General features: G+C 35.2%; 66 protein-coding genes. 42 read left to right on the top strand and 24 right to left on the bottom strand.

Features of this window, described 5'->3' with window-relative positions; translation table 11 throughout:
• Positions 1-99: 99 nt before the first annotated feature.
• The 3 genes from ACYIAM_RS10670 to ACYIAM_RS10660 form a co-directional block, all read right to left on the bottom strand.
• Positions 100-1,788 (bottom strand): ShlB/FhaC/HecB family hemolysin secretion/activation protein, encoded by a 1,689-nt coding sequence (locus ACYIAM_RS10670; RefSeq protein WP_174796994.1) that lies wholly within the window; start codon positions 1,786-1,788, stop codon positions 100-102.
• Between the two features lie 428 nt (positions 1,789-2,216).
• Positions 2,217-2,684, bottom strand: a complete 468-nt coding sequence (hxlB, locus tag ACYIAM_RS10665) for a 6-phospho-3-hexuloisomerase (protein ID WP_483748239.1) — start codon at positions 2,682-2,684, stop codon at positions 2,217-2,219.
• Positions 2,685-2,710: 26 nt separating this feature from the next.
• Entirely contained in the window at positions 2,711-3,502 is a 792-nt protein-coding gene (locus tag ACYIAM_RS10660; RefSeq protein ID WP_483748238.1) for a hypothetical protein, read from the bottom strand.
• 793 nt (positions 3,503-4,295) lie between these two features.
• On the opposite strand from ACYIAM_RS10660, the gene ACYIAM_RS10655 reads away from it, so the two are divergent.
• Complete coding sequence (locus ACYIAM_RS10655) at positions 4,296-5,888, top strand: ABC-F family ATPase (RefSeq protein WP_483748237.1); 1,593 nt, start codon at positions 4,296-4,298, stop codon at positions 5,886-5,888.
• An 83-nt stretch (positions 5,889-5,971) separates the two neighbouring features.
• Here ACYIAM_RS10655 and ACYIAM_RS10650 read toward each other — a convergent pair whose 3' ends face one another.
• The 3 genes from ACYIAM_RS10650 to rhlE form a co-directional block, all read right to left on the bottom strand.
• Positions 5,972-6,280 carry a hypothetical protein gene (locus ACYIAM_RS10650; protein WP_483748236.1) on the bottom strand — a complete coding sequence of 103 codons (309 nt, stop codon included), beginning with the start codon at positions 6,278-6,280 and terminating at the stop codon, positions 5,972-5,974.
• A 225-nt stretch (positions 6,281-6,505) separates the two neighbouring features.
• On the bottom strand, positions 6,506-6,841 hold the full coding sequence (locus ACYIAM_RS10645; protein WP_483564168.1) for a YggL family protein: 336 nt from the start codon (positions 6,839-6,841) through the stop codon (positions 6,506-6,508).
• 27 nt (positions 6,842-6,868) lie between these two features.
• Positions 6,869-8,182, bottom strand: coding sequence for an ATP-dependent RNA helicase RhlE (rhlE, locus tag ACYIAM_RS10640; RefSeq protein ID WP_483748235.1), 1,314 nt, complete (start codon positions 8,180-8,182; stop codon positions 6,869-6,871).
• A 301-nt stretch (positions 8,183-8,483) separates the two neighbouring features.
• Here rhlE and nikA point away from each other — a divergent pair, with 301 nt between their 5' ends.
• From nikA to ACYIAM_RS10610, 6 genes are read left to right on the top strand one after another with little or no spacing between them, the layout of a single operon-like run.
• Positions 8,484-10,049 (top strand): nickel ABC transporter substrate-binding protein, encoded by a 1,566-nt coding sequence (nikA, locus tag ACYIAM_RS10635; RefSeq protein WP_483748234.1) that lies wholly within the window; start codon positions 8,484-8,486, stop codon positions 10,047-10,049.
• A 26-nt stretch (positions 10,050-10,075) separates the two neighbouring features.
• Entirely contained in the window at positions 10,076-11,020 is a 945-nt protein-coding gene (opp1B, locus tag ACYIAM_RS10630; RefSeq protein ID WP_483748233.1) for a nickel/cobalt ABC transporter permease, read from the top strand.
• Positions 11,017-11,847, top strand: a complete 831-nt coding sequence (gene opp1C / locus ACYIAM_RS10625) for a nickel/cobalt ABC transporter permease (RefSeq protein WP_065637666.1) — start codon at positions 11,017-11,019, stop codon at positions 11,845-11,847. Before opp1B ends, opp1C begins: the two co-directional genes overlap by 4 nt.
• Positions 11,844-12,710: an ABC transporter ATP-binding protein gene (locus ACYIAM_RS10620; protein WP_483748232.1), complete on the top strand. Its 867-nt coding sequence runs from the start codon at positions 11,844-11,846 to the stop codon at positions 12,708-12,710. Before opp1C ends, ACYIAM_RS10620 begins: the two co-directional genes overlap by 4 nt.
• The gene (locus ACYIAM_RS10615) at positions 12,711-13,490 is read left to right on the top strand and encodes an ABC transporter ATP-binding protein (protein WP_174796986.1); all 780 of its coding nucleotides are present in this window, start codon (positions 12,711-12,713) and stop codon (positions 13,488-13,490) included.
• A gap of 3 nt (positions 13,491-13,493) precedes the next feature.
• Complete coding sequence (locus tag ACYIAM_RS10610) at positions 13,494-14,819, top strand: MATE family efflux transporter (protein ID WP_483748231.1); 1,326 nt, start codon at positions 13,494-13,496, stop codon at positions 14,817-14,819.
• 739 nt (positions 14,820-15,558) lie between these two features.
• On the opposite strand, the gene ACYIAM_RS10605 is transcribed toward ACYIAM_RS10610, so the two are convergent.
• The 10 genes from ACYIAM_RS10605 to ACYIAM_RS10560 form a co-directional block, all read right to left on the bottom strand.
• Positions 15,559-15,987 (bottom strand): hypothetical protein, encoded by a 429-nt coding sequence (locus tag ACYIAM_RS10605; RefSeq protein ID WP_174796984.1) that lies wholly within the window; start codon positions 15,985-15,987, stop codon positions 15,559-15,561.
• Between the two features lie 240 nt (positions 15,988-16,227).
• Positions 16,228-16,434 carry a hypothetical protein gene (locus tag ACYIAM_RS10600; RefSeq protein ID WP_174796983.1) on the bottom strand — a complete coding sequence of 69 codons (207 nt, stop codon included), beginning with the start codon at positions 16,432-16,434 and terminating at the stop codon, positions 16,228-16,230.
• Positions 16,435-16,647: 213 nt separating this feature from the next.
• Positions 16,648-16,980 (bottom strand): hypothetical protein, encoded by a 333-nt coding sequence (locus tag ACYIAM_RS10595; RefSeq protein ID WP_483748230.1) that lies wholly within the window; start codon positions 16,978-16,980, stop codon positions 16,648-16,650.
• A gap of 1,085 nt (positions 16,981-18,065) precedes the next feature.
• Positions 18,066-19,055, bottom strand: a complete 990-nt coding sequence (locus ACYIAM_RS10590; RefSeq protein WP_483748229.1) for a protein NO VEIN domain-containing protein — start codon at positions 19,053-19,055, stop codon at positions 18,066-18,068.
• 8 nt (positions 19,056-19,063) lie between these two features.
• Entirely contained in the window at positions 19,064-20,068 is a 1,005-nt protein-coding gene (locus ACYIAM_RS10585) for a phage integrase (RefSeq protein WP_483748228.1), read from the bottom strand.
• Position 20,069: 1 nt separating this feature from the next.
• Positions 20,070-21,302 carry an FRG domain-containing protein gene (locus tag ACYIAM_RS10580; RefSeq protein ID WP_483748227.1) on the bottom strand — a complete coding sequence of 411 codons (1,233 nt, stop codon included), beginning with the start codon at positions 21,300-21,302 and terminating at the stop codon, positions 20,070-20,072.
• A 29-nt stretch (positions 21,303-21,331) separates the two neighbouring features.
• Positions 21,332-21,751 (bottom strand): hypothetical protein, encoded by a 420-nt coding sequence (locus tag ACYIAM_RS10575; RefSeq protein WP_483748226.1) that lies wholly within the window; start codon positions 21,749-21,751, stop codon positions 21,332-21,334.
• 27 nt (positions 21,752-21,778) lie between these two features.
• Positions 21,779-21,928, bottom strand: coding sequence for a hypothetical protein (locus ACYIAM_RS10570; protein ID WP_174796978.1), 150 nt, complete (start codon positions 21,926-21,928; stop codon positions 21,779-21,781).
• Positions 21,929-21,949: 21 nt separating this feature from the next.
• Positions 21,950-22,603, bottom strand: coding sequence for a hypothetical protein (locus ACYIAM_RS10565; RefSeq protein ID WP_483748225.1), 654 nt, complete (start codon positions 22,601-22,603; stop codon positions 21,950-21,952).
• A 13-nt stretch (positions 22,604-22,616) separates the two neighbouring features.
• Positions 22,617-22,976 (bottom strand): helix-turn-helix domain-containing protein, encoded by a 360-nt coding sequence (locus ACYIAM_RS10560; protein ID WP_483748224.1) that lies wholly within the window; start codon positions 22,974-22,976, stop codon positions 22,617-22,619.
• A gap of 125 nt (positions 22,977-23,101) precedes the next feature.
• Between ACYIAM_RS10560 and ACYIAM_RS10555 the strand changes: the two genes are divergently transcribed.
• Positions 23,102-23,287 carry a MerR family transcriptional regulator gene (locus tag ACYIAM_RS10555; protein ID WP_483748223.1) on the top strand — a complete coding sequence of 62 codons (186 nt, stop codon included), beginning with the start codon at positions 23,102-23,104 and terminating at the stop codon, positions 23,285-23,287.
• Between the two features lie 826 nt (positions 23,288-24,113).
• Here ACYIAM_RS10555 and ACYIAM_RS10550 read toward each other — a convergent pair.
• From ACYIAM_RS10550 to ACYIAM_RS10525, 6 genes are all read right to left on the bottom strand, one after another.
• Complete coding sequence (locus tag ACYIAM_RS10550) at positions 24,114-24,791, bottom strand: hypothetical protein (protein WP_483748222.1); 678 nt, start codon at positions 24,789-24,791, stop codon at positions 24,114-24,116.
• Between the two features lie 11 nt (positions 24,792-24,802).
• Positions 24,803-25,798 (bottom strand): phage integrase, encoded by a 996-nt coding sequence (locus tag ACYIAM_RS10545; RefSeq protein ID WP_483748221.1) that lies wholly within the window; start codon positions 25,796-25,798, stop codon positions 24,803-24,805.
• A gap of 8 nt (positions 25,799-25,806) precedes the next feature.
• Positions 25,807-27,564 (bottom strand): P-loop NTPase fold protein, encoded by a 1,758-nt coding sequence (locus ACYIAM_RS10540; RefSeq protein WP_483748220.1) that lies wholly within the window; start codon positions 27,562-27,564, stop codon positions 25,807-25,809.
• A 63-nt stretch (positions 27,565-27,627) separates the two neighbouring features.
• On the bottom strand, positions 27,628-28,044 hold the full coding sequence (locus ACYIAM_RS10535) for a hypothetical protein (RefSeq protein WP_065590180.1): 417 nt from the start codon (positions 28,042-28,044) through the stop codon (positions 27,628-27,630).
• A 140-nt stretch (positions 28,045-28,184) separates the two neighbouring features.
• Entirely contained in the window at positions 28,185-29,429 is a 1,245-nt protein-coding gene (locus ACYIAM_RS10530; RefSeq protein WP_483748219.1) for a BRCT domain-containing protein, read from the bottom strand.
• 14 nt (positions 29,430-29,443) lie between these two features.
• Entirely contained in the window at positions 29,444-29,803 is a 360-nt protein-coding gene (locus ACYIAM_RS10525; protein ID WP_483748218.1) for a helix-turn-helix domain-containing protein, read from the bottom strand.
• A 142-nt stretch (positions 29,804-29,945) separates the two neighbouring features.
• Between ACYIAM_RS10525 and ACYIAM_RS10520 the strand changes: the two genes are divergently transcribed.
• The 8 genes from ACYIAM_RS10520 (at position 29,946) to ACYIAM_RS10485 (ending at position 34,723) form a co-directional block, all read left to right on the top strand.
• Positions 29,946-30,185, top strand: a complete 240-nt coding sequence (locus ACYIAM_RS10520; protein ID WP_065585298.1) for a MerR family transcriptional regulator — start codon at positions 29,946-29,948, stop codon at positions 30,183-30,185.
• A 151-nt stretch (positions 30,186-30,336) separates the two neighbouring features.
• Positions 30,337-30,681, top strand: a complete 345-nt coding sequence (locus ACYIAM_RS10515) for a hypothetical protein (RefSeq protein WP_483748217.1) — start codon at positions 30,337-30,339, stop codon at positions 30,679-30,681.
• Entirely contained in the window at positions 30,682-30,897 is a 216-nt protein-coding gene (locus ACYIAM_RS10510) for a DUF2732 family protein (protein WP_065590177.1), read from the top strand. It abuts the gene before it with no gap.
• Positions 30,897-31,109, top strand: coding sequence for a TraR/DksA family transcriptional regulator (locus ACYIAM_RS10505; protein ID WP_483748216.1), 213 nt, complete (start codon positions 30,897-30,899; stop codon positions 31,107-31,109). The genes ACYIAM_RS10510 and ACYIAM_RS10505 overlap by 1 nt, the downstream gene beginning before the upstream one ends.
• A 65-nt stretch (positions 31,110-31,174) precedes the next feature.
• Entirely contained in the window at positions 31,175-31,996 is an 822-nt protein-coding gene (locus tag ACYIAM_RS10500) for a DNA adenine methylase (RefSeq protein ID WP_483748215.1), read from the top strand.
• A 16-nt stretch (positions 31,997-32,012) separates the two neighbouring features.
• On the top strand, positions 32,013-32,258 hold the full coding sequence (locus ACYIAM_RS10495; RefSeq protein WP_483748214.1) for a DUF3850 domain-containing protein: 246 nt from the start codon (positions 32,013-32,015) through the stop codon (positions 32,256-32,258).
• An 18-nt stretch (positions 32,259-32,276) separates the two neighbouring features.
• A complete protein-coding gene (locus ACYIAM_RS10490) occupies positions 32,277-34,424 on the top strand; it encodes a replication endonuclease (RefSeq protein WP_483748213.1) in 2,148 nt (715 codons plus the stop codon).
• A 122-nt stretch (positions 34,425-34,546) separates the two neighbouring features.
• Positions 34,547-34,723 (top strand): hypothetical protein, encoded by a 177-nt coding sequence (locus ACYIAM_RS10485; RefSeq protein WP_483748212.1) that lies wholly within the window; start codon positions 34,547-34,549, stop codon positions 34,721-34,723.
• Positions 34,724-35,071: 348 nt separating this feature from the next.
• On the opposite strand, the gene ACYIAM_RS10480 is transcribed toward ACYIAM_RS10485, so the two are convergent.
• Both ACYIAM_RS10480 and ACYIAM_RS10475 read right to left on the bottom strand, forming a co-directional pair.
• Complete coding sequence (locus ACYIAM_RS10480; RefSeq protein ID WP_483748211.1) at positions 35,072-36,058, bottom strand: phage portal protein; 987 nt, start codon at positions 36,056-36,058, stop codon at positions 35,072-35,074.
• A 2-nt stretch (positions 36,059-36,060) separates the two neighbouring features.
• The gene (locus tag ACYIAM_RS10475; RefSeq protein WP_483748210.1) at positions 36,061-37,842 is read right to left on the bottom strand and encodes a terminase large subunit domain-containing protein; all 1,782 of its coding nucleotides are present in this window, start codon (positions 37,840-37,842) and stop codon (positions 36,061-36,063) included.
• Between the two features lie 151 nt (positions 37,843-37,993).
• On the opposite strand from ACYIAM_RS10475, the gene ACYIAM_RS10470 reads away from it, so the two are divergent.
• From ACYIAM_RS10470 to ACYIAM_RS10345, 26 genes are all read left to right on the top strand, one after another.
• Complete coding sequence (locus ACYIAM_RS10470; RefSeq protein WP_483748209.1) at positions 37,994-38,833, top strand: GPO family capsid scaffolding protein; 840 nt, start codon at positions 37,994-37,996, stop codon at positions 38,831-38,833.
• A 62-nt stretch (positions 38,834-38,895) separates the two neighbouring features.
• Entirely contained in the window at positions 38,896-39,906 is a 1,011-nt protein-coding gene (locus ACYIAM_RS10465) for a phage major capsid protein, P2 family (RefSeq protein ID WP_174786687.1), read from the top strand.
• 11 nt (positions 39,907-39,917) lie between these two features.
• A complete protein-coding gene (gene gpM, locus ACYIAM_RS10460; protein ID WP_483748208.1) occupies positions 39,918-40,565 on the top strand; it encodes a phage terminase small subunit in 648 nt (215 codons plus the stop codon).
• A gap of 93 nt (positions 40,566-40,658) precedes the next feature.
• A complete protein-coding gene (locus ACYIAM_RS10455) occupies positions 40,659-41,129 on the top strand; it encodes a head completion/stabilization protein (protein ID WP_483748207.1) in 471 nt (156 codons plus the stop codon).
• A complete protein-coding gene (locus ACYIAM_RS10450) occupies positions 41,129-41,332 on the top strand; it encodes a tail protein X (protein ID WP_065608901.1) in 204 nt (67 codons plus the stop codon). Before ACYIAM_RS10455 ends, ACYIAM_RS10450 begins: the two co-directional genes overlap by 1 nt.
• Positions 41,333-41,336: 4 nt before the next feature.
• Positions 41,337-41,714, top strand: coding sequence for a putative holin (locus ACYIAM_RS10445; RefSeq protein ID WP_483748206.1), 378 nt, complete (start codon positions 41,337-41,339; stop codon positions 41,712-41,714).
• Positions 41,711-42,004: a phage holin family protein gene (locus tag ACYIAM_RS10440; protein WP_174786682.1), complete on the top strand. Its 294-nt coding sequence runs from the start codon at positions 41,711-41,713 to the stop codon at positions 42,002-42,004. Before ACYIAM_RS10445 ends, ACYIAM_RS10440 begins: the two co-directional genes overlap by 4 nt.
• Positions 42,001-42,588, top strand: a complete 588-nt coding sequence (locus ACYIAM_RS10435; RefSeq protein ID WP_483748205.1) for an N-acetylmuramidase family protein — start codon at positions 42,001-42,003, stop codon at positions 42,586-42,588. Before ACYIAM_RS10440 ends, ACYIAM_RS10435 begins: the two co-directional genes overlap by 4 nt.
• A complete protein-coding gene (locus ACYIAM_RS10430) occupies positions 42,566-43,012 on the top strand; it encodes a hypothetical protein (RefSeq protein ID WP_483748204.1) in 447 nt (148 codons plus the stop codon). The genes ACYIAM_RS10435 and ACYIAM_RS10430 overlap by 23 nt, the downstream gene beginning before the upstream one ends.
• Complete coding sequence (lysC, locus tag ACYIAM_RS10425; protein ID WP_218837497.1) at positions 42,912-43,133, top strand: Rz1-like lysis system protein LysC; 222 nt, start codon at positions 42,912-42,914, stop codon at positions 43,131-43,133. Before ACYIAM_RS10430 ends, lysC begins: the two co-directional genes overlap by 101 nt.
• Positions 43,120-43,566: a phage tail protein gene (locus ACYIAM_RS10420; RefSeq protein ID WP_085165415.1), complete on the top strand. Its 447-nt coding sequence runs from the start codon at positions 43,120-43,122 to the stop codon at positions 43,564-43,566. Before lysC ends, ACYIAM_RS10420 begins: the two co-directional genes overlap by 14 nt.
• Positions 43,551-44,012 carry a phage virion morphogenesis protein gene (locus ACYIAM_RS10415; protein ID WP_483748203.1) on the top strand — a complete coding sequence of 154 codons (462 nt, stop codon included), beginning with the start codon at positions 43,551-43,553 and terminating at the stop codon, positions 44,010-44,012. The genes ACYIAM_RS10420 and ACYIAM_RS10415 overlap by 16 nt, the downstream gene beginning before the upstream one ends.
• Positions 44,013-44,072: 60 nt before the next feature.
• Positions 44,073-44,714 carry a phage baseplate assembly protein V gene (locus tag ACYIAM_RS10410; RefSeq protein ID WP_483748202.1) on the top strand — a complete coding sequence of 214 codons (642 nt, stop codon included), beginning with the start codon at positions 44,073-44,075 and terminating at the stop codon, positions 44,712-44,714.
• Positions 44,711-45,064 (top strand): GPW/gp25 family protein, encoded by a 354-nt coding sequence (locus tag ACYIAM_RS10405; RefSeq protein WP_483748201.1) that lies wholly within the window; start codon positions 44,711-44,713, stop codon positions 45,062-45,064. Before ACYIAM_RS10410 ends, ACYIAM_RS10405 begins: the two co-directional genes overlap by 4 nt.
• Positions 45,052-45,963, top strand: a complete 912-nt coding sequence (locus tag ACYIAM_RS10400; protein ID WP_483748200.1) for a baseplate J/gp47 family protein — start codon at positions 45,052-45,054, stop codon at positions 45,961-45,963. The genes ACYIAM_RS10405 and ACYIAM_RS10400 overlap by 13 nt, the downstream gene beginning before the upstream one ends.
• Positions 45,953-46,642, top strand: a complete 690-nt coding sequence (locus ACYIAM_RS10395; protein ID WP_483748199.1) for a phage tail protein I — start codon at positions 45,953-45,955, stop codon at positions 46,640-46,642. The genes ACYIAM_RS10400 and ACYIAM_RS10395 overlap by 11 nt, the downstream gene beginning before the upstream one ends.
• Positions 46,639-47,592, top strand: a complete 954-nt coding sequence (locus tag ACYIAM_RS10390; protein WP_483748198.1) for a phage tail protein — start codon at positions 46,639-46,641, stop codon at positions 47,590-47,592. The genes ACYIAM_RS10395 and ACYIAM_RS10390 overlap by 4 nt, the downstream gene beginning before the upstream one ends.
• Positions 47,593-47,594: 2 nt before the next feature.
• Positions 47,595-48,044: a tail fiber assembly protein gene (locus ACYIAM_RS10385; RefSeq protein ID WP_483748197.1), complete on the top strand. Its 450-nt coding sequence runs from the start codon at positions 47,595-47,597 to the stop codon at positions 48,042-48,044.
• Between the two features lie 135 nt (positions 48,045-48,179).
• Positions 48,180-49,355, top strand: coding sequence for a phage tail sheath protein (locus ACYIAM_RS10380; protein WP_483748196.1), 1,176 nt, complete (start codon positions 48,180-48,182; stop codon positions 49,353-49,355).
• Between the two features lie 15 nt (positions 49,356-49,370).
• Positions 49,371-49,883 (top strand): phage major tail tube protein, encoded by a 513-nt coding sequence (locus ACYIAM_RS10375; RefSeq protein WP_483748195.1) that lies wholly within the window; start codon positions 49,371-49,373, stop codon positions 49,881-49,883.
• A gap of 74 nt (positions 49,884-49,957) precedes the next feature.
• Positions 49,958-50,257 carry a phage tail assembly protein gene (locus ACYIAM_RS10370; RefSeq protein WP_483748194.1) on the top strand — a complete coding sequence of 100 codons (300 nt, stop codon included), beginning with the start codon at positions 49,958-49,960 and terminating at the stop codon, positions 50,255-50,257.
• A complete protein-coding gene (locus tag ACYIAM_RS10365) occupies positions 50,221-50,385 on the top strand; it encodes a GpE family phage tail protein (protein ID WP_483748240.1) in 165 nt (54 codons plus the stop codon). Before ACYIAM_RS10370 ends, ACYIAM_RS10365 begins: the two co-directional genes overlap by 37 nt.
• The gene (locus ACYIAM_RS10360) at positions 50,378-53,650 is read left to right on the top strand and encodes a phage tail tape measure protein (protein WP_483748193.1); all 3,273 of its coding nucleotides are present in this window, start codon (positions 50,378-50,380) and stop codon (positions 53,648-53,650) included. Before ACYIAM_RS10365 ends, ACYIAM_RS10360 begins: the two co-directional genes overlap by 8 nt.
• Position 53,651: 1 nt before the next feature.
• Positions 53,652-54,068, top strand: a complete 417-nt coding sequence (locus ACYIAM_RS10355) for a phage tail protein (RefSeq protein ID WP_065608886.1) — start codon at positions 53,652-53,654, stop codon at positions 54,066-54,068.
• Positions 54,065-55,138, top strand: a complete 1,074-nt coding sequence (locus ACYIAM_RS10350; protein WP_483748192.1) for a phage late control D family protein — start codon at positions 54,065-54,067, stop codon at positions 55,136-55,138. The genes ACYIAM_RS10355 and ACYIAM_RS10350 overlap by 4 nt, the downstream gene beginning before the upstream one ends.
• 63 nt (positions 55,139-55,201) lie before the next feature.
• On the top strand, positions 55,202-55,423 hold the full coding sequence (locus ACYIAM_RS10345) for an Ogr/Delta-like zinc finger protein (RefSeq protein ID WP_081298210.1): 222 nt from the start codon (positions 55,202-55,204) through the stop codon (positions 55,421-55,423).
• Positions 55,424-55,701 lie beyond the last annotated feature (278 nt).

Genomic DNA, 55,701 nt, shown 5'->3' with positions numbered 1-55,701 from the left:
GATATAAATGCCTGTTCATCGTTTTGTCCTTATTTTCATTACCTTAATTATTCTAGTGTCTCGATAGCTTTAACTACTCTATATTCTTGATGCTAGATGTTAATAATTCCAGTTTACGTTAAACCCTAATGCTAAAGGATTGGTTTTAAATCCTTTCGGTTTGCGTATCGGGGTACCTGCAAATAGGTCGTAGTAAAAACCGTAATGGCTACCCCTAATACCCACAACACCTCCGGTTAGGTGCCGCCCTAACAAATATTCGCTTTTAGCCCCCGAGACCTCACCAGTGTCAATACCTAAATATGGCTCATGGTTAAAAGGTGCCTGCCAGGCAAGTTCATTACGTACATACCAACCTCGGTCAGCTTTTAAGGTTAATTCACCATCAAAACCTCGTACACTCCATCGTCCGCCTATCGAAAACTGGTCTGGTGAAGTTAAGCGTTCACCCCGCGTATATTGACCTTGATAGTCTAAACGATAACGAAATTGTTGCTGTCCCAAGTTAAAGGGGACATTCGCCGAAAAGTTGACTAAAAAAATATTAGATAGTGCACTACCGTTGTCTTCTGGATTACGCTCTTCTGGCGCTTTTCGTGCATTGAACCAACGCACACCTTTTTGATACGTGACGCCCGCGTCTAATGTTATATCGTTAATATAGTGCCGATGTTGTAGCCCTAATTGCCAATTCGTCGTTTTTCGTTGCTGGATTTCAATTTCCGTATCATTGATATAGTTATGTGATTGACGTAGGCTAATGCCATAACTTAATGTCGTTTTTTGAGATTCATTGCGATGAATCAATCGACTCAGTTGGATATTGCCGTTGCGACTACGTCCACTGTATTTATAATCTTCATTTTGTCCTGCTACCGTTTGATGATATTTGTTACCAGATAGCGAGGCATTGAATAACCAATAACCCCAAGGCACCGAATACGAGAATAAATAGTTACGCGAACCGTATTTGCCTTTACCATTTAAATCATGCCCACCAGAGATATAAAATGCATCACTTAATGACAATAAGTTATCCATGTAAAGTGTAACTCCGCCTTGGTCTCGTCCCGTTGTTTTGGTACCAGAATCATCAACCGATAATCCTAATCGCCACATTTTTGTTTGTTTGCGACTAATAACAATATCGCTTTCACCCGGTTTATCCCCTGGTACTAACTGCATCTGTGCACTCACTGTGGGTAAACGTTGTAAGTTCTCAAGCCCTTGCTCTATATCTCGTAGATTGAGTATTTGGGTTTCTCTTGCTGGCATGGCACTATACAGTTGTGCATATTTATCACTATCTTCACTGTAGACTATGCGCCTAACTTTACCTTCAACTAACAGTAATTTTAATGTCCCCTCCCCTAAATCTTGCTCGGGGGCAACAACTCGGGTAGTGATAAAACCATAACTCACTAGGCGGTCTTGTAACTGACTCATTAACAAATTTATTCCTTGCCCACCCAAGCAGCGATGCTCGGCTTGTTGTACAAGTTTTTTTAAGGGAATAAACCAAGGTAATTTGTCACGCCCAATTAATTCAACCTGATTAATATTGAAACATAACGACTCAACCGGAAAGTCTATCTGTCCAGTTGTTGTGCTCGGTGGTAATAAATGGATATCAGGTGAGATGGGATTTAACGAATCTTGCAGAGCTTTTTGACGTTCTTGCTGGTGGATCAGCTGCTGGTCACTAAGTGTTTGTGTTGACAGGGGCTCGGCTAATACAATAGAGACGGGACAGATAACTAAGGCTAAACTTAATAGAAATTTTTTCATCACAACACTTCAAAGTCCAATTTTCACTCAATTATTACATAAAATTTACGCAAAAATACTAAACTAAAACGGATCAATTGTCTATATAAAAACCGATAACTTTCATTATATAATAATTTTTTATATTATTTTTAAAGATATTTTTATTACTTATTCAGTTTGTATTGTATGATTTTTATTTAATTTAATCACTTTTACATTCTCAACATAGGGAAAATTGCAATATTAAAAATATTGTTGAATTAGTATTATAAATTTAAAAGATGCTAGATAAATAATACAATTAATAGTTAGGGAATTTTACGTTATCCCTAACTTAAACAAGTTATAAACCATTAAAAATTGCAATATTTTATAGTTCTCAAACCATGTAAAAAATAAAAAAATTAGATAGCACATTGATTTTCATGTCTTTTTATTTCATAAAATCACTCAATATTCGCATGTCGACACTTCATTACCTCTGGAGTCTGTTGTAAGCTTTCCATCAAACTATAAATAAGACTGTCGTAAGTCAGTAATGAGAGTTGTTCAAATGTGCTACCCATTGGTTGGTTTAACTTATCAAGTTTTATAGGAATAATAACCATATTATCGGCTAATTTTGCCAAGGTCGAGGTACCGGTTGTTGTGAATAATATGATTTTGACACCTAAGTCTTTTGCCTGCTGTGCATAGGCAATTAAGCTTTTGGTTTCGCCTGAATTAGAGCCTAAAATCAGCAAATCACCTTTATCGGCTTTGGGTTTACTAATTTCGGTAATTAAGCTGACCTTTAAACCTAAATGCATTAACCGATTGGCAAACGCACTTATCATTAATCCCGAACGCCCTGTTCCCGCTAAAAATAGATGGTTTGCACTAATAATCGCATTTTTAAATTCGTGTAATTGCACTTCGTTGATTGTGTCTATTTGTGCCGCTATTTCACAGTGTTATCATGAGCCAAATTTGGCTGTGCATATAATACTGAACAAGGGGTCATATTATTTCTATGCGGTTTAATATAATAAGTGTGCTCTATTGCATTAAAAGTACTTTTATTAGGTGAACCATACCGTGTTAATAATTCGCCGGAGGTTGCTTTTATCGTTAATTGATAATTTGCAGCACATGACGTACTTAATAATTTGGTTGGATTTGCTTTTACGTTTGCTGTTATATCGTTACCCATATTATCTTGCCACTTTACAGTTATACTTCCTGTAGCACTTATATCACCATCGCCATCATCATCGCCCCAATAATTGTATGAAGTACCAATTAAACTATTTAAATCAATACTTGGGTAATAGCTATTTCCTGATGTTGGTAGTGGCACCACTGTTTTTATATCACTAAACTTTTTTATACTTTGCGGTAGCTCTATCGGTTTTATAAGACTTGATAAATCTTCATTTGCTTTTATCTCCATTTCATCTGCTAAGGTTATTGCAAGTAATGCTTCGGTGTTTTCTGCCCTAGTAACTCCACCATCAAAGGTTAGATATGGTGCACTACCATTGATTACATTACTGGTTGTCGCACTTAAGGCATTTGCTATGTTGATATTGGCAGCTAAAAATAGGCTTATAACAATAAATAATAGTGTGATAGGAAAATAAGATAATAAAAACCTTGCAGGTTTTATAAGTAAATTTAAATTCGAATTTAATACTAAATGAAAAGATATTAGCGAATTAATAATGCTCACCACCAATAAATTACGTCTCATTTTCAATCCGAAAAATAAACCCAAATGATGGCTAGCTATTAAACAACATTTTAACATGTTTCCGATTCCTTTTTCATGATATATATTTGTTTTAATTTTATATATTCAATATAAAGTATAAATAGATTAAACGGGTTTTGAAAATTTGAAAGTAGGGTATTTGTTAAGGTGTGTAAAAAGATAATTATTGATTCACTAGGGCGCTTTTTGTCTGTGATGAAAATCCTAAGAATTTTGTCAAAAAGTTTCAGGTAACTATGTGTTTAAGTATAAAAAGTGATTGAGTATAAAATTTAAATTTTGTCAAGATTGCATTGTCGATACTTTTCAACAACAAATCAATAGTCTTCAGATGTTGTAAAAGATTAGTGCATGTTACAATAAAAATTATTCATGTAGCGCATTGATTTTATTTAAAAATTTTAATAACAATCAATGGGCTATACGGTATATCAAGTGATTATATTTTTCCCCAATAAACCTGCAATCAAAGGTAAAATATATTTTAGGAATGTTTCACGTTTTTGACAGTAATTTGAGAAACGACTAACGTCTTGTAAATTTTAGGAAATTATTTTAATCATGAAATGTAAGCATCACGAAATTCTTTTATACTTTACACTATATTAAGAATTAAATTAAATATACCCTCCCTAAATGCCGTTATCTAAAACAAAGATCCTCAAAAATGATTAATTATGGCATAATGTGCGCCAATTTATATTTTCGCGACGTCATGCAAAGGCTAATTATTGCTTTTGAGCAAAACGCATTTTAAAGAGAGTCAATTTTCGTGTTAAGTACAAATAACATCACAATGCAATTTGGCAGTAAGCCATTATTTGAAAACATTTCGGTTAAATTTGGCAACGGTAATCGTTATGGTCTAATCGGCGCTAATGGCAGTGGTAAATCCACCTTTATGAAAATTATTGGTGGCGATCTCGTGCCTACATCAGGTAATGTGGCTTTAGATCCACATGAAAGACTCGGTAAATTACGCCAAGATCAGTTTGCTTTTGAAGAATTTACCGTCCTTGATACCGTAATTATGGGACATACCGAATTATGGGAGATCAAGCAAGAACGGGATCGCATCTATTCACTCCCTGAAATGAGTGAAGAAGATGGCTTTAAAGTTGCTGATTTAGAAACCCAATATGCTGAAATGGATGGTTACAGTGCCGAATCTCGGGCTGGCGAATTATTATTAGGTGTTGGTATTCCAATTGAGCAACATTACGGATTAATGAGCGAAATCGCACCAGGTTGGAAGTTGCGGGTATTATTAGCCCAAGCTCTATTTTCAAATCCAGATATCTTATTACTCGATGAACCAACCAATAACTTAGATATTGATACGATCCGCTGGCTTGAAGATACCTTAAATCAACGCGAAAGTACTATGATCATTATTTCGCATGACCGCCATTTTTTAAATATGGTCTGTACCCATATGGCAGATTTAGATTATGGTGAATTGCGCATCTATCCAGGTAACTACGACGATTACATGACCGCATCAACGCAAGCGAGAGAGCGTTTGTTAGCCGACAATGCCAAAAAGAAAGCACAAATTAGTGAACTGCAATCCTTTGTTAGTCGCTTTAGTGCCAATGCATCAAAATCAAAACAAGCAACATCACGCGCAAGGCAAATTGAAAAAATCAAACTTGAAGAAGTCAAAGCTTCTAGTCGACAAAATCCATTTATTCGTTTTGAGCAAGATAAAAAGCTATTTCGTAATGCGCTTGTTGTTGAAGACCTTACCAAAGGATTTGACAATGGCCCTCTTTTTAAAAATCTTAAGCTCATGGTTGAAGTGGGCGAAAAAGTTGCTATTTTAGGGACTAATGGTATTGGTAAAACCACATTATTAAAAACGCTAATGGGCGAACTGACTCCTGAGCAAGGCGATATAAAATGGTCTGAAAACGCAAATATTGGTTATTATGCGCAGGATCATGAGTACGAATTTGAAGGCGATTTAACGGTATTTGACTGGATGAGCCAATGGAAACAACCAAACGACGATGAACAAGCCGTGCGTAGCATTCTAGGTCGATTATTATTTTCACAAGACGATATTAAAAAACAAGTTAAGGTCTTATCTGGTGGTGAAAAAGGACGCATGTTATTTGGTAAATTGATGATGCAACGTCCTAATATTATTGTTATGGACGAACCAACTAACCATTTAGATATGGAATCTATCGAATCACTCAATATGGCATTAGAGCTTTATCAGGGCACACTATTTTTTGTTTCGCACGACCGTGAATTTGTTAGTTCATTGGCAACACGCATTGTTGAAATCACCCCAGAAAAAGTAATTGATTATACGGGTAATTATGAAGATTACTTACGTAGTCAAGGAATTGAATAATCATTCATTAATAAAAATGGCCACAAATACCAATGTGGCTATTATTCTGGTTGCCAATAAATTTTACAACGCCTTAATTCCTGTTAACGACTTGTATAAATGGAAATAACTTCGCCAGAATCAATGTCTATATCAACATTTATATCATCTATAACTATTCCACCAGCCCCAATGTTCATCCAATTATCTTGCGTTATCTCTTTCGAATAAAAGCTTATTGTATAACAGCTAAATCCATTATTTATGCTTATATAATTATTAAAAGATATATAAAAATGATTGATATCGTATTTATATTTGGTCACAAATTCGCTTTTCTTTGCTGCTTCTATCGCTTTGAATAAAAAAGGCGTATATTTTTTATCAAGTTTAAAAATAGTGTCTTCGCCCATTATGCAAGCCCCCTTACCGAAATAGTAGACAGTCATTGTTTAGATAATAGAATTAGGCTAACTGATTTATACCAACTTATATCAGCGTTGTTTGATCATTTTAAGAAAACATAAGTACAATGAGTTATAAATAATAAAAAGCAAATTACCCATTATTACAATAGTAATTTAGTCATAAAAATAGCCACACCTGTGACTATTTTCTATTTAAAGATGACCAATGAATTAGAACTCTAATTCATCCCACCAAATATCAATAAGTTGGCTGGTTTTTACATTTTTCAAACCGTGAGTTTCCAGCCATTTTGTGACAATGTCACGATGTTCTTCAGTACAATTCCCTAATTTTTGGGTGCAAATAATCCCTTTCCAATTTAAATAACCGCTTCCCTCATAAGCTAAACCATTGGGTTGAATAGCTTCAAGAATAAACTGATCAACGATATTATCTAAAGTCTCTTCGCTTGTACCTTCGTCAAAAGACCAACTAACCGTAAAGCCTAACTCTTTAAACTCTTCAATGTGTAATTTTTTTCGTAAACGTCTGCTGCGATTTACCATAATAGTTTCCTTCTACATTATTAAATATTAATTAATTTGTTTATTTTTAGTGTGATTATGTCGGCTTGATGATTTCACACCATTTTGATTGAACTGCGACGATCGGTTTGCGCTTGCACTTCCTCTTTTTGGTGGTGCTCGCCTTTGTGATGATTTTTTTATCGGTTCAGCTTTAATCTTAGGATCAACTTCAAAACCTTGAGTTGTTAATTCTGGAATCGTTTTTTTAATTAACTTTTCAATCGCTTTTAATTGAGGAAGTTCATCAATGCATACCAGCGAAATAGCCTGCCCTTCATTTTGAGCACGTCCTGTTCGTCCAATGCGATGCACATAATCTTCTGCCACTTGTGGAAGTTCATAATTAACCACATAAGGCAGTAACTCAATATCAAGACCGCGAGCAGCAATATCGGTTGCGACTAATGCTCTAATTTGTCCACTTTTAAAATCTGCCAAAGCTTTAGTGCGTGCGCCTTGGCTCTTATTGCCATGAATGGCAGACGCTTTTATACCATCTTTAGTCAACTGTTCAGCTAAGTGATTAGCACCATATTTCGTGCGAGTAAAAACCAACACCTGTTGCCATTGATTTTTACCAATTAAATAAGACAACAATTCACGTTTACGACGTTTATCAACTCGATGCACATATTGGGTGATCTGCTCTGAAGCGCTATTTGTTTTCGCAACAGCAACCAATTCTGGGGCATGCAAAATCGATTGCGCTAATACTTTTATTTCATCAGAAAAAGTTGCCGAAAACATCAAATTTTGGCGTTTTTTAGGTAATTTAGCAATCACACGGCGAATATCATGAATAAAGCCCATATCTAACATGCGATCAGCTTCATCCAACACTAGCATTTTAATCGTTGAAAGATCCACGGCATTTTGTTGCACTAAATCCAATAATCGCCCTGGTGTTGCAATTAACACATCCACACCGCCACGTAGTTTCATCATTTGCGGATTAATACTTACTCCGCCAAATACCACCAAAGACCGAATGGGTAAATAACGGCTATACTCACGAATATTTTCGCCAATTTGTGCAGCAAGCTCACGAGTCGGCGCTAAAATCAATGCATATAAAGGACGTTTGCCTTTTTTCGCCTCAGGTTTATTGATTGCTTGCGCTTGCTGTTCGACCCATTTTTGCAAAATGGGTAAACCAAAACCTGCGGTTTTACCTGTACCGGTTTGCGCACTTGCCATAAGATTTTTACCGGATAAAATGACTGGAATAGCTTGCTGTTGGATGGGAGTTGGGTCTGTGTAGTTTTGTTCTTGAATTGCTTTTAAAATCTTAGCATCTAAGCCAAGAGAGTCAAATGACATGAAATGATTCCTAAATAAATGAAAAGTGGATTGTCCGCTTATATTATAAAGCAATTCCATAATATTTTCTGTTTATTTTGTTACTTCCTATTTTCCACAATAAAATCTACTGTTTGTTTATTATTATAAAATAAAATTAGGGTTATATATAACACAACTTGACAATAACTCACCAATTTATATTTTTAATCATAATGATTTTTAATATGTTTTTTTATTAAAATAGATAAATGATATTTATTATCATTTGCGATTATGCTAATATTCTGCTCCCTAACAACAATAGTTTACTGGATTGCATATGCATTTAAACTTTAACCAAATTAAAAATGTGTTAATGGTCGCACTTTTATCACTTTTTAGCCTTAACTGTTTTGCTAAAGATGATATCACCTTTGCAAACTTCCGCGATATTCGTGATTTGAACCCTCATCTTTATGGTGGCGAAATGTGGGCTCAAAATATGTTGTATGAATCACTTGTTCATTATAATGAAGATGGCACGTTTTCCCCTTGGCTTGCAGAAAGCTGGACTATCACTAACCAAGGAAAAACCTATACTTTTAAACTCAGAAAAGATGTGACCTTTAGTGATGGCGCTAAATTCGATGCCCACAGTGCCAAATTAAACTGGGATGCAGTCCTTGCCAATAAAGTCCGCCATACATGGCTTGAAATGGTACGTTTAATTACTGAAGTTAAGGCGGTAGATGATTATACTTTACAAGTCAATCTATCTGAACCTTATTACCCTTTTTTAATTGAAATTGCCGTCACCAGACCAATGCGTTTTATTTCGCCTAACGCGATGATTGATGGCGAAACCAAAAATGGTGTTAAATCTTTTATTGGTACCGGCCCTTATGTTTTAGGCGATCATAAAAAAGATCAGTATGCTATTTTTAATGCAAACCCTAACTACTGGGGAAAAAAGCCGCAAATAAAAACAGTAAAAATGAAGGTCATTGCTGATAATCAAAGCCGTTTAATGGCGCTTGAAAAAGGTGAAATTGATCTTATTTATGGCAAAAACATGGTTGATGCTGATTCGTATGAACGATTTGCTAAAATGGATAAATTTCAAACATTAATGTCAAAGCCTGTTTCTAGCCGAATGGTCTTAATGAATACCACAAGACCCCAGCTTAACGATGTCAATGTACGACGAGCAATTGAACATATCATCAGTAAAAAAGATATTTCTGAAGGGATCTTTAATAGCAGTGAAGCGCCAGCAGATACGTTAATGGCAACCAATATTCCTTATGCTAATATCGGTTTAAAACCCTACCAATATGATACAAAATTAGCAGAACAACTGCTGGATAAAGCGGGTTGGGTTAAGGTTAATGGTCAACATTACCGCCAAAAAGATGGAAAACCTTTCGAAATTACGCTTTATTATGATAGCAACACAGCCTCGCAAAAAACTATTGCGCAATACATGCAAGATGAATTTGAGCAAGTAGGATTAAAACTCAATATCCATGGTGAAGAAGAACAAGGCTATCGTGATCGTCAAAAAGCTGGCGACTTTGATATGGTTTTTGATATTTCATGGGGTATGCCATATGATCCTCAATCTTTCTTAGCCGGTATGAAACTGCCTGTATATGGCGACTATATCGCTCAGCAAGGTTTACAAGAAAAGTCTCAAATTGATGCCAATATTAGTAAAGCCCTGATCTCAACTGATGAAAAAGAACGACAAGAACTTTATCGCTATGTACTTGAAACACTGCATAACGAGGCGGTCTATATTCCTTTAACTTATGAACGTAACCGTGCTATTGCCATCAAATCATTAAAAGGCATCGAATTTGCACCTTCGCAATTTGATATTCCATTTGACAAAATGCACTATTAATTGACTTATTTTATTACTTAATAAAAATGTTAAATTATATAATAAGACGTTTAATAATGATGATACCGATTGTTATCGGTATCTCATTTATCGCATTTTTGCTAATTAACTTAGCCCCCTCAGATCCAGCAGAAGTGGCATTACGCTTAAACGAAATAATGCCAACCCCTGAAGCAATTGAAAGTATGAGTCAAGAACTTGGTCTAAACCAACCGTTTTGGCAACGCTATTTTAATTGGCTATATAATGTCTTTCATCTTGATTTTGGACGTTCATTTATCGAGCGCGACAGATTAGTCTGGGACGAGATGATCCGCTGTTTAAAACCCACGCTTATTTTAGCCACTTTATCTTTTATTTTTACCTTGATTATTAGTCTAGTACTGGGTGTATTATGCGCCATTTTTTCCAACTCAATATTTGATCATATTTTGCGTATAATCATATTTTTAGGTACTGCCATGCCAAGTTATTGGCTTGGTCTATTATTGATTTGGCTATTTGCTAACTATCTTGACCTATTACCAACTGGTGGTTATGGTTCTTGGCAAAATTTAATTTTACCCACCTTGACGTTATCATTTGTGTATATTTCTACTTATGTTCGTTTTATTCGAAATAATATGATCGAAAATATGCATAACTATTTTATTTTTTATGCCCGCAGTCGCGGACTAAAAGAACGAGTCATCATTTTAAAACATGTATTAGTTAATTCATTGCATACCACAATCACTGCGCTGGGTATGACTATTCCACAACTCATCGCTGGCTCATTTGTGGTTGAATATATTTTTTCATGGCCAGGGCTTGGACGCTTATGTATTTCAGCAATTATGAACCGAGATTACCCAGTTATTCAGGCTTATATCTTAATGATGGCTATTTTATTTGTGGTTTGTAATTTTATTGTCGATGTTTTACACCAATTATTCGATCCACGATTAAGAGATAGTGGTAACATTTCATGAATTTACTTAAACAACTTGTTAAAAATAAAATTGGGCTATGTTGTTTAATCATCATTGCCACTATTATAATTTTAGGTATTTTTGCCCCCTATATTGCACCATTTGACCCCAATAAAGTTCGAATAGTGCGCAAATATGCCAGCATTTCTACCGAACATTGGCTTGGATGTGATCATTTAGGTCGAGATATCTTTTCGCGATTACTTTATGGTATTCGTACAACGCTCTTTTTATCGTTATTAACCATGACAATTACCATTATCATTGGTTCAATAATTGGCTTAATTTCGGGCTATAAAAGAGGTAAGCTTGATGAAATGATTATGAGAGCGTGTGATATTATGCTCTCCTTCCCGAGCCAAGTGATGATACTTGCCATTGTTGGGGTACTTGGCGTTGGAATCGAAAATGTCATTATCGCCAATATTGTTGTAAAGTGGGCTTGGTATAGCCGAATGATCCGCAGCTGTGTAATTAAATATAGTCGTAAAAACTATATTCTTTTTTCGCGAGCAATTGGCGCGCCCCATTGTTTTATTATTCGCCGTCATTTATTACCAAATATCATCTCTGAACTCATTGTGCTTGCAACCCTCGACACCGGTTGGGTTATTTTAAACATCTCAGCACTCTCTTTTATTGGATTAGGTGTACAAGCGCCAACGGCTGAATGGGGGCTGATGTTAAGTGAAGCGAAAAACGTAATGGTTCAGCACCCTATGCAAATGGTCTTTCCTGGCATTGCTATTCTAATTGTTGTTGCTGCCTTTAATATGCTCGGGGACTGCTTGCGAGATATTCTTGATCCAAAGGAAAAAACTGCATGAGTGACAAATTGCTTGAGGTTAAGAATCTAACCGTAACACTTGATAGTAATCAAAAATTGCTCAATGACATTTCATTTTACCTTAAACATCGACAATGCCTCGGCATTGTTGGCGAAAGCGGTAGTGGTAAAAGTTTAACATGCAAAGCCATTATTGGCTTATTAGAGCCCTATTTTTCTGTTCAAGGTAAAATTCTTTTTTCACCGCAAAACGCCAACATTCAGTTACCAGAAAATAGTGATTTATTAAAGCAGACTAGAGAAACACTACGATTCATTCGTGGCAATGTGATTTCGGTCATTTTACAACACCCTATGAGTGCTTTTGATCCCCTTTATCGTATTGGTAAACAAGTGGTCGAAACATTACTTGCTCACCAATCAATCAGCAAAAGTGAAGCCATAACAAAAGCCCTTAACATGATGGCAGATATTGGGCTTAATGATCCTAAACAAGTTTATAATAAATATCCTCATCAACTCAGTGGTGGAATGTTGCAACGAATCATGATTGGTATTGCTTTAATGCTTGAACCTGAACTAATTATTGCTGATGAGCCCACAACAGCTTTAGATTCAATTAGCCAGTTTCATATTTTAAAAATGTTTGAAAAAATTAAACAACAATCTAAAACAGCCATGATCTTTATCTCGCATGATTTGGGTGTTATTCATCATATAGCAGATCATATTATTGTGATGAACCAAGGCAAAATTGTCGAACAAGGTAGCTGTGAGCATATCTTTTATCATTCTGAAAATGACTATACACAATATTTAATAAATGCACGAAAGCAGCTATTAACCAAATTTAATGCCGTTATTCAGCCAAATACCCTTACATCAACATCGGAGACAATTTAAATGCCACCGTTATTGCAAGTTGAAAATGTAAAGAAAGCCTTTTTACAACCCAATCAAGGCTTGTTCAGCCGAAAAAAAACGCCAATTATTAAAGATGTCTCTTTCTCATTATATCAAGGGGAATGCTTAGGCATTATTGGTGAAAGTGGCAGTGGTAAAAGCACGTTAGGCAAACTGATTTTAGGACTTGAAAAACCTGACAGTGGTAAAATCTACTTTAATGGATATGATACCGCACAACGTGCTTGGCGCAAATCGGCGATGCGGCGAGACATTAGTGCGGTATTTCAAGATTATAATGCTTCGGTTAATCCCTATTTTACTGCATCTGAAATTATTGCCGAACCCATTGATATTTACGAAAAAATATCATCAAACGCACGTAAAAAACGCATTGATGAACTTTTAGAACAAGTTGGCTTAGATCACACCTTTTATAACCGCTTTCCTCATGAAATGAGCGGTGGGCAATTACAAAGGATCTGCATTGCACGAGCTATTGCTTGCTCACCTAAATTTATTTTATTTGACGAGGCAGTCAGTTCTTTAGACATATCAGTACAAACGCAAATATTATCTTTGCTCGCTGATTTACAAAAACAGTTCAACTTAACCACGATTTTTATTACTCATGATTTAACCACAATCACTTATTTATGCGATCGTATTATCTTTTTTTATCAAGGCAACATTGTTGAACAGGTGGATAACATTGACCAATTAAATCAAGTCAACCATGCTTATTCCAAACAACTTCTTGACTCTATTTTAGGTTTTTAAATTATGACAGCACCATCAACATTAAATAAGCAGTATAATTTTAAAGATTATCTTGCTCTGGTCATTCCCTTTATTATTTCAACCATTACAACGCCCTTACTCGGTGTTGTAGATACTGCCCTAGTGGGTCATTTACCCAATCCAGCATTTATTGCAGGGATTGCTGTTGGTACGGTTATTTTTAATACCCTATATTGGTTATTTGGCTTTTTACGTGTGAGTACAACCGGTTTTGCAGCACAAGCATTAGATGATCCCATTTTATTAAGAGCCTCACTCATCCGTCCTCTTTTTATTGCAATTTTATTAGGTATCATTTTTATCATTTGTCAAAGCGTAATCTTCAATACCGCAATGCAGATTATTAAACCAAATCAAGACGTAAAACATCACGCACACACCTATTTTACTATCCTGATTTGGGGTGCGCCGTTTGTGTTAATCAATTACGTTTTAGTGGGATGGCTAATGGGCATGGCGAAAATAAAAGCCGTATTATTTTTGCAGGTATTAATCAATCTACTAAATATTGTTATGGCAATGATTTTGGTATGGGGATTTCAATTTGATGTATCAGGTGTCGCCTTTGCAACCTTAAGCGCGCAAATAATCTGCACATTATTAGGCATTTGGTTTATTTATCGTTATTTACCTAAAGCCAAGCAAAAAACCGACCTCGCCACAATATTATCTTGGCAATCATTAAAAGGCGTGATTTTAGTGAATAGCAATTTAATGATTCGAACTATTTGTTTGTTAATTGTCACCAATCACTTTATCTCGATTGGCTCTAGTTTTAGTACCGAAATATTAGCCGCTAACGCTGTCTTATTCCAAATTCATTACTTAATGGCTTATCTATTTGACGGCTTTGCCAACGCATCAAGCGTATTTAGTGGCAAAGCAAAAGGCACTAAAGACATTACTTTATACAGTCAAACGTTACGCTGGTCAAAACTTGCCTGTATTATTTGTCCAATCCTATTAGTTGCAATTTGGTTGACCCTTGATACTACTATTATCAAATTACTCACCAATCAAATTGACATTATTGACATTTGCTTGCAATATCAACCTTGGTTAATCATCTTCCCTATCGTGGTAGCAGGTGGTTTGATCTATTACGGCGTCTTTTCGGGCATTAGCTATACTTCGTCTATCCGTGATTCAATGATACTTTCTTTAATATTATGGTTAGTATCGCAATATATTTGCGTACCAATCTGGGGTAATAACGGGTTATGGCTTTCTTATATTTTATTTAGTTTAGGTAGAACCTTATTTTTAGTCATCTGGATAAAAAAATCCAAAAATTATCTATTATACTAATCAACTAAACTATCTGCTCGATATCTGGGCTTTATGCTACCTAAAACATTGATCAGATAGTTTATATAAAAAATACCAAAAATAATCGCGTATAATACTTTTGTTTTCGGTTTAATATTATCTTCACCTAAACAATAGTAAATTAATACACATCTTGCGCAATTTGCCCAGTGAATAAACATAAAAAGGCTAATGACAAAAATTAGGTGCATTATTATTTCAATAAATTTATTTTGATATAACAGAGATATACCATCAGCAAAAAGTAAAATAACGCTAAAAATAATTAGCATAATGATGTAAGCATCACTTGTTACTTTCACACCAAGAGTTTTATTGATTAACTTATTACATTTATAAATTCATACTAAATCATAAATACCAAAAGTAACTATTGAAAATAGAATGAATTTAAATGTACTTAAGTTATTTTCTTGTTTTAACAGATTGAACTTTCTCGTTTTTATTCTTTAAATTAATTACAACATTATTTAATCGTTAATTTTTTAATCTATTCCAATAACAATGGAAAATTATAATGAATTGCGTAACCCATTAATCTTTTAAAAATAAAATAAGTTTGACACTAAAAAACAATACTTAACTTTACCGTGGAGAACAAATAAAAATACTAATTTAAAGTTTTTTATTATACTCAGGTTGCAAAATTACCGATAATTTTACAACCGACTTTAAGAGAGCAAACATCGCATTAATGCGGCTGCAATCAATAATCTGCTTATTGTTTTTGACAAATTTCATCAATTGATAGTGTTGCAGGCACATTACGATTATCGTTGAATTGCAAGCGGAATAAGAAGCGAATATCATAAGCACGTAACACATCAATCACGTCTTGCTTGTCACAAAATTGCGCATTCAGACCAAGCCTAATGCCTTCAGTGATATCTTCCATTGATGCACTTTGGCTATCGGTTGGCATATTGTATTCAAAAACGACGCTATTAAGGTTATAAAAAATATTAGTGACTTCGTAACCCGCTTCGACTTTAACCGGAAATGTTCCACCTTCGCCTAATATCGATCTTTTAGCACTATCCGCAAAGGCTTTAGTTATATTTGCTGACGGAGGCAATTCGGCACTATACGCGCTCGAAATCATAAAAAAAGCAGAAACTAGCACAGCCAATTTTATTCGTTTTTTCACTTCAGTATTCCTTATATTGAATCTTAATCCAGTTATATTATTTTAACGGCATTATTGGTTTCGATAAGCCTAATTAGGTTGTTATTTTACACAAAAAATCAGAGAAAAATAATAAAATATTAATTTTATTATAAAAATAAAGCAGAATAAAATATTTATCAAAACGGTAATTATCTAAAATCGACACAATCAAAAAAAGGCAACCCAATGGCTGCCTTTAATCGTATTAACTGACTAAAATCACTTTTTATTTGGATGAGGATCTTTAACTGAATCACCCTGCCCAGACATAATATACCACCCATTTTTGCTATGCGGTTTTTTATTATGATCAGGGCAAGGAGGTAACGATTTTTTGCTTTGGTTTGAATACATATAGCCACAATCGGCACACTTATAAGTACCAGCCGAAACATCACTACCATATGGAGCAAATTTTTGTACCATGATAAGTTTCCTCCTAATAAAATTGTCGATAAGTCCAATTACTTATCAATGTATATATAAGCGCTGATTTAAGAAAAAAGCAAGTACAATTTTTCAACAAAAAAATCAATAAAATATTTATTTTTATTACACAAAAAAACTTTTTGAAAGTGCATTTATTTTATTGAAGTTTTTATTTTGTTTTTTTTAAATAAACTAATCCTTTTGATATTGCTATCGTTTTGAAAAATTGGGATCATGGGGCTTGCTTAAAATAGCGTTACTATTTTGTTTTAACACAAAGCAAATCAACCATCTTAATGCCTTAATAATAAACAATATGCCATATGCCAAGCCACTTAAAACTGGAAATAAAAATGCACATAAAAAAACAAAAAATTCATTTAAACCAATACGGTAAACCACAGCACTAAAGAAAACAGCTCCACCCCAAAAAATACAAAACAGTTCGCCTAAAAACAGCCCTAAAAACGAGGTAAATTGGCAGGTATTTGGCTCAGTAAACAGTTTTATCAACATCAAAACAAATAAAACAACTTCGATCAATAGGGTTAAACCTAAAAACAGAAAAATAATAGGCAAGTAAATATTTGAAGAAGAATCAAACTTAATAGTCGCCAATATAGGAATAATCATAAATAAATAAATAACAAATAGCAAAGGCAATAAGCAATGTACCAATGTTGAGCACTTTTTGGAGCCTCTGTTTGGTTACTAATCTCAATTAGCACTCCTTTTTCGTATTAACATAGTGTATTTATCTAAAGAATAATGCACAACAATGATTACAAATTCAACAATTAATTAACAGGTTATGCAAAAATAACGCCTTGAATATGCCAAATTTACTCAAATAAAGGCAACATAATGGCAGACTTTTAATTGTATTCATAATCCAGCACTAGCTAGGTTGTCAAATAGAAAAACGTAGAAAAACATTGATTTTATTGAATTTTTATATTGGACATCTAACCAATAAAACACCTAAAAAAACTGCTCCTTTAAGCTCTCAATAAAGCCCAAATCCACATTAATCGGGTATACACTACGTTGCCAAGTGAGTAGGTAGCTGGCTTGTTGTGGGGTGAGGGGTAGTTAATTAAGTTAAACCAATTTTCCAAATTTTCAGCTAGGCTTATTTGTTAATAAATCTAAACGCCGTTATGCCATACCACTTAAGTTTGAGGCATTGATGGGATCTTAACCATATAACTAATTAATTTTAATAAAAATGGTCAAACAGAAAACTTCAATAAAATCGATGCCTTTCCTAAATAATTTTTATCACTATTAGTTTAATAAATCATCCACCTGTAACTATCCCCCCTAAAATAGTACAGAAAAAGAGGATTTAATCATGAAAAAAAGACAGTAAAATTAACTTGAATAAATATAAACAATAAACGATTTTTAACTAATTTCATGATTTTATTTACTAAAATGAAAAATTGTGAAAAGTGATAAATCATTTGATGGTGACCTTACTGGACTTGAACCAGTGACCAATCGATTATGAATTCTTTAATGTAACGTTTAAAAACAATAAGTTACAATTTAATCAATAGGTTGAGAATGCATATATAGGCAAATTAGACTATATAAAATCACTCTCAACCACCAATTCACTACCATTATTCTAATGTAACAATAGCAGATATTTTTTCTTCAATTTTAGGTTTTAAATCTATCGTGTTATTTTTATGATGGATAACAACCCATTTTTTATTTTTAGTACAAAAATAGCAAATATACAGATTGTAATATTTATCTGACATAACATTATTAACAATACATAATTTGTAGTTACTATCTTTTTCCATAAAATGTTTATATTCATTGGGTGTTAGTATAATTCGTTTTCCATCACCAAATAATCCTTTAACTTCAATACAAATTGTAGTGTTATTTTTCTTGGCTTCCAGATCCCAGCCTTTATTTTCTTTAGCTACATTATCAACTGTATATCCATTTGTTTTATAATATTGTATTACTCGTTTTTCAGCTTTTTTTTCTGTCTTCTTTTTTAACTCTGGATTAGCGTTAAAAATTCCTTTTTTTGATTTTGTTGACGCAATAAATTCTGTATAGTTGCTAATGAATTTTTTAATTGATTTTATAAAGTCAATACTCTCGTCACTATCGGCATACCAATATTGGGTTCTACCCATAAAGCCTTTTTTAAATCTTGGGCAGATAATATCTCTTTCTTCAAATGGAAGTAAAACGCAATTATCTTCATCAGATTCAAACCAATAACCACTATCACTTTCTAAAAAAGAAGATTTTTGTTTATAACGGTATACCTTAGCATTGTTATACCATCCAATAATAACATTCCCTTTTTTTTCTATAGGATCTCTGGCAACCCATACAACACAGACATCATCTATAAAATCTTTATCTACTCTGTTTACTTTTTCAATTCTTTCTAAGTTTAGATTATTAGTTTTTTTGTCTACTCGAACATATCCATAACAATGCCCATTCATTGAATAGAAATTTGTTACTTCCCCACCATACCCATGCTCATTAACGAAAGAACCGCCTCCAATTAAAAGATCGTCATCTGTTTGTCCTTGATAATTCTTCATCCAACCAATATTACAGAACAATATTTTCATAAAATTACCTATTCAATTATATTCAACGGATTCAACCTTACCGCATCTTCAAAGTGATCAGGTGCAAAGTGTGCGTAATGCATGGTCATTTTGATATCGGTGTGGTCGAGTATTTTTTGTAAAACTAAAATATTGCCACCATTCATCATAAAATGGCTGGCAAAAGTATAGCGTAATACGTGGGTTAGCTGTCGATCTGGTAATTCTATTCCTGCACGATCGATTGCCGAGCGGAACGCTGAATAACAGGGGATAAATAAACTACCATGCTTTTTGGGAATTTCGTTAAAGAGTTTGTCACTAATTGGAATGGTTCGATTACGTTTGCCTTTGGTGTTAATGTAGGTGATTTTACCATCTTTTACTTGAGCGCCCTTTAGGCTTTCGGCTTCGCTCCATCTTGCTCCTGTTGCTAGGCAAATTTTAATAATAATGGTTAAATCAGTGGAAGTACTTTGCTCACAAGATAATAGGAGTTCGTGAATTTGCTCTTTAGTAAGATAAGCCATTTCTTGCTCATCGGTTTTAAATGGGCGTATTCTTTCAAGCGGATTGCTATGTTGCCACTCCCCTAGCCGAATTAACTCATTAAACATGGCTTTAAAATAAGTTAATTCAAGATTCATTGTACGTGGAGCAACGTTTTTTATTCTGTCAGTACGAAATATTTCACCATCAATACGTTTTTGACGATAATTAGTAAACTGCTTAGCTGTAAAATGAGTAGCTAATGGATCATTAATGCATTCACAAGCAAATAACATCGCCTTGAGGCGTGTTTGCCCGTCTTTAAGCGTTTGCCCATGTAATGAATACCAACTGTTAATTAAATCCGATAAATGGCGTTTATCAATCTTTTCACCCAACCAAGGCTTTTGGTTGGTTTGCTCTTCTAAATAATTTTCGTAAGCCACCACCTCGCCTTTGGTGGCGAAAGTTTTACGAACCCTACGACCACCATCAAGGTATTTTTCAAATAACCACTTACCTAATTTTTGTTTGCGAACTGTCATTTTATTTATTTAAGTATTTATTTTTAATATATCCAGAAATATTATCAATTTCAGGAAACATTGTGGCATCATTAATTGCTAACGTTTCTAAATCCTTTAACATAGTTGCTTTGTCACCACTGATTACTATTTTTACTTCATTATCATTCTTATCTTTGGGCCTGAAAGAAAAATGCTCTTTAGGTGGGGACATTTTTTTTAATGTTTCATGATCGAAACCAAATATAATAAAAGCCCCTTTTTGATTAATAATACGAGGATTATTTTGCTTAGGCTTTACACAAAACGGGGTAAATAAATCTGAACAAATAATTTTGTCACAGTCAAAGTAATACTTGTCTGCTCTTATGAATTGAAAATACTTATTAACCAACCCCTCATCAATAAAAAATAATAATCCCTCAATTAAAGAATCAATTTGTTGATATAGCATATTAAATAATAACAGTAATTCATCTACAATTGTTTCACAAACTCTTTCCTCTGAAAGGCTTTCACATGAAATTATTTCATCTAATTTCGTATAGATACTTACTACTAGTTTTTCAAGAGACACATTTTGGGATAAATCATCACATTTCGACTTGACATAGTCGCAAAGATTTAAATAATCCTTTTGGTAATTTATCAAAGAGTTATATATATGTTCTTTAATAAAATTGAAATTAGCTAGATCATTATTATCTTGTTGCATCAATTTTATATTATAGATAGTCGGATATAAATTTTTACTAATAACATTTTTTAATCTTATGGTCGTGCAATAAATAAACAAATGCATACCACTGAAATTATTATTTGTCTTAGTAAGATTGCTTAAAAGTGTAATAGTATCACTATTATAATTTTTTATACCCTTATTCGGAAAATCATACAAAATAACACTACCAGCCTTATCTTTATTTCCTGTGCAGGCAAAATATAACGCTACAAGTGGATTTTCGGTTACATCTAAAAGACGTGTTGGAAATTCGTAATGTTGCATCAACACTAGATGTTCAAATGTATTTTGACAATTGGCAAAATTATCAGGGCATTTACTAACCAATTCGTAGAACATTTCATGTTCATTTTTTATTAGTTTTTCATCTCTAAATATAGAAGGATAATCTTTATCAACATAATCAAGCTTGCTAACACCTCGATAAAACCGTTGATAACCTTCTTTCAAGGGAATAGACTTTATTACATCAATATATTGTGCAACAGAATCTATATTGATTTGTTCTCCCATATTTTATTTATCCTTATTTTGATTTAACACTATTCTTTAATCACAAACCTCATCAATTCGAAAAGATACGAACATGGTTTTTTTATCATTAATGTATAGCGATAAACAAACTGAAGATCGTTATTTTGGGATAATGATACAAAATCATTACTTTCACACGTTCTTTTGTCGAATATCATTTGCACATATAAGGCAAGAATCTCTGGTGTGTACTTTTTACTATTATCGTTATAAAGATAATCATAAATAATATATTGCCCATCAGCAGTGATATTTGCTAAAGATGTTTTATCATTAATTTTTATTGGGAATTTCCCATATTGCTTTTGAATTTGTTGTTTAGCAATCCGAGCCAACTCTCTCGCTACACTGTTTGGACTGGCATAACTCATTGAAGAAAATAACAAGCAGATTACAAATGATAGAACTATTTTAAATACTTTCTTCATATGTTTCTCTCCTATTTTTTAATTTTCTTACATCAACTTAGCCTTTAATTCGTTAAACTCTTGATCAGTTATTGCATCCTTTTCTTTTAGGCAGTTCAGCCGTTCCAGCTTATCCAACGTATCATCAGAAAGAATTGTTTCATTTGGTAACAATTCACCTTTACCGTTAGCAACCATTCTAATGAAGCTCTTTTTTAATTAAACCCCCAACCCCTTAACATACTCCAAATCTAATTCGAGGACTTCGGTTAGAAAGCGACGTGGGCTGTATTCTTTTCCTGCACATTCAATATAAGATTCAAAGCGTTCTGTTTTAAATGTGCGTTCATCGTTACTGTCAAAGCAGTAACCAGTGAAATAAACTTCGTCATACGAGTTTATTTGGACTTTATCTAATAACAATTCTCTTTTGCCGCTGGAATATCCAAATGAAATTGAAAATACGCCAGAATTCCAAATTGTGGTTAGGCTATTTCTAAAATTTTCAAAATCTCGCTCTCGTTGTTTGTATTCGTTATCATCTGAATCATCAGAATAATGTGAATAGTTATATGAAGCAGTTTGATCCGATGCCTTTTTAGTATCAAAGCAAGCCCTAGATTTTTCAATTTCCGAATTTAAATTATTGTTCGCCTCAACCTGTGCATTTTTGTTGCTTTGTCCACAGATTGCTCGACCTAACAAAATCAAACCACAAACAAAAAATGAACAAAGAGAAATAGCGCCTAAAGTAACCATCGTTGGATTAGACGGCAAATCGTCTTTAGGAAAAGTAATGATATAGATAGCAAAAATTATTAAACTAAAAATTAAAACCTTTTTCACCGTGATCTTATGTTTTTTTGTAGACATTATTCATTTCCTATTAAATCAATTTAGCCTTTAATTCGTTAAGCTCTTGATCGGTTATTGGACCCTTTTCTTTCAGGGTGGCCAGCCGTTCCAACTTACCTAACGTATCATTAGAAAGGAGAGTTTCTTTTGGTTGTTGTTCGGTTGGTAAAAATTTACTTTCACCATTAGCTAACCATTTTAGTGTGGCGCCTATTTCAGCCATACAACGAATAACCCAATCAGAAGGGGAAAAATATCTTTTATATCTTAAAGAAAGATTTACTGATTTTGTACCAAAGTGATTACAAAGTTGTAATTTTGCACAAAATCCATAGGCTTTAATTATTCGATCTATTACAGCGGCTCCGCCACTATCAAAATTAACTTGCATAATTTTAATCTCAAGTAATAAAAATTCATTAACAACATCTTAAGATTAAATTAATTTAATTTAATCTTAAGATTGAATAAATCATATAAAAACACATATAAACACTTAATTGGGAATAATGCACTATGACGCCAAGAATATCAATAGCTATTTCAGTGCTTTATGTCACTGTTGATGAATTTGCCCGTGTATCAGGCATGAATCCTCGCACAGTAAAAAAATACATTAGTGAAGGCAAGCTTCCTATCCGTAAAAAGCAAATCACTGGCAAATACGACCGCTCAATCACCTTTATCAATATGGTGACTTAAATATTAAAGAGGAATAAACAATAAGCCACACAATCTATTTAAGTCCAAAAGTCGCTAATAAGTCAGCTTTAATTTCTTATCCAGATTAATGACCACAACCCTAAAGGTTATATCGAAAAGTCAAACGGTAAAGTAATTAAGTTGTATAAGAAGTTAATTGCGGATTAATCAAGTTAATCAATAAAAGTAAGTAATCATGTTTTGTCAGATATCGGATTCAGAACAGCAGGCTACTTTTTTGCTTGGAAATAAAAAACGCAAGACTAAGTGCACTTAACCCTAGTTTATTCAATTCTGGGGTTACATGAACACAACACGAAATACTCAAGCAACTAATCAATACAGCTTTTTGCGTGAGTTTCATCGCCCATATAGACCAAACCAACGAATCTGATGCTTCATTTTTAACACGTTTATACAATGATTTTAATGCCGCTGTAACATTAAAAAAACGGCATACTGATTTTTTTCAAAAAAGGACTGGCAAAAACGATAAATGGTCAAGACATCCACCCATAAACTTGGCGATCAGTACCGCTTTGCTATTGCTGATAGAAATATTTACACGGGTGTAAAATCTTATTGGATTGACTACCGCCACTTAATAAAATTGACTGATTTTCATAATGTGATTTTTAAATGTAAACTTTTGATTATATTGATTGATGGTGGCCCCTACTGGACTTGAACCAGTGACCAATCGATTATGAGTTCTTTAAAGCTGTATTTAAAATCAACAACTTATAATTAAATCAAGCGGTTAAAAATACATATATAGACATATTTAGCTATATAAGGATATAGTCAACCGCCATTTTATCGCCAATTAATTAGTTTCTTTTTCTTTACGTTCAATAGCTAATTTTATTAAAGCTAGCATTCTTTCATACTTATCAAGATCGTTATAAAAAAACAAACCTAAAATCATTAACCCACCATACGAATAAGGAATTACTTCAATCCATTGCCAAGAAAGTGCCTTAACCTGAGGTAATAGACCAAGTAATGATATAATACCAGGAAATATCCCCAACTTATCTAGTGGTCCAAGCACTAAGCTAATTCTTCTTTTTAGACATTCATATGCATGATTTAATTCTAAATAACCAAATTTCAATTGTTCTATATCCAATGATATAAGAGCTTTTAAGTACTTTTTATCTATGACGTAGTTACTCTTCACATTGAAATTAATTGAATGATTCATTGGTAAAGTAAAACTTTTAATATCTTTTTTTAAACTTCTATATATAAATTGAGAGTAATTAAAATGAATCAATAGAAGAGATATTAATAATAACCAAAATGGGTAAAGAGAATCTTTATCTATTAATGATATTATTATTGCAAACACATATAAAATAATGGCTATTACGAGTGATAGATGTTGAATGATGAATGATAATGTTCTTTGTTTTAAATTAAGTTTTAGTTTTGGCTTACGCTTATTTTTCTTATAATAATTTTCTAATTCAATTTTTTTTAATATATTTAATAATTTCATTCAATTTCCTCTTAGTCATTTAATGGATTCAACCTTACCGCATCTTCAAAGTGATCAGGTGCAAAGTGTGCATATCGCATGGTCATTTTGATATCGGTGTGGCCGAGTATTTTTTGTAAAACTAAAATATTACCGCCATTCATCATAAAATGGCTAGCAAAAGTGTGGCGTAATATGTGGGTTAGTTGTCGATCGGGTAATTCTATTCCTGCACGATCGATTGCCGAACGGAACGCTGAATAACAGGGAGTAAATAAGCTACCATTCTTTTTGGGAATTTCGTTAAAGAGTTTGTCACTAATTGGAATGGTTCGATTACGTTTGCCTTTGGTGTTAATGTAGGTGATTTTTCCGTCTTTAACTTGTGCGCCCTTTAGGCTTTCGGCTTCGCTCCACCTTGCTCCTGTTGCTAGGCAAATTTTAACAATAATGGTTAAATCGGTGGCTGTGCTTTGCTCACAAGATAATAGGAGTTCATGAATTTGCTCTTTAGTAAGATAAGCCATTTCTTGCTCATCGGTTTTAAATGGGCGTATTCTTTCAAGCGGATTGCTATGTTGCCACTCCCCTAGCCGAATTAACTCATTAAACATAGCTTTAAAATAAGTTAATTCAAGATTCATTGTACGTGGAGCAACATTTTTTATCCTATCTGTTCTAAATATCTCACCATCAATACGTTTTTGACGATAGTTAGTAAATTGTTTGGCTGTAAAATGAGTGGCTAATGGATCATTAATGCATTCACAAGCAAATAACATCGCGTTTAGGCGTGTTTGCCCGTCTTTAAGCGTTTGCCCATGTAATGAATACCAACTGTTAATTAAATCCGATAAATGGCGTTTATCAATCTTTTCACCCAACCAAGGCTTTTCGTTGGTTTGCTCTTCTAAATAACTTTCATAAGCAAGTGCCTCGCCTTTGGTCGCAAAGTTCTTACGAACTCTGCGACCGCCTTCAAGGTATTTTTCGAATAGCCATCTATTACCATTTTTACGAATTGACATATTTAATTTTACTTATTAATAAAAACACGGTTCATTGCTTCGTTTATTTTCTCTTTATCAAATTGAGATATAGACTTCATTTCACTTTTTTCTTTCATTTTATTTTTAAAAGAATCTAATGCACGCATTTCTTCTTTGTTATCAGAAAGAAAACGGCTACTTAACTCTAATAAAGACAACACATAGGTAAGCTGAACACCATTTAATTTACATATACGATTTACAAATAACTTTATATTAATAAACGATAATAAAGGAGTATTATAAACACGCTCAGAATTTAATTTATCTTTAGCATATTCATAAGGATTATTAAAAAATTGCTTAGCATTATTTTTAAAAATGTTGTTTTTGATCTCATCGATTCTATCGTCTCTTTTCTTAATAAATTTTTTAAATTCGTCAGTATCATTGCTGTGAAAACATAAACCATGTGAAGATATATTCATTGATGGTAATGTATATTGCCTTAAGTTTTGTATTGCATCCATTTTAGGTAGACGATTATCCTTTATATATTTGATAAAATAATCAGCAATACTTTTGTTGCCTTTTATTACCCCGTATTTTCTTAACTCTATAAATATTCCTACAAGATGTGTTATGACATAAATATCATCATAAAAATTAATTTTCAAATTATCCTTAACTTTCTTTAAAGCAGACATGCATTCTTTTCTATTTAAACCAGAAAACCCCCATAATATCTGCCATTCATTTTCAACCTTAGGATTATAAATATTATTTAATTCAACTTCTTTTTGCAAAAGCTTACTATCAATAACTCCATCAAATAATATTTTTTCCCATATTGGGATATCGAGAATAAATGAATGGGTATTTACAGAATAGATATCTCTTATTTTTTTTATACATTTGTATTCATATTCATCTTTTTGAATAATGAAATCATTTTTTGTAATTCTACCTAATTTTGATTCAATATATAACATTAAAAAAAATCTTAATATTTCATATAAAAACTCGTTTTTTTCTTGTTTTGTGATATCTAAAATTTGAGATGAAAAATCCTGAAAAGAACAAAGTGCCATCCTTAATATACGTAAATTTTGGCATTTAGACTTAATTAAAATATTAAAAATTAATGATTTAAATTTATCTTCCAAAATAATTTCTTTTAAATCATCATTAGTAATTAATTCCTCAATGAATGGATCTAGGACTTCATTTAATTCTGGCTCAAGATTGAATTCTTTACCGATTATTTTTTCTTTAATTTTTACATAAACATTATCTTCACTATTCTTGGCTTTTATAATTTCTTCTTCATTGGCTATAAGAATCACATGATTTTCTTTATGCTCAACAAATTGATTAATAAAACCGAATATACTTTCTAATGGCATTGAAGACCGTTCTATATCATCAAAAACCAGTAATTTATCTCGTGTTAATTTAAATGACTCTAAAATTTTTTCCGAATCGATATCTAGTTTTAGATATTTGGAAAAACCCCGAATAATATTTTTTGAAAATGCCCTTATATTAACTATACTCGAAGAAGCATCATCTTCTAACTTATCGATAAAACAACTTTCAAATAACAAATCATACAATTCAGAAACAGAGCTAACCCCATTTAATGACATATAAATATATTGTTTATCTAAATTTGCTAATATTTTACTAATAAATGTCGTTTTACCTATACCCCATTTACCTTTCAGTAAAATAGCAAATTCAGGGGCTTCTAACTTAATATAATTAGTGATTGATTCATATATTAATGAATTATGAATGTTCATCATCATATCCTTGTAAAATGGTATCATCAGATAAAGCTTTTTCTCCTGCTGTATTGAGCTTCTTTAATTACAAACCTCATCAATTCGAAAAGATACGAACATGTTTTTTTTATCATTAAATGTATAGCGATAAACAAACTGAAGATCGTTATCTTGGAATAATGATACAAAATCATGGTTTTTACACGACCTTTGGTCGAATGTCATTTGCACATATAAGGCAAGAATCTCTGGTGTGTACTTTTTACTGTTATCGTCATAAAGATAATCATAAATAATATATTGCCCATCAGCAGTGATATTTGCTAACGATGTTTTGTCATTCATCTTTATTGGAAACTGTTGGCCGTATTGCTTTTGAATTTGTTGCTTAGTGAGGCGGGCTAACTCTCTTGCCACACCATTTGGACTAGCATAACTCATTGAAGAAAATAACAAGCAGATTGCAAGTGATAGAACTATTCTAAATACTTTTTTCATATGTTCCTCTCCTATTTTTTAATTTTCTTAAATCAACTTAGCTTTTAATTCGTTAAACTCTTCATTGATTATTAAGCTTTTTTTTAGACTTCTCCAATATTGCATTTTTTCAAAATATTGTTAGATAAATCTTTTTTAAATCACTCCCCCAACAATATCTCACCGGTTTCTAAAAAGTTTAAGAAGTCGCTTTCATTCATGATGCTAATTCCCATTTCTTGTGCTTTTTCAATTTTGTTTTGGCTAGCGTTATAACCTATGCATAATATTTGCAAGTTTTGAGTAACACTTTTTCTTACTGTTAGATCTTTTGCTTCTGCTAGTTCGATTAATCGTTGTTTATCGGCTTGTTTAAACCCTGTAAAATGAATATCAAATGTTTCTTTTTTAGCTTTACTTTTTTTCCTCGAACTTTCAGCATTATTGCTAATTTGTAACACACGGGTTAAAAACTGCTTAATAGTGTAATCATGATAATCATATTCAATAGTAGACATAATGCGTTCTACTTTAAACGTTCGAATTTCATCACGAATAGCACAGATACCAGAAAAATAGATTTCACCATATTGGTTAACCAATACTTTATTTAAATTTAAAAGACGATAGCTAATATCATCATTTGCATCAGAATAAGAAAACTCAATATCTTTTGAACCTACCCACAATGTTTTTAGTTTAGATTCAAAATTATCTTTTAAATATCGATCACGTTCTTTAGCTTTTTTCTCTTTTTCTTCTGCTGTTGGAGGTGTGTAAGAAATGCTTCTAACTGGGTTATGTTTTTTTTCTTTTTTTGCATCTGCTTTAATTGCTTTTTTAACTTTGGATTTTAGAATTTTTTCAGGTGAGCTTTTAGATAATTTTGCTGTGCCAAAATTAATCGTATCTGAACTTGTTGTATCTTTTTGTTCAGTAATTTTTGAGGAATCATTGCCTTTTTCTGCCTGTATAGAATTTGAAATATTAACTTTTGATATTAACTTGAATAAAATAAAACGTATTGCAACGAAAAGAGTAAATATTATTGAGGAAAAAAAAGAGATAACAATTGCAAATGATGATGACAAAAATAAAAATTTATTCTTATCTTTATCAACAAATACAACCAAAAGAATTGATATGCAAAAAATTAAGAAACTAATGCCGCTAAATTTTAAAACTACTTTGTTGGTGCTTGTTATTAATTTTTTTACGGTCAAAAACAGAAAAGATACTAAAAATCCTAAAGCTGAAAAGAAAAATAAAACGACAATAAAAAGACCTAACATTATAGATTTTTCGTCGTAATTAGTTGCCAATGAAATAGAAGAAACAAATGCAAAAAAACAAACAATCATAAATAAAAATAATACTTTATTTGAAAATAGATGATTGTTTGTCATCTTTTAATCTCCTATCAAATCAATTTAGCCTTTAATGCATTAAATTCTTGCTCAGTGATTGCACCTTCTTTTTTGAGCACAGCTAGTCGTTCCAATTTTTCCAACGTATCATCAGAAAGAATTGTTTCTTTTGATTGTTGTTCAGTTGGTAAAAATTCACCTTCACCATTAGCTAACCATTCTAATGAAGCTCCTGTTTCAGCCATGCAACGCACTACTATATCTGACGGGAACTGATCCCTTTTATAGCGTTGAACAAGACTTGCGGAAGATATATTCAAATGATTAGCCAACATTAATTTAGTTTTAAAACCATAAGCTTTTAAAACTCTGTCTAAAACATCTGCGCCACCAGTATCAAAATTGATTTTCACAACTTAATCACCCAATTAGTATTTAACTTAAAAAAATTAATAAAACCCTATTTACATTTATTTAATGTTAATTTATTATTAACTAAATCCTAATTTTATTATATATAAACACATATAAACACCTAACTAGGAATAATGCACTATGACGCCAAGAATATCAATAGCTATTTCAGCGCCTTATGTCACTGTTGATGAATTTGCCCGTGTATCAGGCATGAATCCTCGCACAGTAAAAAAATACATTAGTGAAGGCAAGCTTCCTATCCGTAAAAAGCAAATCACAGGCAAGTACGACCGCTCTACAACTTTTATCAATATGGTGGCTTTAACCCTTGAGGGAGCTAAAGCCTTTAATCCTGAGTTAAATATTAAAGAGGAATAAGTAATGAGCCACGCAATCTATTTAAGCCCAAAGTCGGCTAATAAGTCGACTTTAATTTATATCCAGACTAATAGACACAATCCGAAAGGCTATATCGAAAAGTCAAACGGGCAAGTAATTAAGTTGCATCAGCCGTTAATAGGTGATGAAGATGAATGTAGCACAAAGCACTCAAACCATTGAGCCACGTAGTTTTTTGCGTGAATTTCACCAAATATTAAGTGGTAAGCGCAGTTTGGCCCGTTCGGCTTTTAACAATTTAAAGCCCGGGCAAAAACGTTTATTGCTGAGTGCGTCGGGCATCGAATTGCGTACAACGGAAATTTATAACTCAGATAGTCAATTTACTCATGCTTGGCAAATGCAATATGACGATCTGACAGATAACGAAGTCGACGACCTGAAAAAGGGTTTACGTCGGTTGCAAGCAATTATTGATGCATTCGCATTATGTGAAGAAGAAGATTTTAAAAAAGAAACCAAAAAGGTGGCATAAATGAAAATGACAGCATTATCGGGCGATGCATTATTGCAAGCCTTAAATCAGGCAAAAGAAGAAACAAAAAGCGGACTTTGTGACGTATTTACGGCAAAGCTGGAACGACTAGCTACACATATCCGCACCAACTACTTAACACCGACCGAATCGGCGGAGCTGTTAGAGCAAGAAGCCGAAGCAATACGCAATCAACATTATGAGAACCAGAACTGATGCGTGATGTTATCGACCGAGCCAATGATATTGCTCAATTAGAGCTTGATAACTTGATTGCAAAAAGAAAAGTTTACACCGGCAAATCATCACTTTATTGCTGTGAATGTGGCGAGCCGATACCTGAGGCACGGCGTGAAGCTGTGCCGGGTTGTAGTTTGTGTGTTTATTGTCAGCAGATTTTAGAAGCAAAAGGTAAGCACGAAATATAACGAATAAGAATATTTCAATTAAACAAAAAGGGGCAATCAGCCCCAAATCTTTAAGGCTCAAGAAAATGTGTGTAGAAAAATCCTTTTTAAAATGGGTCGGCAGCAAAGGTCGGCTTATTTCTCAGTTATTACCTCACTTGCCAGACGGAAAGCGGCTAATAGAGCCGTTTGTCGGGGCGGGTAATGTGTTTATTAATACTAATTATGATAGCTATATATTAGCCGACAAAAATAAGGATTTGATTAACGTTTATCGTTGGTTACGTGATGACTTAGTCAGATTAGTAAATACCGCTCAATCACTATTTGATAGTGACATCGATTTTTATGAAGTTCGCTGCCGCTTTAATTGCAATATAACGCAACCATTTACGTTAGAACGTGCTGCTGAGTTTATCTATTTAAATCGCCATTGCTTTAACGGCATTTGTCGTTATAACCAAAAAGGCGAATTTAATGTGCCACATGGCAAATATAAAAAGGTTTACTTCCCAAAAACTGAACTAATCGCATTTAGCAATAAGTTGATCTCCGTCCCAGTTACGTTAATAGCGGCAGACTTTAGGGCTGCGATCGAAATGGCCGAGGATGGCGACGTTATTTATTGCGATCCGCCGTACATCTCAGGCACTAAAAACGATATTTTTACTGGCTACACCCCTCACAAATTTAATTACCCAGTTACGAAGTTATTGCGTGATTTGCTGGTTCATGCCGTCAGGCGTGGAGCAACTGCGATCGTATCAAACAGTAACAACGCTATAGTAAAGGGTATTTTTGGTGATTTCGAAATCTACGAAATCGACGCACCTCGGTCGGTTGCCGCTAATGGTAATCGACAGCCTGCAAAAGAGATTATTGGCGTGTTAACGCCGGATATGATTTAGATTTAGAGGTTAAATAATGAAACTGCATAACTTAAAAATTCAAACAGAACATTTTGAGGCGATTTTAGCAGGAAGAAAAACAGCAGAATTACGTATCAACGATCGTAATTATAACGTCGGTGATGTGCTGTGTTTACATGAGTTTGCTAATGGCAATTATACGTGCCGCAAAATTCGTCGATACATTTCTCACATATTAGAAGATGAAAAATATCTACAGAAAGGCTATGTAATGCTTAGTCTTGTCAAAGATAGTCATTAACCCCAGCACAAGAATAACATGACAACAATCACGCAAAACTTACCAACATTAAATCACAGGGTTAAATATGCCCTGCTTTCTGGTATGCGTGATTTTTACGATACGGTCGGCAAGTTTTTACCAAATAAAGAAGTTATCAGAACGCCAGTTAATCCACATGCATTATCACCCAAAATGCCACAAGGGCTTTCATATAGTGAAATAAAATTATGGCAAGTAGATACCGAAGATCATAATTTTAGAGCTAATTATTTTTCTGGTTTGCCAGACTTTTTAAGTGGCTATTTTGCAAATGAATACATCAAACTATTTCAAACAAAAAGCCGAAAAGCCGCCAATACATTTTTGCGTAAAACACTTGGCGGTAATGTTAAATCAAGGCTTGACTTGGTTAATAAACAATATGAATTTATTAAACCAAGCGCACTATCTATTAACTTTTCTGCTGAGTTTGAGAACTTACCTACATTTGGCAGAGAGCGAATTGCTGAACTTAGTATCGAAATTGCCCGTTATATAGATAAACTTATACAACACTTATTAGCTAATCATGAGTTTTGTTTATCTGCCAATGAGGTTAACCAGCTTGGGCTTGAGCATCAACTTTATAAATCTGTTTTAAATGAACTTGGCGGCATCAATATCGTACCGCCCTACTTTGCCGATTATAAAAATGGAAAGTTAACCAATGAAAATATTGTCAGAGCGTTGGCAAAATTAACCAATGAGGATTGGTGGTATAACAAGTTAAAAAATCGTCGAGATTTCCAACATGAACATTTAGCCATTGCAGTTGGGCAAGTACAAAAGAAAGCTACCCCGTATGCCAGTCAATCTTGCCAATCAGAATGGAAAGAACAAAAGCGACGCAATAAAAAATATTTAGAACAAATGGCAATTGAAAATCAAGAAACTGGCGAACAAATAGCACTTGATTTGCAAGTATATAAATCGATTTCCAATCCAGCTATTCGTCGTGCTGAGCTAATGACCCGCATGAGGGGCTTTGAAGATTTGGCTGATGAAATGGGTTATACCGGTGCATTTATTACATTAACAGCTCCTTCAAAATATCATAGTGCCTACTCAAAAGGCGGCTTTGTCGAAAATTGGCAAGGTAATAATCCACGTGAAACTCAAGCCTATTTGTGTAAAGTATGGTCAAGGATTCGAGCAAAGCTTAATCGTGAGGATATTAAGTTTTTTGGCTTCCGTGTTGCAGAACCTCATCACGACGGTACACCGCATTGGCATATTTTAGTTTTTATGCGTCCCGAAGATTTACAAACAGCTTTTAAAGTAATGTGGATCTATGCCATGGATGAAGACGGACAAGAAAAAGGTGCCGCAAAAAACCGCTTTGAATTTACCATGATCGATAAAGAAAAAGGCTCAGCAACTGGCTACATCGCTAAATATATTTCTAAAAATATTGACGGTTATGCGTTGGATAATGAAGTAGATGATGAAACTGGTGAAAACTTAAAAGAAACATCTAAAGCCGTTACTGCATGGGCAAGCCGTTGGAAAATACGCCAATTCCAACAATTAGGAGGCGCACCTGTCACCGTTTGGCGAGAACTACGAAGATTAAAAAGCCAAAAAGTGGAAGATAAAATTATCGATCCTGTTTTAGCATCCGCTGATGTTGGCGACTGGGCCGCATATACTAATCACCAAGGTGGTCCAATGGTTTTGCGCAAAGATTTAAAAGTCAGGTTATCTTACGAAGAAGAATTGAATCAATATGAGGAAGTAATTAAAAAAATAAAAGGCGTATTTTCACCATTATCGGGACTAACGTCCTTTATTTGCACAAGGCTTATTAAATGGGAAATAGTTAAAAAAGAAAAACCAAGCAAGAACCTTGACCTTAAAAAACGTGCGGCACGCACGCCTTGGAGTTCTGTCAATAACTGTACGCGAAAAATTCAAAATGAAGAGGACGATCAACGGAAAGAAATTAGAAAACAGTTAAAAATAATCGGGTTGCCCGATGATAATTTCACCATAAACAGGCTTTATTTACGAGAGAGTATAAAAATCAGCCACAATCAATATTTAAAATTAGATAACACTTTGGACGGTGTGCATCTCATCGTTAGCAATTCGCCAAGTCGGCCTAGAAAGCCCGTTAAAAATGATTTTGTTGAGTTTTATTTTTAGCCTTACATGGTTTTATATAATAAAATCAAATAATTAGACGTTGATCACATTTTTTCTACTTTTTTCTTGCTAAAAAATTACTGTATAAATATACTGTGTATAAAAACAGTAGAGCATTAGAAATGGACGAATTAGAAAAAGCAAAAAAAGTAGAGAGAGCTGAATTACTTATCCGTGTTGTAACAGAGTCTGAACATCTAACAGAGCGTGATAAAGATATCACACTGTTTTGGATTCGTGATTTATTGGAACCTTTAAAAGAAAGCTTTTTAAAAAAAACATCAAAGGAAAATCCATAAAAATTTTTACTGCACGCCCATACTGCACGAAATCGCAAGATCTAAAAAGGATCTCGGATAGCCAAAGCCCTTTACTAGGGCTTCTTTTGTGATGTTTGCAACTTTGCACAATTTCCCACACTTTTAACGTGGGGGTGGCGTGGGGTTTCAACGGCGCAATTTTATCTATAACCTTTTCAATCATCATCAAAGTGACTAATTATATTAAACATCAAGCACACTGAAAGATAAAATGAATAAAGGACTAATCACCACACAACAAATAAAAAAGTGTCAGCATGAGCGTTATAGAGAGAATTTGAATGGAAGGTAATAAAAAAGCCCATTCGGGCTTTGGTTTTGTGATTGTTATTCAAGGATATAAGGGTTAAATTTTATAACCTCCTCCCCCATCCAATCATTAAGCTGTAAAAATCTATCTTGCAACGGTTTAATTTCATTGCGGGTAAATACTTTAGAGGCTTTTTCAGGATCACCAAATCCACCCGTATTTTTTGGAGTAATTCCCATCAGTGACGGTGGAACCCGGTGCGCTGTCAAAATATCATCTTTGCTTACTGATTTGATGTCTGCAAAATTATCTTTAGCTGCCACTTCTCCAACGGGTATCAGTTTTAATCCATCTGGCTTACCGTTTGGTGAGTACATGAGCAAATTGCGGAAGTTGCCGGGGCCTCGACTGCTTTGTAATGCTTTCTTTAATTCTTCAATATCTTTTTCGTTATGTGATGGATTAGACAAATATAAAATAAACCCAGCGTGTGAACCGTTTTTATAATATCGTTGACGGAATACGGTAGCAGAGTTATCAAGCCAAACCGAATTAATGGCGGCTAAATATTCTGGTAATCCGTAAATCTCTTGATTTATATCAGGTGCTAGCATATGCCAAACCGAACCTTTTTTAAATTTATGCTCTTCCCAATATTTATCAATATACCAATATTCGTTTTCTTCAACACCTCGCCGTGTGTATTTCGCCAGTGTTGGTTTTAGCCCCTCTGTTTGCTTTAGCATGTTTGTTCGTTTTTCGAGATAGCAGTTACCCAATATTAAAAAATCATTAGCAATGCGTTCGAATGCCTGACGTGATAAGTATTTATGTGGAATAAAAGTACTGGTTAAGATATTTCGTTTAACGTATATCGGGCTGCTATGATATGACGATGAACTAAAGGTATTGGCCAGCGTATCGAAATTAACTGGCGGTTCATACCAATTACCGCACGATGTACATTGTAAATAATTTAATAAGTCTTTGGCATCGGCTAAAGGCTCACGATCGCCGAACGTAAAACATTCTATTTTTTCATCTTGTTGTGTTAATACTGTCATTACTAAAACACTCCCATAAAACCACTGTTACTGTTAGCTCCGCCAATGCTTTCTAGCGGCTCGTTATAAATTGCGTGCATGGTTGCCCACGCAATATCAGCATGAGAAACCTCATCATTACGATCGGCCACATACGTTACATAACGCTGGCTGGCCGTTAATGTTTTTCGAATTGCCATAAATGATTGGGCTAAGTCTGTCCAACCCGCATCAAACTCTAAACGCTGACGCCTGATCACATCTTGCATTTTTAAAATTAGCCTTTGTTTAATTTCAATTGAATATTTGAACGCCACTACAGCAGGATAAAATTGCTTAACTAGTTGATAAACACCCTCGCCTAGTCCAGTAGCATCAATACCAATGTAGGTAACGTTATAGCGTTCGGTCATTTTTCGAATGGCTTCGGCTTGTGAGGCAAAATCCATACCCGTCCATTGATGCTTTTCAATAACCCTAAACTTGCCACCTTCAACCATTGGCGGTGAAACAACTGCACAACCTGCACTATCCCCAGTGTGTGATGGGTCATAGCCGATCCATACTGGCCGTTCACCAAGTGGGCGCCTTGCAAATGGCTTATAATCATCCCAAACATCCCAAGAATCGACCATACACGGCTGTAAACTGGATAGCGGAAACACTGATGATGAATCATCAATAAAATTACATAAAAATAAATTAGCGAACTCATCGGGACTATATTCAAGTTTTAGTTGATTAATATCAAATAAATCAAAGCCAAGTTTTTCCGCATCTTCAATGGTGACAATCTGCCGCCATTGTCCATCAGCACATAATTTGCCATTTTTTAAAGCTTGATGAGAAATATCAACGTTAATACGTTGCTCTTTTCTACGTCCCTTATTGAATAGCTCGCCAGTCCAGAATTTATACGCTTCGTGATTAATACTAGAAGGCGTTGAAAAGTAGGTTTGTCGCCAACGTTTTTGGCTCGACATACCCGAAGCAACTTTACGCAGTTCTAAAAATTTATTAATCCAAAAATATTCATCCAGATATAAATTACCGTGATAACTTTGTGCTGTTTTCGAGTTGGTACCTAAAAAGTAAAGGCGAGCGTCATTATGAGGAAAATGTATAACTTCCCCTTTCAGATCCATATCGATACCGTGGAAAAAATCAATAATATATTGCCGAAATTGAAATGCTTGTGATTTTGATGCGGATAAAAATATCTGATTACGCCCAGTATTCACAGCATCAACCGCCCCTTCCTGCGCAAAAAACATAGTTGCCCCAATTTGGCGTGATTTATTTATGTTTCTAATGCGATTTTGTAACCCAGCTCGGTACCAAACTTTTTGATGCTCATATAAGCCATCATTAAATAGTTCGTTAATTTTTTCGATCTGCTCATCAGTTAAAAGATTAGTTTTAGGCTTTTGCTTCGGCTTGGCATTACGGTTGGCAATATTAGGGTTTAAATCAACCTCATTACCTCCATTTTGATATTTTTCAATTCTGGCCGTACGTTCCAGTTGACGGCTAAGTAAATCAATCTCTTTAAAATCTTTACCTTCCTTATTTGGCTTGATAACAAGATGGATTAATTGCGCTTCAAGCACGCCGTTAACTCTATCCAATACGGATGATTCATCCCACTTATCACGCCGTTTCCAGCTATGGATAGTATTAATATTTTCATTCAACAATTCAGAAATACGGCTAATACGATACCCAGCCCAATACAGCGATCTGGCCGCTTTTCTTGGGTCGGTATTATCACTAATTAAATGATCTAATAAATTGACGTTTACCATGTGTTCTCCTTTAGTAACGCCAATTTACCTATGATTTTTGTTTTTTTATGTTTGTTCAGGTTGTAAAACTCTAATTTACAAGTTGCCCGAATTGCTCTCTTTTGTTTGTCAATTCAACATAAGTCAAAACAATCAGCTAAGGATTACAACAATGGGCACAGAAGTTAAAAAGTCAAAAAAAATTAAATCAAAATGGTTTCGTGTTGCGGTCGAAGGTGCTACCACCGACGGACGTAAGATCCAAAAAGAATGGATCGAGCAAATGGCAGAAAATTATAATCGTGATGTTTATGGTGCACGTATCAATTTGGAACATATCAAAGGTTATTCACCTGATAGCCAATTTAAACGCTATGGCGATGTATTAGCATTACGAGCAGAGGAAATCAAAACCGGTCCATTAGCAGGAAAGCTAGCATTACTTGCACAAATTGAACCAACTGATGAGCTCATTGAGCTTAATAAAGCTAAACAAAAAGTTTACACCTCTATCGAAGTTAATGCCGAATTTGCTGACACTGGCGAAGCTTACCTTGTTGGTCTTGCTGTTACTGACGACCCTGCTAGCCTTGGTACCGAATTTTTAGAATTCAGTGCAAAAGCAAACGTTAACCCGTTAGCTAGCCGCAAACAATCACCCAATAACCTTTTTACCGTTGCCGAAGAAACAATGATCGACTTTGAAGAGGTAGATCCCCAAAATGATACCGCTTTTAGTGCCATGTTAGATCGTCTAACGGGTTTATTTAAAAGTAAATCAGAAAAAGACTCAACTAAGTTTGTACAACTTGGTGAGATTATCGAACAGTTCGCAACGGCGACAACTGAACGCTTTACTAATCTTGATGCCAAAATTGTTGAATTAACCAACGAACTTACCAAAGTAAAAAAACAAAATACTGAGCTTGTCGAACTATTGAGTGAACTTCCCGAATCGCCAGAACGGCCAATTTCGGCGGGCGGATCCATGGATATTGAAACCGACTGCTAAAAGCCGACGATTAAAACCAACGATAACAAACAAATAAGATTAACCGAATTAGGAAACCCATAATGAGAAATGAAACCCGAAAGTTATTTAATGGATTTAAACACCGCATTGCACAGCTTAATGGCATTGATGATGCCAGTGAAAGTTTTGCTGTCAATCCAGAGGTAAACCAAACATTAGAAAAACGAACCCAGCAATCATCTGAATTCTTAAGTAAAATTAACTTTGAATTTGTTGATGCCCAAGAAGGTGAAAAAGTTGGCGTTGGTGTAACAGGCACAACAGCCAGCACAACCGATACCACAGCACAAGAACGTGAAGCTGTAGATATCTCAGATCTAAACCAATTCCGTTATCGTTGTGAACAAACCAACTACGATACATCAATCCGTTATGCAAAATTGGATGCATGGCGCCACAAAAAGAACTTTCAAACCCTTTTGCGTGATGCCCTAATTAAACAAAAAGCATTAGATCGGATTATGATTGGATTTAATGGTACCCATCGTGCTTCAACTTCCAATAAAACTACGTACCCTTTACTACAAGATGTAAATAAAGGCTGGTTACAACATTACCGAGAAGATGCACCTGAAAGAGTAATGAACGAAGGTACAGTAACACCAGGTAAAATTATTATTGCCAGCAACGGTGGTGACTATAAAAACCTTGACGCATTAGTCTATGATGCCGTTGAAAACTTAATCGATCCAGTTTATTCAGAAGACACCGATCTAGTTGTTATTTGTGGTCGTGGATTACTTCATGATAAGTACTTCCCTATTGCTAACGAAGCAGATAAAAACACCGAAAAAGTAGCGGGTCAAATCTTACTTGCTAAAAAATCAATTGGTGAATTACCAGCATACCGAGTGCCCTACTTCCCTAAAGGAGCAATGCTAATTACATCTTTTAGCAATTTAGCTATCTATATTCAAAATGAAACAGCCCGCCGTCAAATTATTGACAATCCTAAACGTGATCGCATTGAAGACTTCCAATCTGCCAACGAAGCCTTTGTTGTAGAACGTTATGATGCCGGCTGTTTAATTGAAAATATTGAAGTCAGATAAGGGAAAGATAGATGATATCACCAGCACAAAAGTTTTTACAAAAACATTACGCTCAAAAGGAGCGTAATACAGACAACCTGCGAGCAATAAACGCTTACGAAATGATGCTAGCCAAGCTAAATAACGATCGTATTCGTTTAAAAAAATTTCAATCAACAGAAGCAAAAATTGAGCTTAAAAAGCAACTTATTCCCGAATATATGGATTGGATTAACGGCGTGCTTGAGTCTGATAATGCTCAGCAAGATGATGTATTTATGCGTCTAATGGTATGGATGATTGACACTAAACAATTTGAGCTTGCCTACCCGCTTGCTGAACACGCATTAAAACACAATTGGGTTACACCCGATGAGTACCAACGCCAAACCGCTACACTAATTACCGAAGAGTTAGCTAATACAACGCTAGCACAAATTAGTAATAAGCAAACGGTTGATACTGATGTGTTACTGAAGTTTGCCGAATTAGTGGCAGATAAAGATATGTTTGATCAGGTCAGAGCAAAACTCAATAAAGCTATAGGCTATGCGTTAAAAGAAACACAGCCAGAGCAAGCTTTAGGTTATTTAAAACGAGCACTTGAACTTGACGAAAGTTCAGGTGTAAAAACAGCTATTAAAGAATTAGAAAAGGCCTTAAACAAGACCGATTCTTAACTGGGTGAACCCTCACACCTCGGCGGCACAGAAGCAATAAATGTATTTTACATGTTAGCGCTTTTGTCCACCGCCGATCAACAAAGGTAAATTATGAACGACTTTACGGCTATCGCAAGCGCTAACGAAGCTGACAATCTCGAAATCAGTAATATTCCGTTTTTTCCAGCAATTAATATTAATGATGTTCGAAAAACTCAGCGGCTCGACGGCACCGTCACAACTGAGCGATTAAAAACAGCAATTGCCGGTGCAATTATTGCAGTAAATGACGACTTATATAACTGGCGGCTAACAAAGCAAGCGGCAGGCATTACATCAATTAACAATTTAAATGACGAGCAAATTAATGGTGAATCAAAATATTTAATTTTATACAGACATGCGGTTTATTCGTGGGCAAATGCATTATTGAATGAACAGTATATTAATTTTGATGCAACCGCAAAAGCTAAAGGTGACATTGAACCTAACATCGAAAGCGTGGGCAACTTATACCGCAATGCACGTTATGCAATTCGTGACATCTTAGGCAAATCGCGATCAACCATGGAATTGATTTAATGATTGTCTATGCAATGCAAAATGAAACCGTTGACGCATTAGCGTATCGAATTTTTGGCAAAACAAAAGGGATTGTTGAAATTATTTATCAAAACAACCCAATGCTATGTGAATTACCGGCAATGCTCCCTATGGGCACCGCATTAAATGTGCCTGAAACCGTGCCAGAGCCAGAAAAAAAACGATTAAACTTATGGGATTAATGGAATGACAGAACCAACTACAACAACATTTACGGCGGTTATTAGTGCGTTTTCAATATCAATGATTTATCCAAATATCGAAAACGGCATTATTTTAGGCGCACTTTGTGGATCAATTCTACTGGTGATTAGTGAAGAACGCATCTCAGTACTTCGGCGTATTATTCTATTTTTTATATCTTTTGCGATAGGAATGTTACTAGCCGAAATAACATTATATCTATTGATCCCCTTTTTTCCGTCAAATATTCAAACAAAAGTACCGCTTGGACTTGGTGCATTAGTCGCCTCGGCGGTAAGTGTCAAGCTACTCCTTTGGTTAATTAAAAAGTTTGATGATCCATCCGATTTATTCGACAAATTTAAAGGGGGAAAACCATGATAACCCTTAACGCTTTTCTTTGTTTATTAATTGCTATTCGATTATTTACATTCGATCGTGAAAATTGCCAATACAAAGCCAAATATAGCTGGCTAGCATGGTTAATGATTACATCAAGTGCATCAGTATTTTTATTCTCATCTTTCGGTTTATTAAACCGTGCTTACTGCGCTCAGGTAGTTATGAATATAGCACTACTGATCTGCTTTTTAAAAAGCAAAGGCAACATTGGCACGCTTTGCCGTTCTCCAAATCAACATCAGCATAATAAGAGGTTAAATAAACAATGATAACAACTGAACAATTGCAAAATGTGGCTAATAAGCTAGAAGTTGAGCTGGCTATGGTGCAAGCGGTAACCAAAATTGAGGCTCGCTCATCAGGCATTAAAAACGGTTTGCCTGTGATTCTATTTGAAAGGCATATCTTTTACCGTCAGCTTAAAAAGCATGGCTTTGATGTAGAAAAATTAACAAATACTTATCCAGATTTAATCAACCTTACCGCTGGTGGTTATTTAGGTGGTGCTCGTGAAAACTATCGGCTAACGCTTGCCAAACAAATTGATATTGATTCGGCAATTGAAAGTGCTAGCTGGGGCTTATTTCAGATTATGGGGTTCCACTGGCAACTGCTTGGCTATGAATCAGCTCAGCAATTTGAACAACAGATGACAGAAAGCGAAGAAATGCAATTAGATGCGTTTTACCGTTTTGTTGCTCATAAATCGAATTGCAAGCTATTACAAGCAATGAAAGACAAAGATTTTTCAACGTTTGCCAAACTTTACAACGGTCCAGCTTATAAAAAAAATAACTATGACTTAAAACTCAAAGAGGCATACGAAAACTATGCAAAATCTATTAAAAAGTAAATTGTTACCGTGGTTACTATTGCTACTTTGTTTGTCGTTTGGCTATTTACGAGATCAACTATTAAGCACTAAAAACAAACAATTACAAGCTAGTAATCTACAACTAAAGAATGATAAGCAAGAGTTAATCGAAATCATTGATTATAAAAACAATGAATTACTTGAACTTAGCGAACAGTATCAAGCAAATGAACAAAAACTGATAGAACAAAAAAATCAACTGCAAGCAGTTGATACGTTAAATCGTCAATATCAACAACAGTTGGAGCAACTTATCAATGAAAATAAACAATTACGCATGTGGTCTGATACTGATTTGCCTGATGTTATTAAACGGTTGTACACACGGCCAGAAATCAAAAGAAGTGAAGATTATCAAAACTGGCTGTCCAGCCGTAACGCCTTGTTATCTTCCCATGAATAATTTAAGGCAAAATCGTTCATTAATTGACGATAATCAAACCATCTTAACAGCATGGCATCAATGTGCGGTTCAAGTTGAAATGATTTATCAATGCCAACAGGATCAGCATGAAAAAAATTAACCAGCTTCGAAAAGTACTTGAAGACAACAATTTGTTTATCAAAACCAATCCCGATAAATTACATATATTTGTTGATGATGGTGACATAACAGCAACGGCCGCAAAAAGTCTTAGTTTTGAATATGAGTATAAAGTAAACCTGATCATTACTGATTATGAACAGCCAATTGACTATCTGATTGTGCCGATAATTAGCTGGATGTATATCAATCAACAAGAATTTATGGCAAACCCTGAATTAAGAAAAGGCGCCATTAAATTTGAGATTGAGCAATTAAACAATAATACAGCCGATATCAGTATTGAACTTAAATTAACTGAGCGAGTCATTGTTAAAAAAGGTTCGAATGGGCTTGAATACAAACACGTTACCGACGAACCTCCCATTGATATGCGTCCTGATTGGGTTAATGAAATATGGCCGACGAGTTAAATAAATTACATGAGTATGCAAACGGCATACTCACTCAGCTAAATAACAGTAATCGCACCAAGTTGGCTCGTGAAATTGCCAAAAAATTACGAGAAAGCAACCGCAAACGCATTACAGCACAAAGGCAACCAGATGGCACATCTTTCGAACCTAAAAGACCTCAAGCATTCCGAAAAAAAACGGGAAAGATTCGCCGTAAAATGTTTACCAAGCTACGAACAACTAAATATCTACGCATATCAGCAAACAGCAACTGCGCTACCGTAAAATTTATTAATTCGGTATCTCGTATAACCCACATTCATCATTACGGATTACGTGCACGAGTGAATAAAAAAGATGATTGGACAATTAAATATCCGTCCAGAAAGCTGCTTGGATTCAATCAACACGACTATAACACAATTGAGCAAATTACTATCGCCCACTTAGCCAGTAAGTTGTAAAAATCGATTTTACAAGTTAGTACGCTTTATTATTTGTCTGTAAATCTTAATGATAACGCTATGCAAAATTATCACCCTGCCGACTTAGTCGATATATTACGAAAAATTGAGAACCTGATCCGCCAAGGCGTTGTTTGTCAAACCAGAGGCGATCGGGTAAAAGTGCGTTCTGGCAAATTGGTTACTGCCTGGTTACCATGGTTTACTCACCGTGCAGGTAAAAGCCGATCGTGGTGGCGCCCTTCTATTGGTGAACAGGTTTTTATATTAAGTCCAAATGGTAATCTTGAACTTGGTTGCGTATTACCAAGCCTTTATTGTAATGATATTCCTGCTCCATCAACTTCAGAAGATGCTTATTTAGTAACATTTCCAGACGGTGCAACATTTGAATATGAACCGAAAAACAGCAGTTTAACCATAAAAGGCATAAAAACTGCAGTTATTGAAGCAAGTGAACAAATCACCGCTAAAGCGGGTACCAAAATCCACCTTGATACACCACTTGTTGAATGTAGTGATCATGTGACATTTAAATCATTTAGCGCAACAGGTGGCAGTGCTAGCGGTAATACTGGTGTATTAACTGGAAACGTAATTCATCAGCAAGGCAAATTGTCATCAAACGGGGTTGTACTTGATACGCATAAACATAATGGAGTCAAAGCTGGTGGCGATCTAACTGGGGGACCTCAAAAATGAGTTATATCGGAATGAATTGCCAGAACGGTCGAACTATTACTGATATGGATCACATTAATCAATCAGTTAAAGATATTTTAACAACACCGATAGGCTCACGAGTTGAACGCCGTGATTATGGTTCATTTTTATTTTTGCTTTTAGACAACCCCAACACCGAAGCAACCAGATTGCGTGTCATTTCAGCGACAGTCATGGCATTAAATCAGTGGGAACCACGTATAAAACTGGACGCTGTAGATGTTTTTACCGATAAAGAAAAACTGATAATGCAATTAACAGGCTCACGCACAGACAAACCCAACCAAACTTTTACCAGTGACATAGAGATCGCAACATGGCCACGTTAACTGATTTATCAAAACTACCTGCACCGGATATTATCGAGTCACTAGACTTTGAAGCTTTATTTGCTCAACGTAAAGAAAAGTTTATATCGCTATATCCAGCAGATCAACAAAATGAAGTAGCAAAAACATTGCAATATGAAAGTGAGCCGATCGTTAAACTACTACAAGAAAGCACGTATTATGAGTTAATTATACGCCAGCGTATAAACGAAGCATCGCACGCATTAATGATTGCCCACGCTAAAGGCAATGACTTAGATAATCTAGGGGCTAACTTTCATGTTTATCGCTTAATCATTCAGCACGAAGATAATACAGTCACGCCATCAATCCCCGAAATAAAAGAATCAGATAGCGATTTTAGAATGCGAATTCAAGCCGCATTTGAAGGTTTATCCGTTGCTGGTCCTCGTGCCGCTTATGAGTTTTATGCTCGCAGTGCTGACGGTCGAGTATTAGATGCCGCCACCGAAAGCCCCGCACCTGCTTGCGTAACTCTCGCCATTCTATCTCGTGAAAATAATGGTATAGCCAGTAGCGATCTTATTCGTATTGTTGCCGATGCTGTCAATCAAGACAATCGTCGCCCTATTGCCGATCGTGTCACAGTTAAATCAGTCACCCTGATTGAGTATGAAATAAAAGCCAAGCTTTATTTATATCCGGGTCCCGAATCGGAACCAATCAAAAAAGCGGCTACCAAAAATTTGCAAGATTATATAACCGAAAAACACCGCATTGGACGTAGAATTAATCGCAGTGCAATAATTTCAGCATTACATGTTGCTGGTGTTCAACGTGTCGAATTACTACAACCCACGCAAGATATATTAATCAATCGAGAACAAGCCAGTTATTGCACAAATTATCACGTTGAGGTTGCCGGTTATGACGAATAGGACGCTATTACCACCATCTGCCACTCAACTTGAAAAAAATCTATCACAAGCTATGATTTGCGATCCACCTATTCATTTACGTTCACTTTGGGACCCAAAAACTTGCCCATTCGAACTATTACCCTATTTAGCTTGGCAATATAGTGTTGATCGCTGGGATGAAAACTGGCCAGAACAAACAAAACGCAAAGTTATTGCTGAAGCATTCGAAATTCACAAACTAAAAGGTACCAAGGAAGCCATTCGCCGTGCAGTTGAACCATTTGGTTATTTGATAAATATTATCGAATGGTGGCAAAACAACAAAAGCCCCGGCACATTTGCGATTGAAATTGGCATATCAGATAAGGGTATTACTGATGAATCTTATCAAGAGTTAAGCCGTATCATTGATGATGTTAAACCTGTCTCACGACATTTATCAGGTTTATCACTGCAACTCGTAACAAGCGGTAGCACAACAATAGGAGCCAGTTGTTATGATGGGAACACATTAAATATCTACCCGTATATTACCCAAACCATCCATACAACAACAAAACGCCATTTAGGTGCAACAATTCATTGTATTAATACACTTAATGTTTATCCCTATATTACAGATACGATTTCTACTTCATCTAAGCGCCACTCAAGCGTGGCTATACATTTTATCGACACAATGAGAATAAAACCATGAGTCAAACATACTATACAATATTAACAAAACTAGGGGCGGAACTTTTAGCCAATGCAACCGCTTTAGGAGTCCCACTAAAATTAACCAGTATCGCAGTTGGTGATGGTAACGGTTCGATACCTAAACCCACCGCCACTCAAACCGCACTTGTTAACGAAGTACGTCGTGCGGCAATTAATGCACTTTCTGTTGATAAAAACAATCCTAATCAAATCATTGCTGAACAAGTTATACCCGAAACAGAAGGAGGTTGGTTTATTCACGAAGTGGGCCTCTATGATGATAAAGGCAATTTAATAGCTGTGGGTAATTGTCCTTCAACCTATAAGCCAAAACTTGCCGAAGGTAGTGGCAGAACTCAAGTTATCAGAATGATTATTGTTGTTGATAATGTTGATTCTGTGGCAATAAAAATCGATCCATCTGTTGTGTTGGCAACTCGTGAATATGTTGACGAGGGTATAAAAAAGCATGTACCAATCACACGCAAAATTAATAACAAGGAATTAAAGCAAGACATCGTTTTAAATGCTGTCGATATTAATGCATTACCAGCCGTAAAAAAAATGGATGGGAAAAAATCTATTTATGAAGTAAGTGAACCATCGGTATTTAAAAACCGACCTTTTTTTAATAACTCGGAAATAATCACACTCAGTGATTTTAATAGTTCTTTTACTCAAAATGGTTACATTAAATTACCTAATGGGCTATTTGTTCAATGGGGGCTAGCACAATATGCATCAGCAAGAGGACAGGAGGGAGATATTGTGCCATTTTATATAACATTCCCAAATTTATGCATGTCAATTATAACAAGCGATGGATACGCTGGCGTCAATTCTACTGCTGCAAATCCAATATCGAAATCTCATTTCAAATGTTGGTGTAAAAGCCCGTTGGGTGCGTATGCGGACACTGGATTTTTTTACATCGCTATAGGATTCTAAACATGAAACATTTTTACAGTCATACAACACAATCATTTTATATAGATGAAATTAATCATAAAATCCCTGTTGATTCTATTGAAATCACAGCTGAACAGCATGACGAATTATATAACGCAATGAACAAAGGTTGCGTTATATTTAATGATTTAACGTACTCTGATCCGAAACCGTCCCCTTTTCATAAATGGAATGAAAAAACAAAAAAATGGTTTGAAGATATTAATAAGCGTAATCAATATTTTTGTGAGCAGAATACAATTACAAAAAATACATTAATCAATGAAGCAAACGGAAAAATAGCAGTGCTTCAAGATACCATTGATCTTGATATGCAAGAAGCAAACGAAGAAGAACAACTTAAACAATGGAAAAAATACCGGATCTTGTTAATGCGTGTCGATATTAACCAGTCTGATATAAATTGGCCTAAAAAACCAAACGTTACTTAAAATATCGATGAGAGTTGTTCAACTTGTAAAAACAAAATCTACAACCTGAACAACTAACACCATTTTTTTTAATGTGCAACTATCTCCGTACATTTATTTTACAACCTTACATATGTAAACTGCTACGGAGATCTTATGGCCAACGATTACCATCACGGCGTCCGAGTTATCGAAATTAATGAAGGTGCACGAGCAATCAGAACAGTATCAACGGCTGTCATTGGCATTGTGTGTACCAGCGATGATGCGGACGCTAACCACTTTCCACTTAATACACCGATTTTAATTACCAACGTTAATTCTGTAATTGGTAAAGCGGGTTCACAAGGCACACTAAAACCAACGCTTGAAGCCATTGCGGATCAGTGTTCACCCGTTATTGTTGCTGTGCGTGTTGAAACAGGTGCGACAGAAGCCGATACAACGGCAAACATCATTGGTACAACAACAAACGACGGCAAATATACTGGCATGAAAGCCCTGCTTTCAGCACAAACCCAACTTAAAGTTAAGCCGCGGATTTTGGCTGTACCGGGTTACGATTCGTTACCAGTTGCAACCGCATTAATATCGCTAGCACAAAAATTGCGTGCATTTTGTTACTTATCAGCTTACGGAGCAAAAACCAAAGAAGATGCAGTACTTTATCGTGATCAACTTGGCGCCCGTGAAGCCATGGTAATTTGGCCTGATTTTGTTGGTTTTGATACAACACAAAGGCAAAATGTCACATTAGCTGCAACTGCTCGTGCCATTGGTTTGCGTGCCAAAATCGACCAGCAGGTCGGCTGGCATAAAACATTATCAAATGTCACTGTTAATGGTGTTACGGGAATTTCTCATGATGTCTTTTGGGATTTGCAAGAAGAAAGCTCTGATTCCAACTATCTAAACGAACATGAAGTAACTACATTAATTTGTAACCAAGGTTACCGTTTTTGGGGATCACGCACATGTTCCGCTGATAGCCTATTTGCATTTGAAAACTATACACGAACAGCACAAGTATTGGCCGACACAATCGCCGAAGCACAATTTGCCTTAGTCGATGCGCCAATGCATGCATCATTAATTAAAGACTTAGTCGAATCCATCAACAATAAATTCCGTGAATTAAAATCGAACGGTTACATTGTTGATGGCAAAGCATGGTTTGATCCAGAAGCAAACACGCCAGACATTCTAAAAGCGGGTAAGCTCTATATTGATTACGATTATACCCCAGTACCACCATTAGAAAACCTTATGTTACGCCAGCGCATTACTGACAAGTATTTGGTCGATCTGGCTAATTCTATAGCATCTAATTAAGCGGAGATCAACTAAATGGCTTTACCTAAAAAACTCAAACACTTTAACCTTTATGTTAACAGTATTTCTTATATCGGTCAGGTTGAATCATTCACTCCACCCAAATTAACTCGCAAGCTCGAAAATTTCCGCGGCGGTGGTATGCCAGGTTCTGCTCCTATCGATCTTGGTTATGACGATGATGCGTTAGTTGTTGAGTGGTCAATTGGCGGCTTAGCATACGAAATACTAAAACAACATGGAGGATTATTAAACGGTGTTGAATTACGTTTTGCTGGTGCTTACCAAAAAGATGATAGTGAGGATTTCACTAAAGTCGAAATTATTATGACTGGACGCCACAAAGAACAAGATCGCGGCGAACTCAAACAAGGCGAAAGTAACTCAACTAAGATTACTACACACTGCATCTACTATAAAGAAATTATCGATAACGAAGAGGTTACCGAAATCGATATTATCAACATGATTGACAAAGTCGGCGGCAAAGACCGTTTAAAACAAGCACGCCACGCCATTGGAATTTAATAGACCAACAAACAAAAACATAGCCCGCAAGGGCTATCACAATTATCAATAAAATTATTATGAGGGTAAACGTTATGCAAAATACACAACAAATCAAATTAAAATCAGGCTTACAATCTGGTAAAACCACTATCAATGAATTAATCATCCGCAAACCCTTAACCGGTGATTTACGCGGAATTAAATTAGTCGATTTTATCGAACTAGACATTGATTCGCTGGCAAAAGTACTACCTCGCATCACTACGCCTTCAATTGCTGAGCATGAAGTCTTCAATTTAGATCTAATTGACTTTTCTGAAATAACAAAAGTGATTGCTGGTTTTTTGTCAGAGAAATCGAACAATGCAACAACGGAATCCCCAACCGAGTAGAAGATGCTATAGCAGATATTGCCACAATATTTCATTGGCAACCGTCTGCTATGTATGAATTTACACTATCCGAACTAATGGAATGGCGGGAACAAGCCCGCCTAAGAAGCGGTTCAACAGATGAATAATTTACAATTAAACGTTAATTTAAAAGGTGTCGACAATGTCAGCCGACCGCTTCGCAACGTTATAAGCGGTGCTAAAGGATTAGCGCAGCAATTAAAAGACACACGAAATCAATTAAACCAACTTAACAGCATTCAAAAAAATGTTAATGGTTTTATTCAGCTAAAAAAACAGTTTGAAAATACAAAAAATAAAGCTAAATCATTGGCACTTGAACTAAAAAACACATCTACACCAACAAAGGAACTGCAACGTGAATTTAATAAAGCAACAGCAGAAACAAAAAAATTAAAAGATAAATTAACGCCATTACGTGCAGAATTACAACAATCAGGTATTAATACTAAAAATTTAGCACAACATCAAGTTACATTAAAAAACCAAATAACTAGCGCTAATCAAAGTATTAGCCAGCAATCCGAACGACTAAAACAACTAAACCAACATCAACAAAAAATAAACCAAGTTCGATCAAAATACGACACAGGTATGCAACGCGTTGCTATGCTAGGTGGTGTCGGTTATGGCGCCCTATCGACTGGACGAACCGTAGCAAGAGGCATGAAAAACCTGCTACATGTCGGCTACGAATTTGATGCCAACATGAGCGCAACCCAAGCAGTAACAAGAATTGATGACAAAAACGATCCTCGTATGTTAGCGCTACGAAAACAAGCACGGGAATTGCCATTAGTTTCTAAATTTACCGATAGCGAAGTGGCACAAGGGCAGTACTTTTTGGCTAGAACGGGATATAGCCCTGATCAAATATTAAAAGCAATGCCGGGCATGCTGAATCTATCCGCTGCGGGTGATGTTGATCTTGGCACTACTGCAGATATTGCATCAAACATTCAAATGGCAATGGGCTTGCCTGCAGAAAAAATGGATCATGTTGCTGATGTATTAACAGCAATGTTCACTCGCAATAATGTTGATATTCCTATGCTAGGCGAATCTCTAAAATATAGTGCAGGTGTTGGCGCTAGCTTTGGTCAAAGCTTAGAAACTATTGCAACGCTGACCGCTGTAATGGGTAATGCAGGTATTCAAGGAAGCCAAGCTGGTACAACATTACGTCAGATTTTAGTACGACTTGGAACATCAAACGCAGTAGCAAAGCTGGGCGTTAAAGTTGCCGATAAAAACGGCAATATGCGTGATGTTGTTGATATCATGTCAGAAATATCTGAAGCCACTAAACACATGGGTAATGTACAACGAGCTCAAATAAATAAGCAAATTGCTGGGCAAATTGGTTTAACTGGATTTGAAGTCTTACTAAACCAAGCATCAACTGGTTTTTTACGAAAAATGCGTGGAGAGCAAGGAGAATATGATGGCGAAGCAGCCAGAGTTGCAAAAACAAAACTTGATAATTTAGCTGGCGATATGACAATGCTACATGCCGCATTTGAAAATATTAGCGTTGAACTATTCGAAAAAAACAATGACTGGCTACGATCTGCCATTCAGGGCTTAACTAAATTTTTGCACGGTGTTGGTGAATTTCTTAAAAAACATCCGGCATTAAGTAAGGCCTTGGTTGTTATCGGTGTCGGATTTGCGGCTATCACCACGGCATTTGGCGCATTTGCAATAATGTTAATGAGTGTGTTTGGTCCAATGCTGATGACCCGATTTATATTCTCACGCCTCGGATTATCTTTGAGTGGCTTATTTGTCAAAACAAAACTAACTCGTTTTGGTTTTAAGTCGTTAGCAAAAACGTTATTATCATTTGTAGGACGGCCTCTAAAAAAAACTGGCTCTGCATTAAAATCACTTAACAAATCATTAGCATCAACAACTAAATCACAAAAATTCAGTAGCGGTATTAAAAACCTAGGTAATATATTGTTAAATTTTACTCGCTCACCTGTAAAACTTTTTAAGAATAGCATTAAAAGTATCAGCAAATTACTGGCAAATGTTGTTCGTGCTCCAGCTAAAAGTTTTAGCGGAATATTTAGAATTATGGGAAGCTCACTAATTAAATTTATTCGTTCACCAGTAAAAACTTTGGGCGGAGTTATGGGAGGGATGGGTAAATCTTTTGTAACCTTTGCAAGGTCTCCAGCAAAAATATTTAGTAGAGCGTTTGCACGACTAGGCGTTACACTGCTCACGTTAATACGCAGCCCTGGGATCATCATCGCCGCACTGCGAGGCATCTTATTGCTCTTTGGGCCGATTGGCTGGGTCATTGCTGCAATTATTACGGCTGCAACACTAATTTATAAGTATTGGCAACCGATTAAAGCATTTTTTATAGGATTTTGGGAAGGTCTGAAAGAATCATTATCTACGGTCGTTGAAGAATTTTCATTCCTTAAGCCATGTATAACCGGGGCTGGAGATGGATTTAAATGGCTTGGTGAAAAAATAGGAGGTCTAATAACATGGGTTTGCGATCTATTTAAGCCCGTAGAGTTAACAAAAGAAGAGTTTCAAAAAACAAAAGAAGCGGGTAAATCTTTTGGCAACACCATAGGAACTGTAATTAAATTATTAATTTGGCCGTTTAAAAAACTACATGAAATAATTGTAAATACAATTAGATTATTACTGTCAATGCCGAAAAAAATTCGGGAATTAGCAAAAAAAGTTGAAGAAATATTCACTGGCGAGAATGGCCTATTTAATAAATTTTCAAGAATTGGATCCGATATTTCTAACGGACTAATTCAAGGAATAAACAACAAATGGGATGAAACAAAAAAAACAGTGTCCAATCTCGGTAATAATATTGGCAACTGGTTTAAAAGTACTTTAGATATTCACTCACCATCCAGAGTTTTTGCTAAGTTTGGCGGTTATACTATCGACGGCTATATACACGGCATCGAACATAACCAAAGTGATGCATTCCGCTCAATGAGCCAACTTGGGAAAAGCATCAGCAACCGATTTAAAAATACATTAGACATTCACTCCCCTTCTCGCTTGTTTGCAAAATTTGGAGGTCACACGGTTGATGGGTATGTTAACGGTATTGAAAGAAATCAAAATGACGCAATACGAAGTGTTGGCCAACTTGCAAACAACATAATAACCACAGGATCACAACTTTCAAGTGGTGTTATCGTAGATAATCGCCGTCCTATTAGCGGTACTTCTAGTGTATCACCACAATATTACATAACAATAAATGCCACACCTGGCATGAATGAACAACAATTGGCACGTTGTGTGGCTGAAGAGATAGAACGACGTGAACGCAATCAATCAGCACGTTACAGATCAAGTTTAAGGGATATCGATTAATATGATGATGTGTTATGGCTTATTTGTTTTCAGCTTAAAAACAATACCCTATCAGACTGCCGAAGAAAATAAAGATTGGCGTTTTCCAGCAAATTCACGTGTAAATCAACGTTCAGCATTACAATTTATTGGTCGTGATAACGAAACGATAACCTTATCTGGCGTATTGTATCCTGAATTAACGGGGGGTAGATTAAGTTTAGCAGTTTTAGAAAGAATGGCCGACCTTGGTTACTCATGGCCATTAATCGAAGGTACCGGCATACCACTTGGCTTTTTCGTTATGACCAACTTAAAAAAAACAAAAACGGAATTTTTTAAAGATGGTGCGCCACGCAAGATTGAATTCACTATATCACTAACAAAAGTTGATCCGCCAGACTGGTTACCTTTCGCTGATATTATAGGGATGATATGAAACAACCAACCTACACAATTACAATTGATGATAAAGATATTACATCTAACTTTGATAAACGTCTTATCTCGATGCAGATTACTGATAATCGAGGGTTAGATGCTGACACCATATCTATTGAATTAGACGATAGCGACGGCAAACTTGAACTACCAAAGCGAGGAGTTCAAATTAGCGTATCACTAGGCTGGGTTAATGATAACGTCATTTTACAAAACATCTTCACTATTGACGAATGTGAGCACTCTGGAACGCCAGATGTACTATCAATTCGTGGCAAAAGCGCCAATTTGCGTGACTCACTAAACGAAAAACGCGAAAAAAGCTACTCCGATACAACGCTTGGGGCAATAACCGAAGAAATTGCAAAACGGCACAATCTGCTATACAGGATAGATAAAAGTATAGAGCATGAACACATTGCCCATATAGACCAAACCAACGAATCTGATGCTTCATTTTTAACACGCCTATACAACGATTTTAATGCCGCTGTAACATTAAAAAATGGCATGCTGATTATTTTCAAAAAAGGATTGGCAAAAACGGTAAATGGTCAAGACATCCCGACAACAACAATCACCCGCAAACTTGGCGACCAGCACCGCTTTGCTATTGCCGATAGAAATGCTTACACGGGTGTAAAAGCTTATTGGATTGACTACCGCCAACAGAAAAAACAGCAAACCAAAGCGACTCGAAAAACAAAAAACAAAAACAACCAAACAAACAAAGATGAAAATGGCGTGCTAGTCGGCGCCGATGGAAATGTAAAAATATTACGGCACACATACGCATCAAAACAAAATGCTTACCGAGCGGCTCGTAATGAATGGTACAAATTACAACGTGGTGCATCACAATTTAGCATCACCCTTGCCGAAGGACGCCCTGACATTTACCCAGAAATGCCCGCATCAGTTGAGGGATTTAAAAAGGAAATTGACTCAACACTATGGACAATAACCCGTTGCACGCACAGCTTAGACACAAACAGCGGTTATACCACTTATATTGAACTCGAAATTAAATTAGAAGATGACGAAAAGCCTAAAGAAGAAAATGAATAACACTGGATTTAATTAAAAGTTAATATAAAATTAACTAAAAATTAAAAAAGAGGTAAGATATCGATGAAATGCCCACACTGTAAAGCCAAAACCGTAATCCGAACTAGCCAAGAACTAAGCGAACTAACTCGCAAGCAATATCGACAATGCACAAATGTTTACTGCTGTCACTCATTTACGGTATTGCAATCTGTCTCAGAAACGATAGTGCCCAGCGCTTGCCCTGATCCAACAGTAAAGATACCTATTTCACCAAAAAACCACTACCAACTACATACAAGATAAAGCTTAAATGGGTTGTATTATAAAATACGACCCAATCAATTTTCTGTAGCTAATATAAAAAACCAACCGCCATTTTACCGCCACTTAATAAAATTGACTGATTTTCATAATGTGATTTTTAAACGTAAGCTTTTGATTATATTGATTTAGAATGGTGGCCCCTACTGGACTTGAACCAGTGACCAATCGATTATGAGTTCTTTAAAGCTGTATTTAAAATCAACAACTTATAATTAAATCAAGCGGTTAAAAATACATATATAGACATATTTAGCTAT

It is taken from the genome of Gilliamella sp. X-60 (assembly GCF_057063585.1).
The sequence above is the reverse complement of the archived record's forward strand: the minus strand, read 5'-3'. Positions and strand labels throughout refer to the sequence as shown.

Excerpts from the sequence above, each read along its gene's own strand:
- ACYIAM_RS10670 (WP_174796994.1), bottom strand. The coding sequence starts at position 1,788 with ATGAAAAAATTTCTATTAAGTTTAGCCTTAGTTATCTGTCCCGTCTCT.
- ACYIAM_RS10660 (WP_483748238.1), bottom strand. The coding sequence starts at position 3,502 with ATGAGACGTAATTTATTGGTGGTGAGCATTATTAATTCGCTAATATCT.
- ACYIAM_RS10650 (WP_483748236.1), bottom strand. The coding sequence starts at position 6,280 with ATGGGCGAAGACACTATTTTTAAACTTGATAAAAAATATACGCCTTTT.
- ACYIAM_RS10645 (WP_483564168.1), bottom strand. The coding sequence starts at position 6,841 with ATGGTAAATCGCAGCAGACGTTTACGAAAAAAATTACACATTGAAGAG.
- rhlE (WP_483748235.1), bottom strand. The coding sequence starts at position 8,182 with ATGTCATTTGACTCTCTTGGCTTAGATGCTAAGATTTTAAAAGCAATT.
- nikA (WP_483748234.1), top strand. The coding sequence starts at position 8,484 with ATGCATTTAAACTTTAACCAAATTAAAAATGTGTTAATGGTCGCACTT.
- opp1B (WP_483748233.1), top strand. The coding sequence starts at position 10,076 with ATGTTAAATTATATAATAAGACGTTTAATAATGATGATACCGATTGTT.
- opp1C (WP_065637666.1), top strand. The coding sequence starts at position 11,017 with ATGAATTTACTTAAACAACTTGTTAAAAATAAAATTGGGCTATGTTGT.
- ACYIAM_RS10620 (WP_483748232.1), top strand. The coding sequence starts at position 11,844 with ATGAGTGACAAATTGCTTGAGGTTAAGAATCTAACCGTAACACTTGAT.
- ACYIAM_RS10615 (WP_174796986.1), top strand. The coding sequence starts at position 12,711 with ATGCCACCGTTATTGCAAGTTGAAAATGTAAAGAAAGCCTTTTTACAA.
- ACYIAM_RS10610 (WP_483748231.1), top strand. The coding sequence starts at position 13,494 with ATGACAGCACCATCAACATTAAATAAGCAGTATAATTTTAAAGATTAT.
- ACYIAM_RS10600 (WP_174796983.1), bottom strand. The coding sequence starts at position 16,434 with ATGGTACAAAAATTTGCTCCATATGGTAGTGATGTTTCGGCTGGTACT.
- ACYIAM_RS10590 (WP_483748229.1), bottom strand. The coding sequence starts at position 19,055 with ATGAAAATATTGTTCTGTAATATTGGTTGGATGAAGAATTATCAAGGA.
- ACYIAM_RS10585 (WP_483748228.1), bottom strand. The coding sequence starts at position 20,068 with ATGACAGTTCGCAAACAAAAATTAGGTAAGTGGTTATTTGAAAAATAC.
- ACYIAM_RS10580 (WP_483748227.1), bottom strand. The coding sequence starts at position 21,302 with ATGGGAGAACAAATCAATATAGATTCTGTTGCACAATATATTGATGTA.
- ACYIAM_RS10575 (WP_483748226.1), bottom strand. The coding sequence starts at position 21,751 with ATGAAGAAAGTATTTAAAATAGTTCTATCATTTGTAATCTGCTTGTTA.
- ACYIAM_RS10570 (WP_174796978.1), bottom strand. The coding sequence starts at position 21,928 with ATGGTTGCTAACGGTAAAGGTGAATTGTTACCAAATGAAACAATTCTT.
- ACYIAM_RS10565 (WP_483748225.1), bottom strand. The coding sequence starts at position 22,603 with ATGTCTACAAAAAAACATAAGATCACGGTGAAAAAGGTTTTAATTTTT.
- ACYIAM_RS10560 (WP_483748224.1), bottom strand. The coding sequence starts at position 22,976 with ATGCAAGTTAATTTTGATAGTGGCGGAGCCGCTGTAATAGATCGAATA.
- ACYIAM_RS10555 (WP_483748223.1), top strand. The coding sequence starts at position 23,102 with ATGACGCCAAGAATATCAATAGCTATTTCAGTGCTTTATGTCACTGTT.
- ACYIAM_RS10550 (WP_483748222.1), bottom strand. The coding sequence starts at position 24,791 with ATGAAATTATTAAATATATTAAAAAAAATTGAATTAGAAAATTATTAT.
- ACYIAM_RS10545 (WP_483748221.1), bottom strand. The coding sequence starts at position 25,798 with ATGTCAATTCGTAAAAATGGTAATAGATGGCTATTCGAAAAATACCTT.
- ACYIAM_RS10540 (WP_483748220.1), bottom strand. The coding sequence starts at position 27,564 with ATGAACATTCATAATTCATTAATATATGAATCAATCACTAATTATATT.
- ACYIAM_RS10535 (WP_065590180.1), bottom strand. The coding sequence starts at position 28,044 with ATGAAAAAAGTATTTAGAATAGTTCTATCACTTGCAATCTGCTTGTTA.
- ACYIAM_RS10530 (WP_483748219.1), bottom strand. The coding sequence starts at position 29,429 with ATGACAAACAATCATCTATTTTCAAATAAAGTATTATTTTTATTTATG.
- ACYIAM_RS10520 (WP_065585298.1), top strand. The coding sequence starts at position 29,946 with ATGACGCCAAGAATATCAATAGCTATTTCAGCGCCTTATGTCACTGTT.
- ACYIAM_RS10515 (WP_483748217.1), top strand. The coding sequence starts at position 30,337 with ATGAATGTAGCACAAAGCACTCAAACCATTGAGCCACGTAGTTTTTTG.
- ACYIAM_RS10510 (WP_065590177.1), top strand. The coding sequence starts at position 30,682 with ATGAAAATGACAGCATTATCGGGCGATGCATTATTGCAAGCCTTAAAT.
- ACYIAM_RS10505 (WP_483748216.1), top strand. The coding sequence starts at position 30,897 with ATGCGTGATGTTATCGACCGAGCCAATGATATTGCTCAATTAGAGCTT.
- ACYIAM_RS10500 (WP_483748215.1), top strand. The coding sequence starts at position 31,175 with ATGTGTGTAGAAAAATCCTTTTTAAAATGGGTCGGCAGCAAAGGTCGG.
- ACYIAM_RS10495 (WP_483748214.1), top strand. The coding sequence starts at position 32,013 with ATGAAACTGCATAACTTAAAAATTCAAACAGAACATTTTGAGGCGATT.
- ACYIAM_RS10490 (WP_483748213.1), top strand. The coding sequence starts at position 32,277 with ATGACAACAATCACGCAAAACTTACCAACATTAAATCACAGGGTTAAA.
- ACYIAM_RS10485 (WP_483748212.1), top strand. The coding sequence starts at position 34,547 with ATGGACGAATTAGAAAAAGCAAAAAAAGTAGAGAGAGCTGAATTACTT.
- ACYIAM_RS10480 (WP_483748211.1), bottom strand. The coding sequence starts at position 36,058 with ATGACAGTATTAACACAACAAGATGAAAAAATAGAATGTTTTACGTTC.
- ACYIAM_RS10475 (WP_483748210.1), bottom strand. The coding sequence starts at position 37,842 with ATGGTAAACGTCAATTTATTAGATCATTTAATTAGTGATAATACCGAC.
- ACYIAM_RS10470 (WP_483748209.1), top strand. The coding sequence starts at position 37,994 with ATGGGCACAGAAGTTAAAAAGTCAAAAAAAATTAAATCAAAATGGTTT.
- ACYIAM_RS10465 (WP_174786687.1), top strand. The coding sequence starts at position 38,896 with ATGAGAAATGAAACCCGAAAGTTATTTAATGGATTTAAACACCGCATT.
- gpM (WP_483748208.1), top strand. The coding sequence starts at position 39,918 with ATGATATCACCAGCACAAAAGTTTTTACAAAAACATTACGCTCAAAAG.
- ACYIAM_RS10455 (WP_483748207.1), top strand. The coding sequence starts at position 40,659 with ATGAACGACTTTACGGCTATCGCAAGCGCTAACGAAGCTGACAATCTC.
- ACYIAM_RS10450 (WP_065608901.1), top strand. The coding sequence starts at position 41,129 with ATGATTGTCTATGCAATGCAAAATGAAACCGTTGACGCATTAGCGTAT.
- ACYIAM_RS10445 (WP_483748206.1), top strand. The coding sequence starts at position 41,337 with ATGACAGAACCAACTACAACAACATTTACGGCGGTTATTAGTGCGTTT.
- ACYIAM_RS10440 (WP_174786682.1), top strand. The coding sequence starts at position 41,711 with ATGATAACCCTTAACGCTTTTCTTTGTTTATTAATTGCTATTCGATTA.
- ACYIAM_RS10435 (WP_483748205.1), top strand. The coding sequence starts at position 42,001 with ATGATAACAACTGAACAATTGCAAAATGTGGCTAATAAGCTAGAAGTT.
- ACYIAM_RS10430 (WP_483748204.1), top strand. The coding sequence starts at position 42,566 with ATGCAAAATCTATTAAAAAGTAAATTGTTACCGTGGTTACTATTGCTA.
- lysC (WP_218837497.1), top strand. The coding sequence starts at position 42,912 with ATGTTATTAAACGGTTGTACACACGGCCAGAAATCAAAAGAAGTGAAG.
- ACYIAM_RS10420 (WP_085165415.1), top strand. The coding sequence starts at position 43,120 with ATGAAAAAAATTAACCAGCTTCGAAAAGTACTTGAAGACAACAATTTG.
- ACYIAM_RS10415 (WP_483748203.1), top strand. The coding sequence starts at position 43,551 with ATGGCCGACGAGTTAAATAAATTACATGAGTATGCAAACGGCATACTC.
- ACYIAM_RS10410 (WP_483748202.1), top strand. The coding sequence starts at position 44,073 with ATGCAAAATTATCACCCTGCCGACTTAGTCGATATATTACGAAAAATT.
- ACYIAM_RS10405 (WP_483748201.1), top strand. The coding sequence starts at position 44,711 with ATGAGTTATATCGGAATGAATTGCCAGAACGGTCGAACTATTACTGAT.
- ACYIAM_RS10400 (WP_483748200.1), top strand. The coding sequence starts at position 45,052 with ATGGCCACGTTAACTGATTTATCAAAACTACCTGCACCGGATATTATC.
- ACYIAM_RS10395 (WP_483748199.1), top strand. The coding sequence starts at position 45,953 with ATGACGAATAGGACGCTATTACCACCATCTGCCACTCAACTTGAAAAA.
- ACYIAM_RS10390 (WP_483748198.1), top strand. The coding sequence starts at position 46,639 with ATGAGTCAAACATACTATACAATATTAACAAAACTAGGGGCGGAACTT.
- ACYIAM_RS10385 (WP_483748197.1), top strand. The coding sequence starts at position 47,595 with ATGAAACATTTTTACAGTCATACAACACAATCATTTTATATAGATGAA.
- ACYIAM_RS10380 (WP_483748196.1), top strand. The coding sequence starts at position 48,180 with ATGGCCAACGATTACCATCACGGCGTCCGAGTTATCGAAATTAATGAA.
- ACYIAM_RS10375 (WP_483748195.1), top strand. The coding sequence starts at position 49,371 with ATGGCTTTACCTAAAAAACTCAAACACTTTAACCTTTATGTTAACAGT.
- ACYIAM_RS10370 (WP_483748194.1), top strand. The coding sequence starts at position 49,958 with ATGCAAAATACACAACAAATCAAATTAAAATCAGGCTTACAATCTGGT.
- ACYIAM_RS10360 (WP_483748193.1), top strand. The coding sequence starts at position 50,378 with ATGAATAATTTACAATTAAACGTTAATTTAAAAGGTGTCGACAATGTC.
- ACYIAM_RS10355 (WP_065608886.1), top strand. The coding sequence starts at position 53,652 with ATGATGATGTGTTATGGCTTATTTGTTTTCAGCTTAAAAACAATACCC.
- ACYIAM_RS10350 (WP_483748192.1), top strand. The coding sequence starts at position 54,065 with ATGAAACAACCAACCTACACAATTACAATTGATGATAAAGATATTACA.
- ACYIAM_RS10345 (WP_081298210.1), top strand. The coding sequence starts at position 55,202 with ATGAAATGCCCACACTGTAAAGCCAAAACCGTAATCCGAACTAGCCAA.